At 65.8% G+C, this 57671-nt stretch carries 54 protein-coding genes (2 of these 54 running past the window's edge); 29 read left to right on the forward strand and 25 right to left on the reverse strand.

The annotated features are described in order from the left end of the window. The 3 genes from xdhB to AB0L82_RS36620 all read left to right on the forward strand — a co-directional run. Positions 1-711: the end of a xanthine dehydrogenase molybdopterin binding subunit gene (gene xdhB / locus AB0L82_RS36610; protein WP_364647398.1), read on the forward strand. 1719 nt of this gene lie to the left of the window's left edge; 711 of the gene's 2430 nt are visible here — the last part of the coding sequence; the start codon falls outside the window, past its left edge; the stop codon is at positions 709-711. Position 712: 1 nt separating this feature from the next. Beyond that, positions 713-1624, forward strand: coding sequence for a xanthine dehydrogenase accessory protein XdhC (gene xdhC / locus AB0L82_RS36615; RefSeq protein ID WP_364647401.1), 912 nt, complete (start codon positions 713-715; stop codon positions 1622-1624). 73 nt (positions 1625-1697) lie between these two features. Beyond that, positions 1698-3185, forward strand: coding sequence for a PucR family transcriptional regulator ligand-binding domain-containing protein (locus AB0L82_RS36620; protein ID WP_364647404.1), 1488 nt, complete (start codon positions 1698-1700; stop codon positions 3183-3185). On the opposite strand, the gene pucD is transcribed toward AB0L82_RS36620, so the two are convergent. Beyond that, positions 3161-5542, reverse strand: a complete 2382-nt coding sequence (gene pucD / locus AB0L82_RS36625; protein ID WP_364647407.1) for a xanthine dehydrogenase subunit D — start codon at positions 5540-5542, stop codon at positions 3161-3163. The genes AB0L82_RS36620 and pucD overlap by 25 nt on opposite strands. 193 nt (positions 5543-5735) lie before the next feature. On the opposite strand from pucD, the gene AB0L82_RS36630 reads away from it, so the two are divergent. Further along, positions 5736-6518 (forward strand): GntR family transcriptional regulator, encoded by a 783-nt coding sequence (locus tag AB0L82_RS36630; RefSeq protein WP_364647410.1) that lies wholly within the window; start codon positions 5736-5738, stop codon positions 6516-6518. A gap of 11 nt (positions 6519-6529) precedes the next feature. Here the strand turns inward: AB0L82_RS36630 and AB0L82_RS36635 are convergent, their stop codons facing one another. Further along, positions 6530-7516: an amidohydrolase family protein gene (locus tag AB0L82_RS36635; RefSeq protein ID WP_364647413.1), complete on the reverse strand. Its 987-nt coding sequence runs from the start codon at positions 7514-7516 to the stop codon at positions 6530-6532. A 448-nt stretch (positions 7517-7964) separates the two neighbouring features. On the opposite strand from AB0L82_RS36635, the gene AB0L82_RS36640 reads away from it, so the two are divergent. From AB0L82_RS36640 to AB0L82_RS36670, 7 genes are all read left to right on the forward strand, one after another. Then, positions 7965-9371, forward strand: coding sequence for an amidohydrolase (locus tag AB0L82_RS36640; RefSeq protein WP_364647415.1), 1407 nt, complete (start codon positions 7965-7967; stop codon positions 9369-9371). Positions 9372-9435: 64 nt separating this feature from the next. Then, positions 9436-10887 carry a nucleobase:cation symporter-2 family protein gene (locus AB0L82_RS36645; RefSeq protein ID WP_364647417.1) on the forward strand — a complete coding sequence of 484 codons (1452 nt, stop codon included), beginning with the start codon at positions 9436-9438 and terminating at the stop codon, positions 10885-10887. Between the two features lie 7 nt (positions 10888-10894). After that, the gene (locus AB0L82_RS36650; protein ID WP_364647420.1) at positions 10895-12256 is read left to right on the forward strand and encodes a nucleobase:cation symporter-2 family protein; all 1362 of its coding nucleotides are present in this window, start codon (positions 10895-10897) and stop codon (positions 12254-12256) included. Further along, positions 12246-12881, forward strand: coding sequence for a UbiX family flavin prenyltransferase (locus AB0L82_RS36655; protein ID WP_364647422.1), 636 nt, complete (start codon positions 12246-12248; stop codon positions 12879-12881). The genes AB0L82_RS36650 and AB0L82_RS36655 overlap by 11 nt, the downstream gene beginning before the upstream one ends. Beyond that, complete coding sequence (locus AB0L82_RS36660) at positions 12878-14278, forward strand: UbiD family decarboxylase (RefSeq protein WP_364647425.1); 1401 nt, start codon at positions 12878-12880, stop codon at positions 14276-14278. The genes AB0L82_RS36655 and AB0L82_RS36660 overlap by 4 nt, the downstream gene beginning before the upstream one ends. After that, a complete protein-coding gene (locus tag AB0L82_RS36665; protein WP_364647428.1) occupies positions 14271-15281 on the forward strand; it encodes a GTP-binding protein in 1011 nt (336 codons plus the stop codon). The genes AB0L82_RS36660 and AB0L82_RS36665 overlap by 8 nt, the downstream gene beginning before the upstream one ends. Positions 15282-15567: 286 nt before the next feature. Then, positions 15568-16914 carry an MFS transporter gene (locus AB0L82_RS36670; RefSeq protein ID WP_364647570.1) on the forward strand — a complete coding sequence of 449 codons (1347 nt, stop codon included), beginning with the start codon at positions 15568-15570 and terminating at the stop codon, positions 16912-16914. Here the strand turns inward: AB0L82_RS36670 and AB0L82_RS36675 are convergent. The 6 genes from AB0L82_RS36675 to AB0L82_RS36700 all read right to left on the reverse strand — a co-directional run bounded on the left by AB0L82_RS36675 (position 16911) and on the right by AB0L82_RS36700 (position 25434). Beyond that, positions 16911-17882 (reverse strand): alpha/beta hydrolase family protein, encoded by a 972-nt coding sequence (locus AB0L82_RS36675; protein WP_364647430.1) that lies wholly within the window; start codon positions 17880-17882, stop codon positions 16911-16913. The two genes, AB0L82_RS36670 and AB0L82_RS36675, sit on opposite strands and share 4 nt — an antisense overlap. A gap of 39 nt (positions 17883-17921) precedes the next feature. Further along, positions 17922-18620, reverse strand: a complete 699-nt coding sequence (locus AB0L82_RS36680) for a DUF6875 domain-containing protein (RefSeq protein WP_364647433.1) — start codon at positions 18618-18620, stop codon at positions 17922-17924. Further along, entirely contained in the window at positions 18617-22558 is a 3942-nt protein-coding gene (locus tag AB0L82_RS36685; protein WP_364647436.1) for an amino acid adenylation domain-containing protein, read from the reverse strand. The genes AB0L82_RS36680 and AB0L82_RS36685 overlap by 4 nt, the downstream gene beginning before the upstream one ends. Positions 22559-22972: 414 nt before the next feature. Further along, positions 22973-23584, reverse strand: coding sequence for a dienelactone hydrolase family protein (locus AB0L82_RS36690; RefSeq protein WP_364647438.1), 612 nt, complete (start codon positions 23582-23584; stop codon positions 22973-22975). 71 nt (positions 23585-23655) lie between these two features. Beyond that, positions 23656-24684, reverse strand: coding sequence for an adenosine deaminase (gene add / locus AB0L82_RS36695; RefSeq protein WP_364647440.1), 1029 nt, complete (start codon positions 24682-24684; stop codon positions 23656-23658). Positions 24685-24726: 42 nt separating this feature from the next. Continuing rightward, on the reverse strand, positions 24727-25434 hold the full coding sequence (locus AB0L82_RS36700; RefSeq protein WP_364647443.1) for an ABC transporter permease: 708 nt from the start codon (positions 25432-25434) through the stop codon (positions 24727-24729). A gap of 233 nt (positions 25435-25667) precedes the next feature. Between AB0L82_RS36700 and AB0L82_RS36705 the strand changes: the two genes are divergently transcribed. From AB0L82_RS36705 to AB0L82_RS36720, 4 genes are all read left to right on the forward strand, one after another. Continuing rightward, positions 25668-27062 carry a HAMP domain-containing sensor histidine kinase gene (locus AB0L82_RS36705; protein WP_364647446.1) on the forward strand — a complete coding sequence of 465 codons (1395 nt, stop codon included), beginning with the start codon at positions 25668-25670 and terminating at the stop codon, positions 27060-27062. A gap of 201 nt (positions 27063-27263) precedes the next feature. Beyond that, positions 27264-28220, forward strand: coding sequence for an undecaprenyl-diphosphate phosphatase (locus AB0L82_RS36710; RefSeq protein ID WP_364647573.1), 957 nt, complete (start codon positions 27264-27266; stop codon positions 28218-28220). Between the two features lie 217 nt (positions 28221-28437). After that, positions 28438-28947: a DoxX family protein gene (locus AB0L82_RS36715; RefSeq protein ID WP_364647449.1), complete on the forward strand. Its 510-nt coding sequence runs from the start codon at positions 28438-28440 to the stop codon at positions 28945-28947. A 156-nt stretch (positions 28948-29103) separates the two neighbouring features. Further along, complete coding sequence (locus AB0L82_RS36720; RefSeq protein WP_364647451.1) at positions 29104-29832, forward strand: alpha/beta hydrolase; 729 nt, start codon at positions 29104-29106, stop codon at positions 29830-29832. On the opposite strand, the gene AB0L82_RS36725 is transcribed toward AB0L82_RS36720, so the two are convergent. Next, positions 29833-33165 carry a BTAD domain-containing putative transcriptional regulator gene (locus tag AB0L82_RS36725; protein WP_364647454.1) on the reverse strand — a complete coding sequence of 1111 codons (3333 nt, stop codon included), beginning with the start codon at positions 33163-33165 and terminating at the stop codon, positions 29833-29835. Positions 33166-33583: 418 nt separating this feature from the next. Here AB0L82_RS36725 and AB0L82_RS36730 point away from each other — a divergent pair, with 418 nt between their 5' ends. Together AB0L82_RS36730 and AB0L82_RS36735 are read left to right on the forward strand one after the other, a co-directional pair. Beyond that, a complete protein-coding gene (locus AB0L82_RS36730; protein WP_364647457.1) occupies positions 33584-34237 on the forward strand; it encodes a hypothetical protein in 654 nt (217 codons plus the stop codon). A gap of 69 nt (positions 34238-34306) precedes the next feature. Next, positions 34307-34642, forward strand: coding sequence for a hypothetical protein (locus AB0L82_RS36735; RefSeq protein WP_364647460.1), 336 nt, complete (start codon positions 34307-34309; stop codon positions 34640-34642). Positions 34643-34663: 21 nt separating this feature from the next. On the opposite strand, the gene AB0L82_RS36740 is transcribed toward AB0L82_RS36735, so the two are convergent. Then, positions 34664-35269, reverse strand: a complete 606-nt coding sequence (locus AB0L82_RS36740) for an XRE family transcriptional regulator (RefSeq protein ID WP_364647462.1) — start codon at positions 35267-35269, stop codon at positions 34664-34666. A 111-nt stretch (positions 35270-35380) separates the two neighbouring features. Between AB0L82_RS36740 and AB0L82_RS36745 the strand changes: the two genes are divergently transcribed. The 3 genes from AB0L82_RS36745 to AB0L82_RS36755 all read left to right on the forward strand — a co-directional run bounded on the left by AB0L82_RS36745 (position 35381) and on the right by AB0L82_RS36755 (position 38185). After that, complete coding sequence (locus tag AB0L82_RS36745; RefSeq protein WP_364647465.1) at positions 35381-36199, forward strand: MBL fold metallo-hydrolase; 819 nt, start codon at positions 35381-35383, stop codon at positions 36197-36199. 231 nt (positions 36200-36430) lie between these two features. After that, a complete protein-coding gene (locus AB0L82_RS36750; RefSeq protein WP_364647468.1) occupies positions 36431-36751 on the forward strand; it encodes an NIPSNAP family protein in 321 nt (106 codons plus the stop codon). Between the two features lie 120 nt (positions 36752-36871). Further along, complete coding sequence (locus AB0L82_RS36755) at positions 36872-38185, forward strand: alpha/beta hydrolase (protein WP_364647471.1); 1314 nt, start codon at positions 36872-36874, stop codon at positions 38183-38185. Here AB0L82_RS36755 and mug read toward each other — a convergent pair. The 4 genes from mug to AB0L82_RS36775 all read right to left on the reverse strand — a co-directional run bounded on the left by mug (position 38122) and on the right by AB0L82_RS36775 (position 40618). Then, positions 38122-38685, reverse strand: a complete 564-nt coding sequence (gene mug, locus AB0L82_RS36760) for a G/U mismatch-specific DNA glycosylase (RefSeq protein WP_364647474.1) — start codon at positions 38683-38685, stop codon at positions 38122-38124. The genes AB0L82_RS36755 and mug overlap by 64 nt on opposite strands. An 86-nt stretch (positions 38686-38771) precedes the next feature. Then, on the reverse strand, positions 38772-39632 hold the full coding sequence (locus tag AB0L82_RS36765) for an SGNH/GDSL hydrolase family protein (RefSeq protein WP_364647576.1): 861 nt from the start codon (positions 39630-39632) through the stop codon (positions 38772-38774). A gap of 281 nt (positions 39633-39913) precedes the next feature. Beyond that, entirely contained in the window at positions 39914-40102 is a 189-nt protein-coding gene (locus tag AB0L82_RS36770) for a hypothetical protein (RefSeq protein WP_364647477.1), read from the reverse strand. 87 nt (positions 40103-40189) lie between these two features. Continuing rightward, positions 40190-40618 carry a hypothetical protein gene (locus AB0L82_RS36775; protein ID WP_364647479.1) on the reverse strand — a complete coding sequence of 143 codons (429 nt, stop codon included), beginning with the start codon at positions 40616-40618 and terminating at the stop codon, positions 40190-40192. Positions 40619-40790: 172 nt separating this feature from the next. On the opposite strand from AB0L82_RS36775, the gene AB0L82_RS36780 reads away from it, so the two are divergent. After that, the gene (locus tag AB0L82_RS36780) at positions 40791-41414 is read left to right on the forward strand and encodes a carbonic anhydrase (RefSeq protein ID WP_364647482.1); all 624 of its coding nucleotides are present in this window, start codon (positions 40791-40793) and stop codon (positions 41412-41414) included. Positions 41415-41576: 162 nt separating this feature from the next. On the opposite strand, the gene AB0L82_RS36785 is transcribed toward AB0L82_RS36780, so the two are convergent. Then, entirely contained in the window at positions 41577-41924 is a 348-nt protein-coding gene (locus AB0L82_RS36785) for a hypothetical protein (RefSeq protein ID WP_364647485.1), read from the reverse strand. Between the two features lie 3 nt (positions 41925-41927). After that, entirely contained in the window at positions 41928-42683 is a 756-nt protein-coding gene (locus tag AB0L82_RS36790) for an SDR family NAD(P)-dependent oxidoreductase (RefSeq protein WP_364647488.1), read from the reverse strand. Between the two features lie 199 nt (positions 42684-42882). On the opposite strand from AB0L82_RS36790, the gene AB0L82_RS36795 reads away from it, so the two are divergent. Together AB0L82_RS36795 and AB0L82_RS36800 are read left to right on the forward strand one after the other, a co-directional pair. Then, the gene (locus tag AB0L82_RS36795) at positions 42883-43431 is read left to right on the forward strand and encodes a TetR family transcriptional regulator (protein WP_364647491.1); all 549 of its coding nucleotides are present in this window, start codon (positions 42883-42885) and stop codon (positions 43429-43431) included. A 256-nt stretch (positions 43432-43687) separates the two neighbouring features. Continuing rightward, a complete protein-coding gene (locus tag AB0L82_RS36800) occupies positions 43688-44875 on the forward strand; it encodes a Cmx/CmrA family chloramphenicol efflux MFS transporter (RefSeq protein WP_364647494.1) in 1188 nt (395 codons plus the stop codon). Here the strand turns inward: AB0L82_RS36800 and AB0L82_RS36805 are convergent. The 3 genes from AB0L82_RS36805 to AB0L82_RS36815 form a co-directional block, all read right to left on the reverse strand. Further along, the gene (locus AB0L82_RS36805) at positions 44868-45761 is read right to left on the reverse strand and encodes an alpha/beta hydrolase (RefSeq protein ID WP_364647497.1); all 894 of its coding nucleotides are present in this window, start codon (positions 45759-45761) and stop codon (positions 44868-44870) included. The two genes, AB0L82_RS36800 and AB0L82_RS36805, sit on opposite strands and share 8 nt — an antisense overlap. An 82-nt stretch (positions 45762-45843) precedes the next feature. Next, the gene (locus tag AB0L82_RS36810) at positions 45844-46605 is read right to left on the reverse strand and encodes a class I SAM-dependent methyltransferase (protein ID WP_364647500.1); all 762 of its coding nucleotides are present in this window, start codon (positions 46603-46605) and stop codon (positions 45844-45846) included. Between the two features lie 49 nt (positions 46606-46654). Then, on the reverse strand, positions 46655-47401 hold the full coding sequence (locus tag AB0L82_RS36815) for a hypothetical protein (RefSeq protein WP_364647503.1): 747 nt from the start codon (positions 47399-47401) through the stop codon (positions 46655-46657). A 181-nt stretch (positions 47402-47582) separates the two neighbouring features. Here AB0L82_RS36815 and AB0L82_RS36820 point away from each other — a divergent pair, with 181 nt between their 5' ends. Beyond that, positions 47583-48215 carry a DUF3558 domain-containing protein gene (locus AB0L82_RS36820; RefSeq protein ID WP_364647506.1) on the forward strand — a complete coding sequence of 211 codons (633 nt, stop codon included), beginning with the start codon at positions 47583-47585 and terminating at the stop codon, positions 48213-48215. Positions 48216-48225: 10 nt separating this feature from the next. Here AB0L82_RS36820 and AB0L82_RS36825 read toward each other — a convergent pair whose 3' ends face one another. Together AB0L82_RS36825 and AB0L82_RS36830 are read right to left on the reverse strand one after the other, a co-directional pair. After that, entirely contained in the window at positions 48226-48669 is a 444-nt protein-coding gene (locus AB0L82_RS36825; RefSeq protein WP_364647509.1) for a VOC family protein, read from the reverse strand. 67 nt (positions 48670-48736) lie between these two features. Then, positions 48737-50068 (reverse strand): amidase family protein, encoded by a 1332-nt coding sequence (locus AB0L82_RS36830; RefSeq protein WP_364647512.1) that lies wholly within the window; start codon positions 50066-50068, stop codon positions 48737-48739. A gap of 119 nt (positions 50069-50187) precedes the next feature. Between AB0L82_RS36830 and AB0L82_RS36835 the strand changes: the two genes are divergently transcribed. Genes AB0L82_RS36835 through AB0L82_RS36845 form a run of 3 tightly spaced genes read left to right on the forward strand, consistent with a single transcriptional unit; the run spans position 50188 to position 52801 of the window. Continuing rightward, positions 50188-50817, forward strand: a complete 630-nt coding sequence (locus AB0L82_RS36835; protein WP_364647515.1) for an urea carboxylase-associated family protein — start codon at positions 50188-50190, stop codon at positions 50815-50817. Continuing rightward, on the forward strand, positions 50814-51935 hold the full coding sequence (locus AB0L82_RS36840; protein ID WP_364647518.1) for an NADH:flavin oxidoreductase: 1122 nt from the start codon (positions 50814-50816) through the stop codon (positions 51933-51935). Before AB0L82_RS36835 ends, AB0L82_RS36840 begins: the two co-directional genes overlap by 4 nt. Continuing rightward, complete coding sequence (locus AB0L82_RS36845; protein WP_364647521.1) at positions 51932-52801, forward strand: polysaccharide deacetylase; 870 nt, start codon at positions 51932-51934, stop codon at positions 52799-52801. The genes AB0L82_RS36840 and AB0L82_RS36845 overlap by 4 nt, the downstream gene beginning before the upstream one ends. Before the next feature lie 194 nt (positions 52802-52995). On the opposite strand, the gene AB0L82_RS36850 is transcribed toward AB0L82_RS36845, so the two are convergent. Together AB0L82_RS36850 and AB0L82_RS36855 are read right to left on the reverse strand one after the other, a co-directional pair. After that, positions 52996-53763 carry a hypothetical protein gene (locus AB0L82_RS36850; protein WP_364647524.1) on the reverse strand — a complete coding sequence of 256 codons (768 nt, stop codon included), beginning with the start codon at positions 53761-53763 and terminating at the stop codon, positions 52996-52998. After that, complete coding sequence (locus AB0L82_RS36855) at positions 53747-54946, reverse strand: hypothetical protein (RefSeq protein WP_364647527.1); 1200 nt, start codon at positions 54944-54946, stop codon at positions 53747-53749. The genes AB0L82_RS36850 and AB0L82_RS36855 overlap by 17 nt, the downstream gene beginning before the upstream one ends. 42 nt (positions 54947-54988) lie before the next feature. On the opposite strand from AB0L82_RS36855, the gene AB0L82_RS36860 reads away from it, so the two are divergent. Continuing rightward, positions 54989-55615: an isochorismatase family protein gene (locus AB0L82_RS36860; protein ID WP_364647529.1), complete on the forward strand. Its 627-nt coding sequence runs from the start codon at positions 54989-54991 to the stop codon at positions 55613-55615. A 16-nt stretch (positions 55616-55631) separates the two neighbouring features. Here the strand turns inward: AB0L82_RS36860 and AB0L82_RS36865 are convergent, their stop codons facing one another. Beyond that, positions 55632-56393, reverse strand: coding sequence for a serine protease (locus AB0L82_RS36865; protein WP_364647532.1), 762 nt, complete (start codon positions 56391-56393; stop codon positions 55632-55634). Positions 56394-56572: 179 nt separating this feature from the next. Here AB0L82_RS36865 and AB0L82_RS36870 point away from each other — a divergent pair, with 179 nt between their 5' ends. Further along, complete coding sequence (locus AB0L82_RS36870; protein ID WP_364647535.1) at positions 56573-56821, forward strand: hypothetical protein; 249 nt, start codon at positions 56573-56575, stop codon at positions 56819-56821. Positions 56822-56830: 9 nt separating this feature from the next. On the opposite strand, the gene AB0L82_RS36875 is transcribed toward AB0L82_RS36870, so the two are convergent. Further along, positions 56831-57671: the final stretch of an AAA family ATPase gene (locus AB0L82_RS36875; protein ID WP_364647538.1), read on the reverse strand. Its footprint extends 1736 nt past the window's final position; 841 of the gene's 2577 nt are visible here — the last part of the coding sequence; the start codon falls outside the window, past its right edge — the gene reads right to left on this strand; its stop codon occupies positions 56831-56833.

Raw genomic sequence — 57671 nt, forward strand, 5'->3', positions numbered from 1 at the left:
CTGGAGTGGGATGACCTGGTGAACAGCGCCTACTGGCGACGAGTTCAGTTGTCCGCGACCGGTTTCTATCGCACCGAGGGCCTGCACTGGGATTCGGCGACCATGCACGGTTCGCCGTTCAAATACTTCGCCTACGGTGCGGCGGCCACCGAGGTGGAGATCGACGGCTTCACCGGCGCATACCGCATCCGCCGCGTCGACATCGTGCACGATGTCGGAGACAGTCTCTCCCCGCTCATCGATATCGGCCAGGTGGAGGGTGGATTCGTGCAAGGCGCGGGCTGGCTCACTCTCGAGGATCCGCGCTGGGACACCACGGCCGGACCCGGACAGGGACGGCTGCTGACGCAGGCGGCCAGCACCTACAAGCTGCCGAGCTTCTCCGAGATGCCCGAGACCTTCAACGTGACGTTGCTGGCGAACGCCACCGAGGAGGGCGCGGTCTTCGGCGGAAAGGCCGTCGGCGAACCACCTTTCATGCTCGCCTTCTCGGTGCGCGAGGCGCTGCGCCAAGCCGCGGCGGCATTCGGCCCCGGGGGTGTGAGCGTCGAACTCGCCGCCCCGGCCACCCCCGAGGCGGTGTACTGGGCAGTCGAAGCGGCCCGCAACGGAGCCAAAGACGAACCCAACAGGAACGGCAGGGGCGAACCAACCGCCAAGGCCGAAGGCGACGGCGAAGTCACCGCCGACGCGAGCCGGGCCGGTGTCTGAGATGACGTGGGTGACGGCGGTCGCGCAATTGCGCGACCGCCGAGAACCCGGCGTACTCGTCACCGTGGCGACCGTCCGGGGTCATGCCCCACGCCGCCCGGGTGCGAAACTCGTTGTCGGCGTGGCACAGACGTGGGGGTCGATCGGCGGCGGCAATGTCGAGGCCGCCGCCGTGGATCGCGCGCGCGAATTGCTGTGCCGCACCGATGATCCGGAGCCCGAACTGATGGAATTCGCCCTCAACGACAAGGTGCTCAACCGCCACGGTGTGCAATGCTGCGGCGGCGAGGTCACCATCCTGCTGGAACCGCTGCCGGTGACGCCCGCGGTGGCCATCTTCGGCGTTGGCCATGTCGGAATGGAGCTGGCGCGCATACTGGCCCGCCATGATCTGGACCTGCACTTGATCGACACCCGGCCCGAGATGCTCGATCCGGAACGCCTCGGGGTGCTCTCCGATGCGGTGGCACGGGTGCACGCGCACCACACCCCGCTGCTGCCCGAGGAGGTCCTCGCGCAGCTGCCGCCCGGGACGCATGTGCTGATCATGACCCACGATCACGCGGAGGACGCCGCGCTCTGCGACGCCGCCTTGCGGCTGGATCACCTCGGCTCCATCGGGCTCATCGGCTCCTCCGCCAAATGGTCCCGATTCCGGCATCGGCTCATCGCCGAGGGCAAGCACGCACCGGAGGCGCTCGCTCGCATCAAGACCCCGATCGGGCTGCCGGAGATCACCGGCAAGGAACCGGCGATCATCGCGGTGAGCGTTGCCGCGGATCTGCTGCGCACCATGACCGATGCCACCGCGCAGACACAGGATCCGGTCGTCGCATCGCCGTCGCCCCTGTGTTCGACGCCGTCGGCACGGTCGGTTCCAGCGTCGGCACACCCGGTCGTCACCGACCGCTGAAACCTCGAATCATGTTCCACCACAACATATCCCGTTCGAGCATGCGGTCACGACCGAACTGTTAGCGTGATGTATGCGATTGCGATCCGTACTCACCTTCTCTGACCTGGGGTTCGAATTGGTCACCGGCGACGCGGACCTCGATCGCGAGGTGCGCTGGGTGGTCACCACCGACCTGATCGATCCGAGCCGCTACCTGTCCGGCGGCGAGCTGGTGGTCACCGGAATGCACTGGCGGCACGAACCGTCGGACAGCGACGCCTTCGTGCACGCGTTGGCCACAGCCGGTGTCGCGGGCATGCTGGCGGGCCAGGCCCGATACGGCGGGATTCCGGACGATGTGGTGCGAGCTTGTCGTCGGCACGGGGTGCCGCTGCTGCGGGTGCCGGAGCGGGTCAGCTTCTCGGTGGTGGTCGAACAGCTCAACCGCGAGCTCTCCACCGGCCATGCCGGGGGTTTGACCGCCATGCTGGATCGGCACCGTCGGCATATCTCGGGCAACGGACTCACCCCGGTGCTGGAACTGCTGCACCGCGACCTCGGAATCCGCTGCTGGATCATGACCCCGACCGGACGCGTTGTGGCCGGACCGCAGCCGCCCCCGCACGGTGCGGCGGCCGCCTTCCTCACCGCGCGCACTTTCCCGGTGGTACTGCGGGAGCAGGAAATTCGCTATTCGATCGTGGCCGCCGACGAAAAGCACACACCTCGGGTGCTGGACTGGCTCCTGGTGTTCGCGGCCGACTTCAGTGACTGGTCCACCGAAAGGCGCGCTCTGGCAAGCGAATTGTGCGCACTGGTCGCCTCCGAGCGCGGACGCCAGGACGAGCGGCTCAGCGCGGAGAACAGGGTCGCGCAGCGACTCATCCAATTGATCGTGGCCGACACCGAACCCGAACAGCTCATTTCGGCATTGGAGCTGACGGGCCTGCGCCCGGGCGGCAGCTACATCGCGGTCGCCCTGACGGCGGGCACCCTGCGCGAGAACCACGCGTTGGAACTGCTGATCGACCTGCTCGACGGCCAGCACGCGCTCGCGGGCGTAATCGACGGCACCGCAATCGCATTGATTCCGGCCGGCGAGGTCGACGCCGATATCCGCCGCGCCGTCACCGCCTTGGCGCCCGGGCTGGGCAATGATCGGATCTGCGTCGGTATCAGCGCGGCGACGGATCGGACCGGATTGCGCGCCGCGGTCGAGGAAGCCCGCTACGCCTGCGGTTTGGCGCCGCGCGATGAGCTGAGCAGCGTGGTCGGTCAGCACGAATTGGCTACCAGGACAATGCTGCTCGCGGGCATCCCCGAGCTGATCGGCCGCAAATTCCGTACCCGCCTGCTGGAACCGCTGCTCACCTATGATCGTGAGCACCACGCCGATCTGGTGCTCACCCTGCGGACGTTCCTCGATGAGTCCGGCTCCTGGGCCAGGTGCGCGAATCTGATGTTCGTCCATGTGAATACGCTGCGCTACCGCATCGCGCGCATCGAGGAGCTCACCGGTCGCGACCTGTCCCGCTTCGAAGACCGAGTCGACTTCTATCTGGCGCTATCGCTGAGCTGAGCGGGCACGCCCAGCGCGATATCCTCCGGTCGCACCGGAACCCGCGGCAGATCCAAACCCGTCGCATCCCGCAACGCGTTCAGAATGGCCGGGGTGGAGGACAGCGTCGGCGGTTCACCGACACCGTTGAGACCGTAGGGCGCGTCCGGATGCGGGAATTCGAACAGTGTGATCGGCATCGACGGCACATCGGCGATGGTGGGGATCAGATAGTCGGTGAACGACGGATTGCGCAGCCGCCCTTGGTCATCCAGCAGAATCTCCTCCATCAGCGCCAACCCGAGCCCCTGTGCGCTGCCACCCTCGATCTGACCCTCGACGGCCATCGGATTCATCGCCTTGCCGACATCCTGCGCCGCGGCCAGCTCCACCACCCGCACCAACCCGAGTTCCACATCGACATCGACCACGGCGCGGTGTGCGCAGAAGGCGAAGGCGATGTGCGCATTGCCCTGGCCGCGTTCGGGATCGATCCCCTCGGTCGGGCGATGGTGGTATTCGAAGATCCGCTCGAGAGTGTCAGCACCCACCGTGTCGGCTATGGTCGCCACCGTCGCCCCCGTCAGCACATCGGCGATGGCGTTATCCCGCAACACAAGTCCGGACGCACCGCGACCGGACGCGGCGGCCGCGCGCCGAAGCACCTCGGCCGCGATCTGCTTGCACGCACCCTGCACCGCACCGCTGGACATCCAGGTCATGCGGGACGCCGACGCGGAACCGGCATCACCGATTTGGGTGTCGGCGGGCAGCACCACCACATTGGTCACTCCCAATTCCGTTGTGGCGATCTGGGATTGGACCGTGGTGATGCCCTGACCGCATTCCGCGGCCGCGGTGTGGATGGACACCACCGGCTCCCCGGCGGCGACCGACAGCGTCACCCGGGCGGTCGAATAGTCATCGACTCCACCCGAGTAGCCGATCGCCTTGACACCCACCGCATAGCCGATGCCGCGCCGAATCCCTTCGCCGTGGGTCACATTGCCGACACCGCCGGGCAGCAGCCGCACATCCCAGCTCGTCTCCGCGGGCGGGAGCGGCCGGTCCCGCAGCGATTCCAGCAGTTCCCGCACCGGAGCGGGACCGTCGATCGGCTGTCCGGTGGGCAGCACCGTACCGGTCACCATGGTGTTCTTCAGGCGCAGCTCGAGCGGGTCCATGTCCAGCGCGCGGGCGAGCTTGTCCATATTGGATTCGCAGGCGTACGCCGACTGCACCGCGCCGAAACCGCGCATGGCACCGCAGGGCGGATTATTGCTGTACACCGCGAGGCCATCGATTTCCGCATGCGGGACCTCGTACGCACCGGCGACGAAATACGAGGCGTTCGCGATCACCACCGGCGAGGTCGAGGTGTACGCGCCGCCGTCGAGCACCAGACGCGCCTTGACATAGACGAGCTTTCCCTCGCGCGTCGCACCGTGCTCGTAGTACATCTTCGCCGGATGCCGATGCACATGTCCGAAGAAGGATTCGTACCGGTTGTAGACCATCTTCACCGGTTTGCCGAGGCGCAGGGCCAGCATGCAGGCGTGCACATGCACCGAGAGATCCTCGCGCCCGCCGAAGGCTCCGCCCACCCCCGCCATGGTCAGGCGCACCTGCTCCGGCGGCAAGGCCAGACACGGTGCGAGCTGTTCGAGATCCTTGTGCAGCCATTGGGAGGACACGTACAGTTCCACGCCGCCGTCGGGACTGGGCACGGCCAGGCCCGATTCGGGTCCGAGGAACGCCTGGTCCTGCATGCGGACCTCGTAGTCTCCGGTGACGACGACTTCGGCTTCGGCACGGGCCTTTTCCATATCGCCGTGCCGAATCTTCACGTGCCGCACCAGATTCGAGCCCTCGTGAATCGGGGAAGCGTCCGGGTCCAGCGCGCGTTCGGGATCGGTGAGGGGAGTCAACTCCTCGTACTCGACGATCACCAATTTCGCTGCCCGCCGGGCGGTTTCGGGATGGTCCGCCGCCACCAGCGCCACCGGTTCGCCCTGATAGCGCACCCGGTCCATGGCCAGCACCGGCTGGTCGGCGATCTTCATTCCGTACGTCTTCGCGCCGGGCACGTCCTCGTGGGTCAGCACGGCGCAGACCCCCTCGACCGCCAGCGCCGCGCTCACATCGATGGACCGGATCCGCGCCGAGGCGTGCGGGCTGCGCACGGTACTCCCCCAGACCATGCCCTCCATCCACAGATCCGAGGAGTAGGCGAATTCGCCGGTCACCTTGAGCAATCCGTCTGGACGCCGCGCACTGGCTCCGACGCCGAGACCTGCGCTGGTGCGAGCCTCACGCACCAGCGTGGGCGTTCCGCTGTGGGCGGTCGGGGTGGGTTGTGTGCCAATTATTTCGGGCATTGACCTGGCTCCTGCGGCTGTGCGGCGTACTGGACGCCGAGGGAAATCGAGCGGGAGGTTCCGGTCCATCCCCGTGAAAATTCACCCACCACAGCCTGCGGTGCATCCCTACCGGACCCCTCGGGGCAGTCTATACCGGCGGTCCCTATGATTGCATGTAATGTGCCGACCGCATCGAAGAAAGGCCGCCGTGATGACGGATTCGCCTGGCCTGGCGGCCATTTCCGCCACGGCGTCGCTCACCGAGAGCACCTACGAAGCGCTCAAGACCGCCATCTTCCGCAATCAACTCACCCCGGGAACGCCATTGAGCGTGCCCGAACTGGCCCGCCAGCTCGAGGTGAGCCGCACCCCGGTGCGCGAGGCGGTGCAGCGGCTGATCTACGAGGGGCTGGCGGTGCACGCACCGCACCGCGGCGCCCAGGTCAGCCAGGTCGACCTGGACGACCTGCGGGAACTGTATGTGGTGCGGGAAGTGCTGGAGGGCTTGGCCGCTCGCCTGGCCACCGAGCGCCTGGACGGCGCGGGGCTGACCGCGCTGCGGGACACGGTCGCCGAGCATGAGCGCGCGCTGACCGCCGGCGCGGACCAGGCCACCCATATCGAATTGGACGTGCGGTTTCATCGGCTGGTGCGTGAGGTGGCGGGAAGTCCGCATCTGAACGCGGCATTGGAGCCGATCGCCGGGCGCTCGCATATCGCCCTGCATTCGCTGTGGCGCAATGCCGACGCACCGCGGCTGGCCCTGGACGAGCACACGGAGGTCGTGGCCGCCATGGCAACGGGTGATCCGGAACTGGCCGAGGCGGCGGCGCGGCGGCATATCTCCCGGCTGCGAATCCGGCTCTCGCAGGCCAAGTTCCGCGATGAGACGACCGCCGACGCACCGCGCCGGCGCAAGCCCCTGCTCACCGGCGCGGACGCCTCCACCGCGACCGGCGACCCGGCACCTGAGGGTGCCGGGTCGCCGGGGTGAAGCGCTGAATCTCAGCCGAGCGCTGCCTCTTCCGCCCGCGCCGACGGGGTGTACCCGCTGTAGTGGTCGGCGTGGGTATTGGCGGCCGAGGCCTGCGGCACCTCACCGCGCAGATACGCCTCCGCCTCGGCCTGATCCTTCGGCGGCGGTGTCGGGGCCAGCCCGAGCAGCTTGGCCATATTGTTTCCGAGATACCCCTCGAGGTCGTCCTCGGACAGGTTCAGGCCCTGCGGCGGCTCATGGCACAGCACCTCGAGTTCACGCGCCCACATACCGGGTTCATTGGGCGGGGAATCGGTGCCGAAGACCATCTTGCTCTTCTTCATCTCCTTCGCGAATTCGACGATGCGAGATTGCAGCAGCCACCCGGATTCACCGATGACGTTCTTCGAATCCTGAATCATCCAGAACGCCTCGAAGCAATAGACGCCACCGGTCTGCACCCCGAAGTGCCCTAGAATGAAGTTCACATTCGGGAACTCGCGGATGATCGGATAGAACTGCGTGGGAATGGAATACGGGCCGTCGCCGGTGTGAATCAGCACGGTCACGCCCAGTTCGTCGCAGACCCGCAGGGCCGGGCGCAGCCAGTCCAGCGCCCGGTCCGGGCGGTAGGAGTGCATGTTCGCGTGCAGTTTCATCATTTTGTAGCCGTGCTCGCGCACATGGAAGGCCAGTTCGGCGGCGCCGTTCTCCGGCCCGAATCGCGGGTTGTAGATGAAGTTTCCGACGAAGCGGTCCGGATACTCCTGCACCAGCCGGGTGATATAGGCCTGGTAATCGCGAATGCCTTCGCGGCCACTGCGATTGCCTTCCCGCCAGGCCGTATTGCCCGGCGGCGGCATAATGCAGCTGACGTCGACCCGGCGGGGTTTTCCGTTGATCCAGAACGGGCCGTCCATCATCTTCAGCACGCGTTCGCCGGTGAATGGTTCACCGGTGTGGCGCCACGCTTCGTCCACGAGATTGGTCGGATGTACGTGGGTATCGATGATCACAATGATTTCTCCTGATCAGGTCGGGATGAGATCCCCGGCCGCGAATCACACGCACCTTCGGGCCACCGCCTCCCACGGTGGTCGAGCCTGGCCCGACCGGCGGGCTCGATAGCACGAGTTGACCACAGCTACGGCGAGCGCGTCAACGGATTGCATGTAATCCGTGCTCGCATGGCTGTCGCATAGAGCCAGTTCAGCACATGACATCTCGCGACGAAGGTGTGATCTTGATCAAAATTCGCCGTTGACAAATGACTTTGCGCCCGGTTTACATGTATGTGCCTCCGGTACAACGAAACCGGATGGCATTGCCGGTGACCTCCCGACTTGGGTTAAACCGTTCGGCGCACACCAGGACTCCGCGTTCTGGCGGGAGTACAGCTCCCACGCCACGGATTGAGGCGGCCCGGCTGGTACAGCCGCGCCGCCAGGGAAGGCACAGGCGGCTATGACCCCTCCAACCACCCCCCATTGCGACCTACTCCTGACCGGCGGGACCGTGATCACGGTCGACGACGCCCGCACCATCCACGAACACGCGACCGTCGCGGTCCGCGGATCACGCATCGTCGCGGTCGGCCCGGACGACGAATTCGCCGACTGGCGAACCGATTCGGTGATCGACTGCCGCGGCAAAGCGGTACTGCCCGGCCTGGTCGACGGGCACAACCATCTGGCCCAGGCCCTGGCCCGCGGACTCGGCGAAGGCATGTCCATCGTGCCGTGGCTGTGCGAGTTCATGTGGCCCTACTCGATCGCGATGTCCTCGCAGGACGCGATAGCGGCCGCGCGGCTCGGCGTGGTGGAGGCACTGCGCGCAGGCACCACCACTATTATCGAAAACCACTACGCACCAAGCGATCTGACGACCACCATGGCGGTCGCGCAGGTCATGGAACAGGCCGGACTGCGCGGTGCGGTAGCGCGCGGCATGCTCGGTGATCGCACCGAGATCGCGGCCCGGCGCGGGCAGCCCGACGGGTTGTTCCGCTACGACACCGCCAGCGAAGTGGCCATGACGCGCGAGGCGATGCAGCAGCGGCCACGCGGCTCGATGGTCGAAATCTGGCCCGCCGCACTCAATCTCGCCTACGTGGACCAGCGGGTGGTGCGCGGTTGTGTGGACCTGGCCACCGAATTCGACACCCACTGGCACACCCACTGCTGTGAGAGCAGCGGTGATCCCGCCAGCTACCTCGACGCCTACGGGGTGCGGCCGGTGCAATGGCTGGCCAAGGCCGGACTGCTCGACGAGCGCGCGACGCTCGCACACGCCATCTGGCTCGACGCCGAGGAGATCGAACAGGTCGCGATGGCGGGTGCGAAGATCGCCCACAATCCCTCCTCCAACGCCTATCTCGCGTCGGGCACCCTGCGCCTGCGCGACCTGCGTGCGCTCGGTGCCACCGTCGCCCTGGGCAGTGATGGTCCCAGCTGCGGACATCGCCAAGACCTGTTCGAGGCAATGAAACTCACGGTCTACGCGCAGCGGCTCGCCACCGGCGACCCCACCGCCTGCCGCGCCGAGGAAGCACTCGAACTGGCTACCCGCGAGGGCGCGAAGTACGCCGGCATCGATGCCGGTGTACTCGCACCCGGAAAGCTCGCCGACATCATCGTCGTCGGCCTCGACCGGCCGCATATTCAGCCGGTTCACAATCCGGTGAGTTCGCTGGTCTATTCCGCGCGCGGTGCGGATGTGGAGGTCACGATCGTGGGCGGCCGCATCGTCTATCAGCATGGCCGCTGCCTGCTCATCGATGAGGACGCGGCCATCGACGAGGCCCGGGAGCGGGCACAGCAACTGGTCGCGCGGGCCGGCATGCAAGCACTACGTCAGCCGCTATCGCGCTGAGTGCTTGCCGCCCAACCTCTTTCGACGCCGTCCCCGCGTCGCACCGCTCGTCCAGGAGTCACCCATGAATACCCGTTTCCCCCTCAAACGCAACCGGTCCACCGCACCCCGCCATCCCGTCGACACCGTCCCGCCGATCCGGCACCTGATCCCCCTCGCCCTGCAACATGTGATCGTCGCCTACTCCGGCATGGTCACCGTGCCGCTGGTCATCGGTGCGGGCCTGGGTCTGTCCCCTGCCCAGGTCACCACGCTGGTCACCGCGAACGTGCTGGTCAGCGGTGTCGCGACACTGCTGCAAACGATCGGGATTTTCAATGTCGGTGTGCGACTGCCCATTGTGATGGGCTCCACCTTCACCGGCATCACACCCGCCATCATCGTCGGCAACAACGCGGGACTGCCCGCCGTCTTCGGGGCGACCATCGTGGTCGGCGTTCTCACCTGGATCGTCGCACCGTGGTTCGCCAAACTGGCGCGCTACTTTCCGCCCATCGTGACCGGCACGACCATCGCGATCATCGGATTCTCGCTGCTGCCGTCGACCTCACGACTGATCTCGGGGCCGATGACGGCCGCGGATCACGGTGCGCCCAAACGACTTCTGCTCGCGCTAGGCACCGTCGTACTCGTCGTGGTGATCGAACGGCTCGCCCGCCCCGCCATCGGCCGCTTCGCCATTCTCATCGCACTCGGGGTGGGCACGCTGGCGGCATGGCCACTGGGCCTCACCGATTTCTCCGCCACCTCCGCCGCGCCGATTTTCGGTCTGGCACATCCCTTTTCGTTCGGCGCGCCGGTCTTCGTGGTGGCCGCCATCCTGCCCATGCTGGTGGTGCAGGTGGTGAATATGGTCGAGTCGACCGGCGATACCTTCGCGACCGGGGAGATCGTGGGACGTGAGCTCGGACCGCGTGATATCGCCCGGGCACTGCGCGCCGACGGACTCGGCACGGCACTGGCCGGGGTGTTCAGCTCCTTCACATTCGTCACCTTCGGCGGGAATGTCGGGTTGGTCAGCATCACCCGGGTGATGAGCCGCTATGTCGTCGCCGGGGCCGGGGTGATCCTGGTGATCATCGGATTGATGCCCAAGCTCGGTGCGGTAGTGGCCTCGCTGCCGGGGCCGGTGCTCGGCGGTATCGGAATAGTCATGTTCGGCACCCTCGGCGCGATCGGTGTGAAGTTCATGCTCGCAGCGGATTTCAGTCGGCCGCGCAATCATCTGATCGTCGCCATCGCCTTCGGTTTCGGCCTCATGCCGGTGGGTGCGCCCGACTTCTACAGTCATCTGCCGGTACCCATGCAGACCGTACTGTCGAGCGGAATCGCGGCCGGGGGTATCGCGGCGTTCCTGCTGAACCTGCTGCTCAACGGTGTCGGCGGGGAAGATTCGCAAGACGCGGAATCGCCGGTGCGCGAGGACATCGCAACGGAAGCGGAGCAGGACACCGCTACCGATGGGCGGCCTGCGGTGGACGAATCCGTTCGGTCCCATCCGCGACCGGCGATCTGAGCACGTCATGGCATTGGAACAGCCCGAACGCGACGTACCCGAACGGGATACGGCGAAGATCAGCGGCAATATCCACGCGGTAGATCAACGACCGCCGTTCTGGCACATGGTCTTACTCGGCCTCCAGCACACCCTGGTGATGTACGCGGGTGCGGTCGTGGTCCCCATTGTCGTCGGCGCGGCGCTCGGCCTGACCGGCGCGCAGATCGCGGACCTGATCAGCATCGACCTGATCCTCGCCGGAGTGGGCACCCTCATCCAGGCGGCGGGGGTGTGGAAGTTCGGCATTCGCATGCCGCTGGTGGTGGGAGCCGCCTCCAGCGGAATCGTGCCGATGGTCCTGGTCGGCCAAAGTCATGGGCTGCCAACGGTTTACGGTTCACTGTTGATCGCGGGCCTGATCTGGGTGCTGGCCGCACCGTATTTCAGCCTGTTGCTGCGACTGTTTCCCGCCGTGGTGACCGGCACGGTGATCACCCTGATCGGGCTGACTCTCATTCCGGTCGGTATCCGGCTCATCGCCGGTTCCGATCCGAGCTCGCGCGACTACGGGCGGCTCAGCCATATCGGCCTCGCGGCGGGCACCGTGGCATTGATGGTGGTGTTCCGGCGGCTGCTTCGCGGACTGCTCGGACAGTTGTCGATCCTGCTGGCGCTGGTGGTCGGCGCGATCATCGGCTGGTCGGTCGGAATCGGTTCGCTGTCCCGGGTCGCACACGGACCCATCATCGGAATCATCGGGCCGATGCATTTCGGCGCGCTGCGCTTCGATATTCCGTCGATCCTGCTGTTTCTGGTGATCGTGTTCGTGCTGATGGTCGAGGGTTCGGGGCAGGGGTTGGCGGTCGGAGAGGTGGTCGGCAAACCGGTCGGGCCCGACGATATCGCGCGGCTGCTGCGCGTGGACGGGCTGATGACGCTGTGCAGCGGATTCTTCAATGGGTTCCTGTACACCACATTCGGTCAGAACATCGGTCTCATCGCACTGACCAAGGTGCGCAGTCGCTATCCGGTGATCGTCGTGGGCGTGCTGTTGATCCTGTTCGGGGTGTTCCAGCCGATCGGGCGGGTGGCCGCGGCCATTCCGGAACCGGTGATCGGCGCGGCCGCCATCGTGACCTTCGGCGCGCTGACCGTCTCCGGTATCCAGATTCTGTCGCGGGTGGATTTCGACCGATCCGGCAATCTGACCATCGTCATGCTGTCGCTGGGGGTCGGGCTGGTGCCCGCGTTCGCGCCGAACTTCTACAGGCAGCTACCCGATTTCGCCGAAATGTTCTGCAAGAGCGGCGTCGCGACGGGAACCATCCTCGCGATCGGGCTCAACGCGCTGTTCCATTCCCCCGAGAAAGAGCGTCATGTCTGCTGAATATCGTGATGGCGGATTCGCCCCCGCCAGGCCACGACTCATCGTGGGCGTCACCGGTGCGAGCGCACCCCAGCTGGCCATCCATCTGCTGACCGCATTGCGCCGATTGCGGGTCGTGGAAACACATTTGGTGATTTCGCGGGCGGCCCATCGCACCCTCGAACTCGAAACAGGTCTGCGGCCGGAGGAGCTCGGCGCACTCGCCGACGTGACGCATCAGCGCGGCGATATTGCCGCCTCCATCGCCTCCGGGTCATTTCTCACCATGGGCATGGTGGTGGTGCCGTGTTCGATGAAGACGCTGGCGGGTATCGCGCACGGCTACTCCGATGATCTGCTGAGCCGAGCGGCCGATGTCTGTCTCAAGGAGCGCCGCCGCCTGGTGCTGGTGACCCGCGAAACCCCTTTGAGCCTGGTGCATTTGCGCAATATGACCGCCGTGACCGAGGCCGGGGCGATCGTCCTGCCACCTGTGCCCGCGTTCTATCAGCGGCCCGATTCGATCGAGGCGTTGCTCGCGCATCTGAGCGGGAAGATCCTCGACCAGTTCGGCATCGAGCATGACCTGTTTCCCCGCTGGCAGGGTCCGCTGCCCGCCGACCGACTGACCGGAGCCGCCCGATGACCTACGAAGCCCTTGCCCCGCAACAGGATTCACACGCCTTCGTCGACCGCTATCGGGCCGAGCATCCCGAGGACGTATTGGTGATCGACGATGTCGTGGCCGCCGATCAGGGCGTGACAGGATTGATCTACGAACTCGCCGCGCGCGGCCGCGAGGACATGCTGTTGTGCCGCAAGGTGAATGGCATCGAGGTGCCGGTGGTGAGCAATATGTTCGCCTCCCGCACCCGCATCGCGCGAATGCTCGGAACTCGTCCGGAGCAGTTGCACGAAACGTTCGCCGCACGCGCGGCCGCGCCGGTGCCACCCCGATACGTCGATTCCGGACCGATCCTCGAGGATGTCCGCTCCGGCGCGGAGGTCGACCTGGGTTCGCTGCCGATGTTGCGCCACTTCGCCTCCGACCGCGCGCCGTACATCACCAGCGGCGTCATCGTCGCCACCGATCCGGACACCGGCGTGGGAAATATGAGCTATCACCGGGCCATGGTGCATTCGCCGACTGAACTGGCGACGAGCCTGCATTCGCGGGGCGATCTGTGGAGAATGCTGGCACGTTATGCCGAACGCGGTGAGCCGATGCCGGTGGCCATGGTGATCGGCGGGCATCCGCTGTTCATGCTCGCCGCGTCCGCGCGGGTGGGGTACGACGTCGATGAGCGGGCGGTCGCGGGCGGATTGTTCGGCGAACCGCTCGATGTGGTGGCGACCCCCGCCTACGGTATCGGCGTTCCGGCGTGGTCGGATTTCGTCCTCGAAGGCGTGATCGATCCCGCCGCGCACGCGCAGGAGGGGCCCTTCGGCGAGTTCTCCGGCTACTCGTCCAACCGCTCCACCAACAATGTGCTGCGGGTCGAAACCATCCTGCGGCGACGGCAGCCGATGCTGTTCGACGTCGAAGGCGGCAATACCGCCGAGCATCTGAATCTCGCTCGCGTGCCGCGGGAATCGGAGATGGCGGAGAAACTCAAGGCGCGTTTTCCGGATGTGACCGCGGTGCACTATCCGACCTCGGGCACGCACTTCCACTGCTATGTGGCGGTGCGCCAGTCCCGTCCGGGGCAGGCCCGGCAGATCATGCTCGGACTGCTGGGCTGGGATCCGTATCTCAAGACCGTCATCGCGGTCGACAGCGATATCGACCTCACCGATGACGCGGCGGTGCTGTGGGCGCTGGCCACGCATTTCCAGCCGCATCGCGACATTCTCACCGTGGACGGGCTGCCCGGATCTCCGCTGGATCCGTCCTCCACCAGCGACGGCACCACCTCGCGCATGGGCTTGGACGCCACCCGCGGACCCGAATTCGAGGGCAGGCGCATCGAGATCTCCGATGACGCGATGTCCCGTGCGCGCACCCTCCTCACCACCCTCACGACAGGAGCGAATCATGGCTGAGCACAACAAGATCCCGGTGACTGTCCTGACCGGATTCCTCGGATCCGGTAAGACGACGCTGGTCAATCACATTCTGACCGCCCAGCACGGGCATCGAATCGCGGTGATCGAGAACGAGTTCGGGGAGATCCCGATCGACAACGATCTCGTGCTCAACGCCGACGAGAAGATCATCGAGATGAGCAACGGCTGCTGCCTGTGCTGCACCGCGCGCACCGATCTGATCGAGATCCTGCGCTCACTGCTCGAACGCAGCGACCGCTTCGATCGCATTCTCATCGAGACCAGCGGGCTCGCCGACCCCAATCCGGTGGCGCAGACCTTCTTCGTGGATGAGGAGATCACCGCGAACTTCACCCTGGACGCCATCGTCACACTGGTGGACGCCAAGCACATTCGCGGCCACCTCGCCGAAACCGGCCACGACGGACTGGGATCCACGGTCGTCGATCAGATCGCCTTCGCCGACCGCATCGTGATCAACAAGGTCGACCTGGTCGACGCCCCCGAACTGGCGGCGGTCGAACGCGAGGTGCGCGCCATCAACGCCACCGCCGACATCATCGCCTCCCGCTACGCGGACGTGAATCTGGCCGATGTACTCGGCATCTCGGCCTTCGACCTCTCGCGCCCCATGTCAGGTGATCCACACTGGCTCGAAGACGATGGGCACCAGCACGATCCAACCCTCACCTCGGTCGGTATCGAACTGGACGGAGCCCTCGACCAGCACGCGCTCCAGCAGTGGCTGACCGCGCACCTGCGCGAGCACGGCGCCCAGGTCTACCGCATGAAAGGGCTGTTCGCGGTCGAGCAGGACCCGCGCCGCTTCGTATTGCAGGGCGTGCACGAGGTATTCGAACTCCGCCCCTCGACCCCATGGCTCGACCAGGACCGCACCGGCAAAGTGGTCTTCATCGGCCGCGATCTCGACCGCGCCGAACTCACCCGCGGATTGCTCTCCTGCATGGCGGATCGAGCGCTGACACCAAACGCGCGGTGACGCCCGACCGGCCGCCGGTGCGTGCTCGGCCGCCGACGGTGGGCAATGCGTCATCGGATCGACTACGATGCGGCGCGCATCGGCACCACACTCCGAGATCGGCACGGCCGGAATAACGCGGGGAGTGGTTTGCCCCGGATATGCTGGCCGTATCGACTCACCGCAGAGGTTCGAGACGTCCGTTGGCAGCGAGCGAGTCGCCGCCGACTTCAGGGGTGATCTGGGCGACTCGCATGCGGGGGCGGGCAGGCGGGCGGGGGCGTGGCTTTCCTTCGCGGGTTGTCTGATCGCGGTCTTCATGCAGATGATCGACGGGACGATCGTCACTACCGCGCTGCCCAGCATCACCGCGGATTTGGCGGTGTCGCGCCAGGCACAGCTGTTGGTGGTGTCGGGGTATTCGCTGGCGTTCGCGTGCACGCTGCTCACCGCGGCACGCATCGGCGAGCTGGTGGGGCGGCGTGTCATGTTCCTGGCCTCGGTGGTGGTGTTCACCGCGGCCTCGGTGTGGTGCGGAATGTCAGGCAGTGCGGGAGAACTCGTCGCGGCACGGGTTGTGCAGGGCGGTGCGGCGGCGGGAATGACCGCGCAGACCATCGCCATCGTTGCGGCTGCCTTCCCTCGTGACAGGCATCAGCAGGTGTTCGCCATCTACGGCGCGGTGGCCGGATTCGCCGGAATGGTGGGGCCCATTCTCGGCGGGGCGCTGGTCATGGCCGATCTGTTCGGGCTGGGCTGGCATTCGGTGTTCCTGATCAACCTGCCGCTCGGACTGGCCGCCCTGGCACTGGCCCTGCGGTATCTGCGCCTGGGCCGACCGGAACATCGCGAGCGGCTCGATCCCGCCGGAGCGCTGCTGTCCACGGTCAGCCTGTTCGCACTCCTGTACGCGCTCACCGATATCCAGCAGAACGGCTGGCGGCCGATACCGTTGGCGATGATCGCCGGGGCCGCGATTTGCGCAGCGGTATTCCTCGCGCAGCAGCGGCGCGAGGCACGGCGTGGACGCAGCCCGATGGTGCGGTTCGATCTGTTCGCCGACCGCCGGTTCGCCATCGGATCCGCACTGGTGACCGCGTTTTTCGGCATGTTCACCGCCTTCGTCTTCGCGGTCTCCATCACCCTGCAGGATGAACTCGGCTTCTCCGCCTGGCGCACAGGTCTTTTGATGACCCCCTTCGCGGTGGGCGCCTGCGCGGGCGCGCTGGCTTCCCCGATCCTGGTGCGACGCTGGGGAGTTCGCACGCTGGCTGTAGCGATCACCGGATACGGCATTTGCGTCGCGATAGGCGCGATCTATCTGAGGGTGAGCGCGGGTGTTGTTTCGGTGCCCCTGGTGATCGGCCCGGTTCTGCTGGCGGGTCTGTGCGTCGGAATGTTCTGTGTACCACTGCAACCGATCATGCTGTCGGGACTGGCGCAGCGGCAGCTGGACGCCGCCTCGGGCTTGGTACCGACCATCGAGCAGCTCGGCAACGCACTGGGCCTGGCATTGCTCAGCGCGGTGTTCTTCCGTGCGCACACCCTGACCGGAAGCGTCACCATGTTCAGCGCGATCGCGGTGGTGGCGCTGGCCATGGGCGTGCTCACGCTCGCACTACCCGAACCCGTGACTCGCGAGAACGCCGTCTAGACCCCGAGCGCACTGGCGAACATGGGCCAGGAGTCGTGCACGTCATCCTGCCAATATGGCCACGCATGGGTACCGGACCGGAATACGACCTGAGCCGGAATACCCTGTGCGGCAAGCCGATCGGTCAGTGCGGCGGTACATCCGCGCACAACGGATTCCATCGTGCCGCCCACCAGCATGCGATCGGCCAGTCGTGCGGCATCACCGCCGATCGACGGATCCGCAAGCGTGTCATGCACTCCGGCCGCGCCGTCTCCGGCCGAAATATACAGTGCCACACCGCGTAACCGGTCCGCGTTCACAATCGGATCGTGTGCGGCCCAGGCCGGATTGCCCGGTGCGCCCCACATATTGGACGCGCTCGCACCGAACGGCTGCAATTGGGAGTACACGTACGCGGTCGACACCGGATCACTGGTGCGCGGGCAGCCGCTGTAGGAACCCACGGCCTGATATTTGCCCGGCGCCTCGATGGCCAGGTTCAGCGCCGAGGTCGCCGACATCGACGTTCCGGCAACGGCATTGCGGCCGGTCATGCCGAAGTGGTTCTCCAGCAACGGTGGCAGCTCATCGATCAGGAAGGTGGACCACCGGTTGCGCCCGAGCGCAGGATCGTCGGCCACCCAGTCGGTGTAGTAGGAGGCGCGCCCGCCGATCGGCTGAATCACATTGACCGGTTTATCGGCGAAGAACTGAGCGATATCGGTGCGGTTGGTCCACGGCCCGCCACTCTCGCCGCCGTCGACCGCGTTGAGCAGATAGAGCGCGGGCGCGGGACCATCGGGGTGCGATACCCAGACCGGTATCGCCCTGTTCATGGCGGCCGAGAAGACCATGACTTCGAATTGCCGGCCACCGAGCGGGCGTACCTCCAGAATCGAGGAGCCCGGATCGGCGTGCCCGGGTATTGGCAATAGGGCAGCGAATGCGGCGATGACCACGAGAGAACAGCGCAGGATTCGGTGCATGATTCCAGTATCAGCCGGTAAGGGCCGGATCCACGTGTTTCACCGAGCGTGTTCGTCGATGGAATGCACTCGCAGAGCGGTTATCTCATCCGCTTCGGACCCGCAGACGAGCATTCTCTCGGCAATCGACCATCGCAGTGCGCGGGGCAGGTCCGGCGCCAGCTGGGTGAAATACGAGTACAGCCACTCTGTGCGAGAGACCAGGAAGGGATAGTCGGTACTCATCATCGGACGCAGCACCAGCATCGGCACCGGCGCGTCGAGCGGATGGAAGTCGCGATTCCACAGTCCCGGCACCGTGCAGCCCGGATAGAACTGCCCCAGCATCAGCCCATCGGCCACCGCCTCCGACTTGCGGGCCAGATGCACCGCGTCGATCAGTTCGTATCGCGTCAACCCCGGAAAAGTCGTTACCAGCGTGGAACGTCGTGCCTCCCCGGGGTTCTCCCGCACAAGCCGTCGATACACCTCGAACGCGTCGTCGATCGCCAGGCACATCCGGTCCTGCCGCAACGCATCGCCTCCGGGCACGGATCCGGCCCAGACGAGCCGATGTGCGGCGCTGTAGCGCACGAACGGGCATACCGGTCCCGGACGCCCCAGCTCCGGATGCGGGCGCGGCAGGTGTTCGGTCATCCACCGCAGCAATGCCGCGGCCTCGGGCCCTTGCCGTTCCCACTGTCCGGGGTCCGCGTACACATTCCACCAGCGCACCCCCGAGCGCGGCCCGATCCTCATCGGCCGTCGCCTGCTTCCAGGTGTGCGGCGAGCAGCGGGCCGATGATCGGAACCACGTCGGCATTGCAGAACTGGGCGTGGGTGGTGGCGACCGGATGCTCGATGAGCGTGCCTTCGACATGTGGCTTCCACATATCCGCGCCGAGCGATTCGGTCACGCCGCGAGTCGCCGAGAAGTAGAGCAGATCGCCGCCGAATACGCCGGGGCGGCACCCATGCGAGAGGCGAACCCCTTCGACATAGCCGCGATGCAGGCGAGTCAGCTGTTCGGCCGTCAGCCCGGTGCCGAACGAGGCCGGGGCAGCGGCCAATTCGGCGACGGCCTGCTCGGCGGTGAGGTCCGGGAGGTCATCACCATTGTCGGGTTCGTCCCCGAGTAGATGAGTCAGCAGATCACGCATGCGCGGCAGTGGGGGCGGCGGCATATCGTCGGGGAAGACGATGCTGTCGAGCATGGCCAGTGTGGCGACCTCCGCACCGCGTTCGGCCAGTCGAATGGCGATGGCATGCGCGATCTGCCCGCCCAGTGACCAGCCGAGCAGATGGTAGGGGCCCGTGGGCCGCACCCGCAGGATCTCCTGGACGTAGCCGTCCGCGAGGTCGTCGATGGTGGCCCCCGCGCGGGGTTCGCCCTCGAGCGTCAAGGCTTGCAGACCGTATACGGGGCGGTCGTCGAGCTGCTGCGTCAATGCGGCATAGCACCAGGCCAGCGGGACCGCCGAATGCACACAGAACAGCGGCGGGCGGGATCCATTGCGGCGCAATGCGAGAACGACGCCGAGCGCGTCATCGGTGGCGGTTCCGCCGACGTGCCCGGCCAGCCGTGCGGCCAGCTCCCGCACGGTCGGAGCCGTGTAGAGCCAGCGCACCGTCACCGGAAGCCCGGTGGCCGCGGCCAGCTCGGCCGAAAGCGCCACGCCCGTCAGCGAATTGCCGCCGATCTCGAAGAAATCGTCATCGAGGCCCACCCGATCGGTCTCGGTGATCTGCGCGAAGTGGTCGGCGACGAGGTGTTGCAGATCCGACTCCGGCGCACGGTAGGGCCGGCGTACAGGGGACGGCACCGGGAGTGCGGAGCGGTCGATCTTGCCGTGTGCGGTGACCGGGAGCCGGTCCATCTCGACGAGTTGGGCCGGCATGAGCGCGGCGGGCAACAGCTCACGCAGGCGCGCTGTCATATCGGCGTGGTCGAGTCGATCCTTTTGCGCCGCAACGATATATCCGATCAGGCGGATGCCGCCGGGTCCCTCATGTGCGGTAACGACGGCGTGTGCGACCTCCGGCAGCGTCGTCAGCGCGGCTTCGACCTCGGCCGGTTCGGCGCGACGCCCGCGAACGCTGAGCTGGTCGTCGGCGCGCCCGAGGAAATCCAGGGTGCCGTCCAGTGCCGAGTGCACCAGATCGCCTGTGCGATAGACGCGTTCGCCGGTACCGGACGGGTCGGCGACGAAGCGTTCGGCCGTGGCGACCGGCCGCCCGAGGTAGCCCCGCGCCACGCCCGGGCCACCCAGATACAACTCGCCCGCGCCGCACGGAGGCACCTGACGCAATCGGTGGTCGAGAATCAGCGCCCGCACGCCGGGCAGCGCCGGGCCGATGGACACCGGACCCGCAGCGGTCAGAGCCGCCGATTGTGTTGCCATCACGGTGGTTTCGGTCGGACCGTAGCCATTGAAGAGCCGCAGCGCGGAGCCCCAGCGCCGGACCAGATCCGCCGGACAGGATTCGCCGCCCACCACCGCGACCCGCAGCGACGGCACCCGCTCCGGAGTGAGCGTGGCCAGTACCGCGGGGGTGGTGAGGAAGTGGGTGATCGCCGCCTCGTTCAACAGCTCGGCCAGCGGGGCACCCGCCACGACCGACGGCGGTTCGACGATCAGGGTGGCCCCGGCCGCGAACGCCGCCAGCAATTCCAGCAGGTGCGCGTCGAAGGACGGCGCATGCGCGTGCAGAACACGCGAATCCCGCTCTACCCCATAGTGTTCGACTATGTAGTCGGTGAGCGGCCCGAGTCCGCGATGGGTCACGGCCACCCCCTTCGGGGTGCCGGTGGTACCCGAGGTGTAGATGAGGTATGCCGGATGGTCCGGTCGCAGCGGGTGAATCCGCTCGGAGTCCCGGATCGGGGTACCCGACCGGCGCCGAATTCGCGCACAGGTGTCCGGGTCGTCCATCGCCAGCCACTGCGGTCCCACGGGGAGCGCGTCGCGGACGGACACCACCGTCAGCCCTTGGCGCGCACCGGAATCCGCCGCGACAACGCCCAGTCGATGCGCCGGGTCGGCCGGGTCGACCGGGACGAAGGTGGCGCCCGTCTTGGCCACCGCCCACACCGCCAGCACCGATTCGGCCGAACGCGGTACCGCGACCAGGACAGCGGTGCCCGGCCCCGCACCCATGTCGATCAGCTCGCGCGCCCACCGTGAGGACATCTCGTCCAGCTCGCGATAGGACCATGAGCGGGAACCATCCTGTAGCGCAATATCTTCGGCGAACGCCTCGAGATCCGACCCGCTCAGCCTGCCGCGGAGCAGATCCGGAAGCAGTCGATCGGCACCCGGTGCGGGCGGGGCCGCTCGGAAGACACCCGGCTCCAAGCTCCGGACCGGCCGTCCGGGATCGGCGAGGAATCCATCGAAGTAGGCCAGGAACCGTTCATGCAGCGCCTGCACCGAGTCCGCGGAGTACAGCTCCGAATTGGCCTGCATGCCAATGGTGATCGCATCATCGTCCGGCCCCAGCTGATAGCCGTTGACCAGTAGGTCCTCCACCGGCCCCAATGCCAGCAGCTGCACCTGCGCGGTGAGCGGTCCCATATTCAGCGGTGCGACGGCCCCAAGCATGTTCACCACGGGGCCGAAACCACCTCGCACGGTATGACTTTCACCGCGATCGCGCTGAATGTCCTCGTATCGGTACCGCTGATGCCGCAAGGCCCCGACCACGCGGGCGCGCACCTGCTCCACCACACCCGCTGCCGTACCGTCACGAAACTCCCGCAGCCGCAGTGGAACAACATTCGACACCGATCCGGCCGAGCGGCGCAGCGCAGCCGTCGGGCGCGCCGCCACCGGCAGGGACAGCACGATATCCTCGGCGTCGGTCAGTGCGGCCAGATAGCACGCGAATGCCGCGATGGTCAGCTCCGGCAGCGTGTATCCCCGCTGCCGCCACACCGCCATACGCTGCGCCGTATGCGGCGGTACGAGGCCCGTCACCCGATGCGGCGTGCGCGGCCGGACCGCCGACCGTCCCGCCAGCCGTACCGGTTCGGGCATCCCCGCCAACTGCTCCCGCCAGTACTCGCCATCAGCCCGTGCTCGTGCCGAATCGGAGTAGGCGCGCTCGTCCCGCAGCAGTTCGGCGATCGTCATCGGACAACCCGGCACTGTCCGTGCGGCCTCGCCGGGCTCTGCCAAACCTGTTGCGGCGGCATATAACTCGACCGTACGCCGCAGCATCACCGCGGCACCGATCCCGTCCAGCACGATATGGTGGCTGCGCAAATACAGCAGGTGATACTCCGGCGCCACTCGGAATACCGTGGCCGCGGTCGGTGAATCGGCGATCAGGTCCAGCGGCGAACCGTGATCGCGTTCCATCCGCAGCAGCGCGACCGCGACCGCATCCGCCTCGGACAGCGCGCTGAAGTCCTCGAACCCCATCGGCCCGAACGCGTCCGGATCCAGATATTGGGTGGGGTAGCCGCCGTCGATTCGGAAACGGAGCAGCGGCGACTGCACTTCCGCCGCGGCCAGCCCGGCACATTCCCCCAGCACATCCACCTGGAGCGGCCCGTGCAGCGCCAGATACATGGCGACGGTATTGGGCACCTCGGGATACAACTGCTGCGCTACCCACCAACGCAATTGCGCCGCGGACAGCGGCAGCCCGGCATCGGGGGCGGCGTAGGCAGCGTCGGCGATTTCGGTCCGCACTGCGGACCGGGATATCGAGTCTCCATCGGCCCCCGCCAAAGTACCTCCTCACGCCCCGAGCACCTTCGATCGAACCGTTCAGTCGGAACCTACTGCACTCACCCCCTCCAGGCTCGGAGGAACCGCCGTAGCGCGATCGTCTGTCCGCACGTTGCCACTACCGACGGAAATGACGACGGCAACCTGGTTTCCGCTCTCAGATCACTACGATGCTGCGCTCCTCGACGCCGCGAGTTCGGAGTGGGCACCCATCGCCCGCGTCGTCCAGCCGGTGATGGCCGAGCTGGAAGTCGGTGACTCGACACACTGTGCTGGCGCGTGAAATCGTCAATCGAATCGGGACAACTCGTTGCCGACGGCGATTCGTGGCTCTCACGGCAAACTCGCATCAAACGCGTGCTGCCACCACGGTCTTCAGGTGTCGTCCCGCTTGTTCGAGATGGCTCGGGGTCGTCGTGGTTCGAGGTCGGTCAAGAACCGGGTAGCGCGTTCCCACGTCAGTTCGGCGGCACGGCGATCGAAGTCCGGCAGAGTGTCGTCGGTGTAGAAATGCCCGGCGCCGGGATAGGTGTGGACCGTCGCTACGGCTCCGTGGCGGCGCGCACGGGCTTGCCAGGCGGTCAGCTGCTCTGCAGGTGCGAACCGGTCCGATGCCGAGATGTGCACCTGCACCGGCAGGTTTGCCCGCACGTCGGCCGGAATATCGGCATAGCCGTGCAGGAGCAGGACTGCCGCTGTAGCGGGTCGCGACGGCAGTAAGTCCTGAATCACTCCGCAGCCCATGGAAAAACCGGTCAGGACGGTCGTGGCGGGGAGCCCGGCCAGCGCGTGCGCTGCGCGCGCGACAATCGTGTCCCAACCGATGCGGTCCTTCAGCTCGAACCCCGTGTCGAGCGTCGACGCGACCTGCCCGTGGTAGAGATCAGGAACATGAACCGTGTTCCCGAGCTCGCGCAGCCGACGCCCAGCTTCCATCTCGACAGTCCGGAGACCGTAGACGGAATGGAACAGCGCGATCGTCAGCACCCTCCCATCATGGCCGCACGGCTGTGGCAGGTTTCGCTCGACACCTCGCCGCCGCCTGAGCGCACCACCGATCAGGTGTTGTCGCTGACGTATTGGTCGACTTCGAGCAGGAAGCGATCGCGTTGGGCGGTCGAAATCCACGATGCCTGGAACGAGTTCTTGGCCAACGCCACGACCTGGTCGATCGTCACGTCGCCCGACTTGGTTAGGGCCACATAGTTATCCGCGGCGTACGCACCGAAATACGATGGGTCATCGCTGTTGACCGTTACCAGGATTCCGCGGTTCAGCAGGGTGAGGATCTCTTCGGACTTGCCGCTCTGGGTGACGAACGAGTTCGACACCGGGCAGCAGGTGAACGCGATCCCCCGGGATCGAGCGAGCTCGACCAGCGCATCGTTCTCGATAATGTTGGTGCCGTGGTCGATTCGGTCCACACCGATGTCCTCCAGCGCCTGGCGGATGTGCTCGATCGAGTTGTCCTGGTCGATATCGCAGTGCATCGTGAGCAGGAAACCCTCGCGGCGAGCGCGCGCGAATACCTCCGCGAATTTGCTCGGCGGATTGCCCCGCTCATCGGAGTCGAGGCCGACTCCGATGATCCACTCCTTGTAGGGCAACGCTTCCATGAGTGTCGCCATCGCGTATTCCGCGGACTGATCGCGCAGGAAACACATGATCAGCTCGGCGGAGATGCCGAACTCCCTGCGCGCCTGCACAATTGCCGACCGGTATCCGGCGATCACGGTATCGAACCGCACCCCGCGACTGGTGTGCGCCTGCGGGTCGAAGAACATTTCGACATGCCGCACACCGTCCGCGTGCGCCCTGGTCAAGTAGGCGAAGGCCAGATCATGGAAGTCCTGCGCCTGCTGCAGCACCCGCATAGCCGGGTAGTAGACCTGCAGGAACGAGGTCAGATCGTGAAATTGGTACGTCGCTTCGACCTCGGCGACAGTGGATTCGGCCAACTCGATGCCATTGCGGCTGGCCAGCTCGAACTTCAACGCCGGTTCGAGCGTCCCTTCCAGGTGCAGATGCAGCTCGGCTTTCGGAAGCCCTCGAATGAATGCCGCGAGATCTGTTGTTGCTGTATTCATTACGACTAGCACCTTTCGGTCGGTGGATAGGACTGGTGCGATTCAGTTGCTTTCGTGCGCACGCCGTTGAATCCAGCCGCGTGAGATCAACTCGACGGTAATCGCGACCGCGACCGATTGCGCGAGCAACAGCCCCAACAGCACCAGCACCTGCACCGCCGCCGCCTGCACCGCGGAACCGCTGGCGAGCAGCACACCCACGAAAGCACCTGGCAGCGTGACCAATCCGACGGTGCGAGTCTGGTCGACACCGGGCAGCAGTGCGTCGCTGGCGGTGCGAATGACGACTTCCCACCGGGCATCCCGATCGGTGAACCCCAGACTCAGCGCGGCCTCGAACTCCCCGTGTCCGATGGTCAGCGCGTCCAGGGCACGACGGGCTGCCAGCGATGTCGCGGTCATGGCGCCGCCGAGAACGATTCCGCCAACCGGTACCACCGCAATACCTGTCATCGGAACCACCCCGCTGACCAGCATCGGCAGCAGCGCGGCGACCGCTCCCGCACTCAATGACAGCACCAGCCACGCCCCCGACCACCCCGCGTCACTGCGTCGCGCGGCCGTGACGACCGCCGCACCGAACATCACCAGCAGCACCAACAGCGAGGACCACAGATGCGCGAGCGCAACAGCCAACACCGATGCGACAGCGGCGAGTTGGACAACCGCCCGCACAGCCGCGGCGGGTGCGGTGATCACCGGGCCGAGCCGCGCGACCCGATACACCGCTGCCGCACCCGCGACCAGCACGACGCAGACGACCGCCAGTCCGACGCCCGGAGTCGCAACCGCGCTGATCTCGTGCCTCCTAACCTGATTCGGTCGAATACCAGTGAACCTCGAACCGAGCGCGAGAGGACTATCGACTCACCGGCAGCGGTCGCCCGCGGACATTCGCATCGTCACCACGCTGCCGGTAGTCCGCTGTGAACACGCTGAGAGTGAACAGCGGTCGGGGCGATGTGGACTGCATGATGGCGGATATGGTTGATGTGTCAGTACTGCTACGGCCCGCCCGGTGGGGATTGCGCGTGCGGTCGGCGGTGCTGAGTACCGCGGTGCTCGCGGTCGTGTTCGCCCTCGGCGCGCTCGCGGGCCTGTGGCTGATGTATCAATCACTGCTCGAATCGGTGGATTCCACCGCGTCGGGGCGGGCCAGTGAGTTGGCCGGGCAGCTCGCGCATCGCGCACCGGCGCAGGCCGATGAGGGTCTGTTCGCTCGGGATCGGACGATTGTCGCGGTGCAGGTGATCAACGCCGAAGGCGCTGTGGTGCGGGCGTCGTCGGAGGCTGAGATGTCGAAGCCGCTGATCACCCCGGTGCCGGACTCCTCGCCAGGTGTCGAGGTGCCCGAACTCGATGATGTGCGGGCGGCCACCCGCACCGTCTCCGGACCCGACGGCGTTTTCACGGTGCTGGTCGCGGTCAGCAATGAGGAGGCCGAGGAGACCGTCCGCAATGTCGGGCTCGTGGTGGCGGTGCTGGCTCCCCTGGTGCTATTGGCTTCCGCCACCGCGACATACGCTCTGGTCGGGCGGTCGCTGACCTCGGTGGAGGCAATCCGCCGTCAGGTCGCCGCGATCGATGCCGGACGGTTGGGGGATCGAGTTCCGGTGCCGCAGACCACCGATGAGATCGCGCAGCTGGCGGTGACGATGAACGCCATGCTCGACCGGATTCAGGAATCGGACGCGGCGCGACGCCGGTTCATCGCCGATGCCTCCCATGAGTTGCGCAGTCCGCTGGCGACTGTGATCGCGGCGCTCGAGCTGGGCCGCGACCATCCCGGGATGCTCGATGCGGAGATGATCAACGCGACCGCGCTGCCCGAGGCCGAACGAATCAAGCAGCTCGTCGAGGACATGCTCACCCTGGCCGGGGCGGATGAGAATGGAATGCGACTGGCCACGATCGATGTCGATCTCGATGATCTGGCCGCCAATACCGTTGCGATACTGCGTCACGACCATCCCGAGCTGACGGTGCAGGCGCGCTTGCAGCCCACCCGGGTCGTCGGCGACCCGAGTGCGCTGCAACGCGTGATCCGGAATCTGACCGACAATGCCGCCGCCCATGCCCGCACCGCAATCGCCGTCACGGTCGAATCCCGTTCCGGCCTCGCGCGAGTGATCGTCGACGATGACGGAACCGGCATCCCGGCCGCCGAGCGCGAACGGGTCTTCGAGCGGTTCGTCCGACTCGAGGACGATCGCGCCCGCACCTCCGGCGGCACCGGTCTCGGGTTGGCGATTGTCGCGGAAATCGTTCGCGCACATCACGGTTCGATCACCATCGACGACTCTCCGCAAGGTGGGGCCCGGCTGGTCGCCGAGCTCCCCGCCGCGCCGATCGATCGACCCGACTCCTCGGACAACTAGCCGAACCACACTGCACATCGGCGGGGGCCGGTTCGCGCCGGAAGCTTCTCAGCGTCATCACAGCGGCTGCCGAGTACGGTCACCTGCCGTGACGGAGATGACGAATTCGCAGGTCGGCACCGGTCGACCTCGCACTCGCTTACTCCGGCCCGCAGCTTCCGCACCTGCTGGGCCTTCGGCGCTCGGACTCATCGAACAGGACTGTGCATGGCCATCAGCTATCTGGAATCCATTGTCGTCGGCGCGCTGCAAGGGGTGAGTGAGCTGTTCCCCATTTCCAGCCTCGGGCACAGCATTCTGCTGCCCGCCTGGATCGGCGGGCAATGGGCGCGGGATTTGGATATGTCCGCCAAGGATTCTCCGTATCTGGCGTTGCTGGTGGCCATGCATGTGGCCACCGCACTGGCGTTGGTGCTCTTCTTCCGGCGGGACTGGGTGCACATCATCGCCGGACTGTGGGATGCGGTCCGCACGCGCCGCATCCGCACACCCGAGGCACGGCTGGGTGTGCTCATCATCGCGGCCACCATCCCGGTGGGGTTGGCCGGATTGGCGCTGGAGAAGACGGTTCGCAACCATCTCGGCGCACCGATCCCGACGTCGATCTTCTTGGCGCTCAACGGGATTGTCCTGCTGTCGGCCGAGAAGCTGCGCAGGCGTCAACCGGAGCTCGCCCAAATGACAGCTCCCACAACGTATTCAGCTGAAATCTCCACAGTCGACACCACGGTGCTGCCGATCGTCGATCCCGACCAGGCGTCCGATACCGAGCTGTCCAAGCTCGGCATGCGTAACGCCGTGCTCATCGGTTCCGCCCAGATCGCGGCTTTGTGCCCGGGTATCAGCCGCTCGGGCTCAACCATCGCAGCAGGACTGTTCAAGGGACTGCGCCACGAGGACGCAGCCCGCTTCGCCTTCCTGCTCGCGACCCCGGTCATCCTGGCCGCCGGTGTCCTCAAGACACCGGAACTGTTCAAGCCCGAAAACCACGACATCCTCGGCCCCGCACTCGCGGGATCGGCGGTAGCCGGTGTGTTGTCCTACATTTCGGTGAAATTCCTGACCGCGTACTTCGAAACCAAGACCCTGACCCCGTTCGCGATCTACAGCCTCATCGCGGGAGTGGGCAGCCTGGCGTACTTCGGACTGCACGGCTGAAGCCCCTGCCGCCGTCGCCGCGCGACACGACCGATCGAGATCGTCATACCGGCTTTGAGCTGGACGTTCTTCGGGCGTATAGCGGATGTTCAGTGGTGTGCCCGAAGTTCTAGGGGTGCGGAACAGCCGCACCCCGGCGGACAGAAAGGCCACCGACTTCGATGGAAAGGGCACAACCAACTACGTCACCGCTCCCGCGAACCGGTGAGCACGAGCTGTGAGCTCATGTGATTTCGCGGTGCTGATCCTGCGGCTGGCGCTGGGCGGCATGCTGGCCGCGCACGGCTACCACAAGATCTTTCTCGGGAACGGTCTCGCTGGTAACGGTCAATGGTTCGAGGAATTGGGAATGCGGCCCGGATGGCTGCATGTGCGATTTGCCGCGGCAAGTGAGATCGCTGCTGGAATCGCCATGGCCGCAGGGTTTCTCACCACACCCGCCGCCGCGATCTTCGTTGCGCTCATGCTCGTCGCGTTCTGGACCGTGCATCGCCGCAACGGATTCTTCGTCATGGCTTCGGGATGGGAATACAACCTCCTCATCGCGACGGCCGCGCTGGCCGTGGCCGGTCTCGGGGCGGGACGGCTGAGCGTCGAGCAACTTCTGTTCGGGCACACGGTGATCCACGGCTGGACCGGAATCGCGGTCGCGTCGGTCCTGGGTATCGCCGGTGGCGCCGGGCAATTGGCGCTGTTCTATCGACCGTCCCGGGGACCGGCGGCATGAGCGTACGGCCTCGACCACTCGCCTGGCGTCTCTTGGTTCCCCACAACCCCTCCGATAGCTGCAAGGACGGCAACTGTGTCTTCTGAAAGCCCGCTGCACCGGCTGACTCACCTCTTCGGTCATCACGAATCGAACACCGAGAATCAAGGAGAAGTAATGAGCAACACCCATGAGCTGCCGAATATCGTGCTCGTGCACGGTGCTTGGGCGGATGGCTCGAGTTGGAACAAGGTGATCGAAATTCTGCAGGCCGAGGGATTCGGCACCGTGGTGGCCAGTCAGCTGGCGCTGCGCAGTTTCGACGACGATGTGGCCACTGTCGTGCGTGATCTCGACCTGCTGGATGGTCCCACGATTCTGGTCGGGCATTCCTACGGTGGTGCGGTGATCAGCCAGGCCGGGGCGGACCGGCCGGACATCGCCGGTCTGGTGTTCGTCGCCGCCTACGCGCCGAAGGCCGGGCAATCCGCGTTCCAGATCAACCAGGAGTTCGGCGTCGAGCTCCCGAGTGGCGCGGACCTGATCAACATCGGTTCGGACACGACCCCGGATTTCCTGATCAACCGGGCTCGATTCCATCAGGACTTCTGCGCCGATCTCAGTGCCGAGCAGGGCGCCGTGCTCGCCGCGGTGCAGAAGCCGACGTCGGTGCTGTCGCTGGCCGGTGCCGGTAACCGGGTGCCCGCGTGGGAAACCCATCGCGCCAACACCTGGTACCAGGTGTCGAGCGACGACGCGATGATCCACCCCGACCTGGAACGGCAGCTCGCGGCACAGATCACCGATGACGAGCGCATCGTCGAACTGGCGACCGGGCACGCCTCCATGGTCAGCAAGCCTGCCGAGATCGCCCGCATCATCCAGCAGGCGGCGCACAACCGTTGATCAGTCCACGCTCCGGCGTCCAACCGAAGTCGGTTCGGGCGCCGGAGCGTAGCGCCGGAGCAGGTCATCACTCGCGCTGAGATATCTTGGGGCTCCGAGTGATTCCGATAGCGCCCGCGCCTCACGCACCAGCTGACGTGCCCGCTCGAGTTCGCCGTGCCCGGCGCACATCGGTGCGAGGTCCAGCAGGGCTGGAATGAGTTCGACGGGCGACTGGGCGGCGCGGAGCAGCGCGACGGCTCGCTCGAGCAGCTCGGCATCGCCGGGAGCGGCTAATGCCATTGCGCGCATTGCCCTTCCGATTGTGACTGGGCTGCCCCATTGCTGCGCGGACGCCAGCTCCGCCGCGGCCAGCTCCCGGGCCTGATCATGGTGCCCGAGTCGCACCAGCTCCAGCGCCGCCGAACTACGCCAGGGAATATGCGCGGGATTGACGATGCCCGTCGCGGTGGTGCGGCGTCCGCATTCCAGGAAAAACATGATCGCCTCCGCGGTCGACCCCCGCGCCGAGCAAAGAAGCCCGCGGATATGGATGACAACGGTCCATTCCCACGTCTCCGTATTGGCGCCCGCGGTACGGCGGTCCAGCCACCGCTCCGCCTCCGCCAGGCGGTCGAGTCCGATCAGCGCGTGCGCGTACTGGGCGACCAGTGTGATCGGCGGCGTGATGAGCTCGTCGTCGATATCGCCGATGATCGGTTCGAGCTCGCGCAGCACGCGCTGGTACGCGCCGCCCCGCAGCAATACCTCGGAACGCAGGATCACGCGATAGGTGTCGATGGTCCCGAAATGTTGGTCTCCGCGCTGTTCGGTGAGGTGCGCGGCAAGCGTGAGATCTCCCGCCCACATAGCCAGGTGCGCCCGCAATCCGAGCAGTTGATTCGGCAGCGGTTCATTCGCCTCCGCGCTGGCGAGCCGTTGCAGCGCCATTCGGGCGTCGATGCGAACGCCGAAGGCATCGGCCCAGGTGAGAATTGCCGCGGAGACTCGATCGAGGTGCTCCCGCGCACGCAGGTCGGCGACCAGAGCGCGCCAGGTCGGCGCGGTGAGAGCGGCCACCATCCACGACGACGCCCGCATCATTCGGGCAGCCGCGGGATCGTAGGATTCGCACTCCGCGACCACCGTGTCGATGAGGGCAACCGCCTGCCGGGCCTCGTACCGCATCGCCATGGTCCAGGCCAACGGGATCAGGGCGGTCGGCGCGACGGCGCGGCTGCGCTGGCTGTGCAGCGCCTCGGTCAGATGCGCGCGAGCGGCGGCCGGATTGGTCCACAGCTGCAGTTGTCCGAGCCGGACCAGCAGATCATCGCGATCATCGGGTGCGCAAATCCGCAGTGTCAGCTCCATATGCCGCACGGCCTCGGGAATCGCGTTGTCCCGCAAGCATTCCTCGGCCGCGTCGATCAGCACCACGGTCCAGCACGCGTAGTGGGGGCCGGACAGATCTCGCAGATAGCGGGCCACCTGCCGTGCCGAATGTCCGGCGCTGCGCGCTTTCGCCGCCGCGGCAGTCCGGAAGTGCGCGGACTCCTCACGGGTATTGAGCCACTGAATCGTGTTGGCGATCAATGGATGCCGGAATCGCGGCGGATCCGCGGTCTCGAACAGACCGATCGCCTGCAGCAATTCGCACCGATGCCGCATATCCGCCACCGGCTCATCGCAGGCCACGGCGAGAATATCGACGGTGGGATCGAATTCGTGCAGGGCACCGAGCGCGCGCAAGGTGTTGGCTCCGGTAACCGAGTAGCGGCCCAGCTGGCGCTTGATCGACCGTGAATAACACCCGTCCGGCAGCCGATCCGGCACCCGGGATTTATCCCGGCAGTGAACCAGGTCGGCAATCAAAGCGCCTGCCATCAAGGGTATTTCGCCGGACGCGCGCTGAACCTGTGCGGCGAGATCCGGTGGGCAGGGCATTCCGGTGCGCCGTTGATACAGACCGGCGACCGCGTGCACGCTCAGTCCCCCGACCCGCAGCACCGCGGCGGCGAGTGGCTCCAACCGGCCGTGCAGATCCAGAGCGTGCTGATCCCAGGGACGCTCGTCGAGCGTCAGGACGATCAATGTACGGGTTCCGCGCAACCAGGGCGCGATGGTGACCAATGCTTGTGCCCCAAGGGCATTCATCCGCGTGGCATCATCGATCAGGATCAGAACGGGTTGGTCGGCGCAGGCTCGCGCGAGGGCGGTGCGCAGCCGGTCGATGAGTGCCCTGTCGCTCTCGCCGCGAGAATCCTCCGGGTCAACGCGGTCACCGAGTTCGCGTAGCAACTCCGCCGGCAGATCGTCATTCTCCGCGACCAGATCGACGCGCAGCGCGTGCGGGTACCGGCGTGCGACTTCGTTGAGCAGCTGAGTCTTTCCGTATCCGGGACGGCCGGCGATCACCACCAGTCCGCCCACGCCCTCGGCCGCGCGCCGCGCGCACGCGGCGATACGGGCCAGCTCCGGATCTCGGTCGAAGACGAGTGGAAGTGCCGAATCATCGCCCGGCAGTACTGAATCACCGCTGCGCACAGTCTGTTTCACGGTCGATACCGACGGTGTGGTGCGAACCAACTCGGTGCCGTCGAGAATCTGTTCCTGCAGTCGCCGCATTTCCGGGCCGGGTTCGACGCCGAGTTGGTCGATGAGCAGCCGCCGGGTTTCGCGATAGACCTCCAGTGCCTCGGAACGGCGGCCACGCTCGGCCAGCGCTCGCATGAGGGTCACCCGGAGTCCTTCGCGCAGCGGATATTCCGTGACCAGCATGCGCAATGTATCGGTGGCCTGATCGACGCGACCACGCAGCACCTCGACTTCCAGGCTGTCCTCGAGGATCGCGAGCCGTCGTTCCGAAAACGCCGCGCGCTGCTGTTCGGCGAACGGGCCCGGGATGCCCGCCATCGGATCACCGGAGAACAGCGCCAGCGCCTCGGCGTAGCGTTGGCCGGAGCGATCCCAATCACGCACGCGACGAGCGCGCGACGCCTCGGCTACCAATCGATCGAGAATGCCGATATCGATCTGCTCATCGTCGATTCGCAGCTGATAGCCGCCATGGCCGGACAGCAATACCGCGGGTGGGGTACGCGGTGGCCGATCGGGCTCCAGAATCCGCCGCAGTGCGGAAATGTACGTCTGGACAACGCCAACGCCGCTGGCCGGCGGCGTCTGGTCGTAGAGTGCGTCGAGCAGGCTGGTGGCCGAAACCCATTGCCGCCGCCGAATCGCGAGCACGGCCAGCACCGCACAACGTTGCGGTGGTCCCAGCGCTTGCCGTTGCCCGTGCCGGCGTACTTCCACGCCGTCGAGCAGCGTCAGCTGGAGCGCACCTTCCTGTCCCATCCGCTGCCTATACCTCTCGCTCTTGCTGCGACCAGAGTAAGCAGCGGAGGGAGCGGACTCCTACTCCGCGATACGGTGGCCGTACCTGCATTTCGACCCGTCCGGTATGTCCATATCTGTGTGGCGTATACGCCGCCATCAGCAGATATGGCAATTTCTGGGCAACCATTCGCGAGCCTGCCGGACATGCGACCGTCGTTCCGCTCAGTGATGCACTTCGCAGTGACCGACAGTCCGAATGGCAGCAGAGGGTTTGGCGTCCGACGCCTTCGCGCAGACGTGCTTCTTGGGCAGCGTGAGTCGCCCGCTGCACCGCCAGCACCGCCGACCAATCGGATGAGCCCTTATAGAGGGATGCGGGCGGAGGTAGCTGTCTCCTCTCCGGCGCAATCGGCTCGCAACGCCTAGCATTCGGGACATGCACCGTGGCAATTGGTTCCGCATCCTGCTCTGCGCGGCCGTGCTCTGTGGTACCAGCGCGTGCATCGGCGCGGTGGACCGCGCGGACTTCGAGGACCGGATTCGTACGCGCGGTGGCGGATTGGTCAGCGCGCTGCCCGAAGCCGCGGTTGCCGCATTGGGTCGGGAGCTCGGGGTGACCGACCCCACCGTGAACGTCATGCTGCTCACCGCGCCGAACTCCAGCGGATTCCGGCTCGTCCTGAACAATCAGCCCGCCCAGGTGACCAGGTTTCTGTCCGGTGGCGACTTCACCGCCCGCGAGCCCACCGTTCGCTTGCGCGTCCGCCCGCCCGGGCCAGCGCGCACGATGGACGACTACTCGTTCACCCTCGGCGATCTCAGTGCCCCGACCCCGGCGCGGGTATCGGCTTTCGATGACCTCGACGCCGAGAATTTCACCATCGGCGAGGTTCCCGGTCTGTCCCGAATCGAAGATATCGTCGACACCGCCCGTACCCGCAGCGGTATCCCCGACGGCCAGGTCACCGCGCTGGTGGTCAGCCGCTTCGGCCGCGACATCCGCATCGTGGCCAACATCGTCTCCGCCCGTTCGGAAGCGGTCGCGGAATTCGACCACACCGGCGCTTTCCTCCGAGCCCAGCAGGTATAGCCGATGCCACGTGTAGTCACAGCCCTTGCGACCGGGTTATTCGTCGGTACCCTGAGCACCGTTGTGCCCGTGGCGATCTGGCCCGGCGAGGCAAAGCTCACCGCACCGCTGTTCTGTTCCTCCAGCACCGAGCCCATGGTCGTCTCGGATACCTTCCATGATTCCGAAGGCACCTCGACCAACTACACCCTGTACTGCGTCGGTGACCATGGCGCCCTCACCAATGAGGGGTTCGTGCTCCCCATGCTGGTCATGCTCACCGCGCATGTGCTGATCGTGACGGTCCTGGCGCTGCTTGCCATGACGTTCACCCGGACGGCAGCGCCTGTACAGGATGCACCCGCTCCCCCGCCGCCCTCGGAGCCGCTTCCCCACAACGGAGTTCAGGACTACTTCGAACACTGACGGCGGCACGCCTCGGCAAAGTCAGGATCTGCGGGAGATGAACATGATGTATTGGCAGGGCGCGCCGGTGTGGTTGGCGAAGCCGTGGGCGGTGTCCGCCTGAAGGAAGAGCGAGTCGCCGGCGTTCAGGGTTTCGGTGATTCCGCCGATCAGGACCGTGAGGGTGCCGTCGAGCACCATGAGCTGCTTCTCCGTGCCCGCCGGATTCGCGGGCAGCAGTCCGGTGGAGATCTGTGCGGGGAGGTAGTGGACGATCATCTCGGCTCCGGCCGCACCGGGAGCCGCCGAGACCATATGCCGCTCGAAACCTGTTTCCGGATCACGGAATACGGCGCGTTCATGCTTGCGCATGACGACCGCTACCCCGGGCGCGGCAGCCGGTCCGCCGATCAGGTCCGAGAGTGATGCGTCGAGCGCCTGGGCGATCTTCGACGCGACGCCGATCGTCGGACTCTTCTCTCCGCGTTCGACTTTCGACAGCATCGCCCGGCTGACCGACGACCGAGTGGACAGCTGTTCCAGGGTCAGGCCCGCCGCCTCACGGCGTCGCCGCACATTGCCGCCGAACACCTCGGCCCGCTCGTCATCGTGCGGAGGTTCAGCCGCGTTGTCGTCTCGCTCGGTCACCGTGCTCCTCGATCGATGGGTGCGTTCGCCGCCCACAGTGTAGATTTCTTCTAAAGAAGATACAGTCTTCTATTGAAGACATGCGATATGCGCCAACCTGATGGAGTTTCCATGCGTTTGATCTCGAGTGGCCGGCACCATGCCCGATTCGAATTCGGTGAGCTGCAGGTGATCTCGTTGCGAGACGGGTACATCGATATGCCACCGACCCGGCTCCGCGACGAGCAAGGGCGCACACTCCCCGTATTGCCGGTCGCCGTGCCGCTGGTGGGCGGCAACCTGCGGCTATCGGTCAACGCCTTCTACGTCACCGACGGCACGCGGTCGGTTCTCATCGATACCGGGGCTTCCGACAATTGGCACGATCCCACCATGGGGTTGATCTACACCGCGCTCGACGAAGCGGGCGTCGACCGCTCCCAGATCACCGATGTGGCCATTACTCACAACCACGAAGACCATGTGAGCGGGCTGATCACACCGGACGGTTCGGAGGCGTTCGCCAAACTCGAGCGCGTGTGGATCGGCGCGGGCGACGCCGCGGTATTCACCGGCCGCCTCGATCCGTTGCGCGACCGAGTCGTGCCCGTAGCGCAGCGGATCGCGATCAACGACTGGACCACCGCCATCCCGACGCCGGGCCACACACCCGGCCACACGGTCTACGAAATCGCGAGCAGCGCAGGCCATCTCCTCATCTGGGGCGACACCGTGCATGTCCCGACGCTCCAGTTCGACCAGCCGGAGGTGTCCTGGGAATTCGACAGCGACCAAGCCAAAGCCCGAGTCGCGCGAGCAGCCCTGCTCGAACGGCTTTCCCTACCAAATCATTTCGTGGCCGGTGCCCATCTCGACTCTCCCGGCATCGCCCGCGTAACCCCTTCCGGCACAAGCTATACCCTGCAATACCTCGCGCCCCGAATCGAATGATCGAATCACCCCCTATTTCCGATGCGGGACCTCTCCGCAGTGACCTGTGACTCGCGCTTCTACCCGACTAACAGACCTCGTCCGACACCAACACGGAGGTCCGCCCAACCTCGCGTCAACCGCGCATTGCGTGAGCGGATAGCTAACGGTGAACCAGCGGGGCGACGGCGACGGCGACCGTGGCCCAAGAACATTCATGCCGCGGATGTGCGAGCGTTGCTATGTTGAGACGTGATCACTTGTGTCGTCGAGTACGTCATAGACGCCGGGAAGATCGATGCCTTCGAATGCTTCGCGAAACGGTGGATGGAATTGGTCGAGCGCCATGGTGGCACACACCACGGCTACTTCCTTCCTGCCGAGGGTGCGAGCGACAAAGCCCTGGCGCTGTTCAGCTTCTCCAGCCTCGCCGCTTACGAGACCTACCGTGCGAATTTCGGCATCGACCCCGACTTCGTCGAAGCCGATCGCATCAGAGATGAAAGCGGCTGTGTGCTTCGTTATGAGCGAACCTTTATGCGCCCGCTGCTCCCCGGAAACACCGGCGGTTGAGCGACCCGCGGCATCAGCCGACCATTGGCACGGTCCGCAGGCATGCGGTCTTCCCGGAGCTAGCGATGTCAGTCCAGTCTTCAACACGCACAATTCAGTGCACACTTGTACACTGAATTGATGGTGGAGTCGATGAGCCAGCGGCGGGCTGAGATCCGGGCGCTCGCGCGTCTAGCGGGCGATGAACTGGGCGGTGCGGTCGACGGGATCGCGACCACGCACCGCGCCGTCAGCGATCATGTTTTCGCGGCCGTGTCGTGGGGTGTCGGCCCGGCCGCGAAGCCGTTCAAGGTGGTGCACGACGCCATCACCTCCGGGGTATATCGAATGGTCAGTGGTGGCGCGGTCGCGGCCGGATCAGTGGCCGAACTCGCGGCGGAGGTTTCCGCGCTTCCCACACCCTCGCGCACCGTATACGGCTCCGGCCTGATCGCCGCGCTTCAGGGTCTGATCGGCGACAGTCTCGAGCAGGAGCGGCCGATCCTGGCCTCGCCCATGACTTTTCGCGTCGACGGCGAGCCTGTCGGCGCCGATGAAATCGGCGCGGTGGTGGGGAATCCGCGCCCGCGGATCGTGGTTTTCCTCCACGGGCTGGTAGAGACCGAGCATGCATGGCGGCTCGGTGGGAGACCGAGTTACGCCGAGCGACTCGACTCCGATCTCGACCGCACGACCCTCATGGTGCGCTACAACAGCGGCTTGCACATCGCCGACAACGCCCGCCAACTCGACACGCTCCTAGGCGAACTTGTCGCGAACTGGCCGGTCGAGGTCGAGGAGATCGCCCTGGTCTGTCATTCGATGGGCGGTCTGATCGCACGCGGCGCGTGCCACCGAGCCGACTCCGAACAGCGGGGCTGGGTACGGCGAGTCCGCCAGATCGTCTGCCTGGGTTCACCACATCTGGGCGCGCCGCTGGAACAGATGGCACACCATCTTTCCGCAGCCCTGAACCAGGTGCCCGAGACGCGCCCGTTCGCCCGGCTGCTGCGTCGGCGCAGTGCCGGAATACGCGATCTGCGGCAGGGCTCGCTGGTGGATGAGGACTGGCAGGACCTCGACGCGGATGCGCTGCGGCTCAAGGCTATTCAAGAGGTTCCGCTGCTGCCCGGCGCCGACCACTACTTCGTCACGGCGTCCATCACCCGCAGTCCACGGCACCCGCTGGGCCGCATCATCGGCGACGGATTGGTGCTACCCAGCAGCGGCTCCGGACGAAACCGTGCCCGCCGCATCGGATTCGACGACGCCAACGGCCTACATTTGCCCGGCGCAAACCATTTCAGCCTGCTCAACCATGAGAGCGTCTACAACGCGCTCCTGAACTGGCTCGATGGCAAGCCGGCGTCCGAGACCGCGCCCACCTTCGGTCACTCGGTGCCGACCGCCTCGCGCAGTACGCGGAATTCTGCCGCGAGAGCGTCGAGTGTGTAGTGGGCGTTGAGCCCGCTGGGATTGGGCAGTACCCATACCGCGGTCTCACCGACCCGCTCGTGTTGGGGGCCGACAGTGGTGCGCGGACGACCGAAAGCGGTGCGGTAAGCACCGATTCCGAGCACAGCCAGTACCCGGGGCTGATACCGTTCGACCCGCTCGACCAGAGCACGCCCGCCGACACGCAACTCTTCGGCGGTCAGCTCGTCTGCCTTGGCGGTCGTGCGCGGAGCCACATTCGTGATTCCCAAGCCCAGCCCGAGCAGCTCATGCTGTTCGCTCGGCTGCAACAGCCGTGGCGTGAAGCCGGACCGATGTAGTGCGGGCCAGAACCGATTTCCCGGACGAGCGAAGTGAATTCCGGTGGCCCCGGACCACAGACCCGGATTGATGCCACAGAACAACACCCGCAAGCCGGGCCCGATCACATCGGGAATCGTCTTGTCCTGCGCCGCGGCCAGATCCGCGGGCGACGGCCGAGCTGACGAACCAGAACCCATTCGCCCAGTCTGCCGGGTGCCCGGCTGAGCACCTGCCCCAGGGGGCGTCGTTCTCGGGCTGACCAATCAGCCCCGGGGCACGGGCATCAAAGCCTGGCGATGATCTCGTGTGCGACAGCCGTGGTGCCCGCGAGATTCGGGTGGACGCTGCCCGCGACACCGGCCAGACCTCCCGGTGCGGTCAGCGGATCGAGCAGGCCGTTAACCCACGGAGTGGTTGAGCACGCGGAATGCGCGTCGGCGTCGGGCACAGCGATCGCTGTCGCACCGGTCCGGCGGGCCGCACGTTCGGTCGCACTCACGAGCCCGTCGTAGGTTCGCCGGATGTCGGCGGCCTGCGAGGCGGACATCGTCAACGCCGGACATGTTGCGCCACTGGGATTCAGCGCGGGCAAGTACTGCACCAGCATCACGCTCGCCTGCGGCGCCCGCTCTTCGATGGCGCGCACCACGGCAACAATGGAGCTCTCGACCGCATCGAAGTCGCCCTGCGTATGCGGCTTCGTACCGGCCGCTGTTTCGCAAAAGGCGGGAACGCTCTCGAGCAATCGCGCACACGCACTCGCCTTGATCATCGAACCCGCCAGCCCGAGATCGTTCCCACCGATGGTGACGCTCACCAGCTGAGTGCGTTCGGTGACGGCCTCCACCTGCACGGGTGCGGCCCTGCCGCCGGCCAGCGACTGCGGCGTACGCAAAATATTCGCCGTGGTCGCACCGGCACAGGTGACATCAACCAACTCCAACCCCACCGCAGCCGCGACCTGATGCGGATAGTTGTGCCCCGACCGCGCACAACCAACATCCACCATGTCGGGCAACCCCGGTCCCGAGGCATAGGAACTTCCGAGGGCTACGTACCGAGCACCCTCCGCAACCTCTCGCGCACTCCCGGATCCGGGGCACAACATCACTACCGTGGCGACCGCGGCACCGGCGGTAAGCATCGTGCGTGCGAGCACGGCAGTCTCCTTCGTCGGTTCACGGTATGACACAGCCGAACTCGGTGAAATATGACAACAACCCGCACGCGAGCATCGAGCAGTCAAGGGCGGAGGCTGATCCTACGGGAAGCATTCATACACCGAGTGCGACGCCGCGCGACCTGTACTAAACAACAGCCCCACCCCGCCCAGCCCCTCGAGTCAGGGTGCGGACATGACAGTGCGGGCAGACTCGAAGCCGATACCGACCGCGCCTCGGGAGGGCCGATTGCCGCAAAGAACGTTCAGCGTTTACGGGCCCGGGCTTGCCTGGTGAGTTCGGTAATCCGCACAGGTCGATGCGAACCGTTCAGTTCAGCCACCAGCTCATCGGGGCACAACTCGTACAGGTCACCCCACCAGCGGGAGGCTTTGTTGTCCCAGACGCGGTAGCCCCCGGACACGCCGCGTGCGACGTACCGCCGTCGACCCATAATCGAATTCTACTGGCGCAAAACACTTTTGAGACAACTCGATCGAGGAGCTCTGCACCTCAGCTCCGTTGGCACCCGCCCGACCGGCTAGTCGGAGTCGGTGGATTCGATTCTGATCGGGACCGAGCAGGTGGCGGAGCCGACGGCGAAGGTGACGGCTGACGGTTCGGGGGAAGCGTTTTCGGCGGCCTTCAGTTCGATGTACAGCTCCTGGTTCGAGGCGGAGTCGATGGTGACGGCGTCGAAGGACAGGGTGTCTGCGCGGGAGTCGGTGCCTGCCGGGTAGGTGGCCCCGGTGTTGTCCGTCAGCTCGCTGCGGCTGAAGGTCAGACCTGATTCGGGACCGAGGCCGATGACGACTCGGGCCGTGCCCGTTCCGGCGTCGCCGTCGCCGAGGGCCTCCACGCTCACACCCGCACGTATCGGCTCGCCACCGGGCACCACGGTGAGCTGTTCCGAGCTGGGGGTGATCGTGAATGGGTGGTCGATCTCGCCGGTGAGGCCGCTCGTGCCCATGTTGTGCTCCTGACCTGGTTCATTCGATGGACAACGGTCGAATACCCCGGGGCGGGTGTCCTATTCAGGAGCATCACCCGATCGGTGTCCTCAACTCGAAGTGCCGACGTTCCCCGGCGGTACTCCCGCCCCGGTTTCGTGTCATCTCCAATTCGTCGGCAAGATATGTGCCATGGCCCACTCCAATCCCATCAGCGCATGGAAATCGCTTCGCGAAGGAAACGAGCGATTCGTCAACGGTGAACTGCTGCACCCCGGCCAGGGCGCCGCGGACCGCGCGAAACTCGCAGGCGGACAGCAGCCTTCGGTAATCCTGTTCGGATGCGGCGACTCCCGCGTCGCGGCGGAGATCATCTTCGACCGCGGCCTCGGCGATATGTTCGTCGTCCGCACCGCGGGGCATGTCGTGGACAGTTCCGTACTGGGTTCGATCGAATACGGCGTTCAGGTGCTCGGCGTACCGCTGATCGTGGTGCTGGGCCACGACAGCTGCGGTGCGGTGCGGGCGACCATCGACGCCCTCGACAATGGTGCGGTGCCAGGCGGTTTCATCCGGAGCATTGTCGAGCGTGTCACCCCGTCCATCCTGCTCGGCCGCCGCGAGGGACTCACCACCGTCGACGAACTCGAAGGTCGCCACGTCGAGGAAACAGCCCGTCAACTCCTGCAGCGCTCGACTCTCATCTCACAGCGCGTCATGGCGGGCGAATGCGCGATCGCTTGCGTCACATACAATCTCGCCGACGGGCAGGCCAAGTTGAACAGCGTGTTCGGCAATATCGGCGAAACCGTCTAACTCAGCGGCGGTAGCGCGCCATCCGCTGGAGCCGCCGGGGAACACCGCTCACAGCAGCACCGGATCGACGGTGCCGGCCCCGGCACGGACTCGAAATCGTTCAACAACCTGATGATCGACATCATGGCGCAGACACACTTTTTCACTACGTGGTCTCCTGGACTACTGGTCAGCGGGCTCGAGCAGCAAGAACATCAGAACAGCCACGCCGACAGCGAACTTCGCGGTCAGGTAGAGCAGGACCGGTAGTCCGAGTACACCTGACGGCAGGTCGGCATCCAACATCGTCGAGCTCACTTCCCGCCCGTGGACGCTGCCGACGGTCGCTGTGGTGAGCACGAACATGGCGAGCGTCCCGCCCAGGATCCCGATGCGTCGCGGCTTCGCACCGGCCGCCGTGGTCAGGATCGAATAGGCCAGCACATAAACGAGAATCGATCCGGCCACCACGGCGATGGCGGATGGATTGGCAACGGCGTCGAGATGGATGGATCGCATCGACTTCTCCACGCGTCACACCAGCGTCCGACCGCCGTCAACGCACAGCACCTGGCCGGTGATGAACGACGCCCGTGGGGATGCGAGAAACAATGCCGGGCCGACCACGTCGGCAGGGTGCCCGAGCCGACCGGCCGGAACCATCGCCGTCAACAGCCTGCGCACACCCGGTCTGGCTAAGAAGCCGCTGTTCATCGATGTCTCGGTGTATCCCGGGGCGATGGCATTGACGGTGACGCCGTACTCCGCGAGCTCACGAGCCAAAACCCGCATCAACTGATTGAGACCCCCCTTCGCGGCCGCGTAGTGCCCTTGTTCGAGGTCGGCGAGCTTGGATGACACCGACGAGAAGAACACCATGCTGCCGCTTCCGGACGCGCTCATCAGGCGGGCGGCGGCGCGGCCACACCAGAAGGCCGTGGACAGATTCAGGGTGATGACTCGCTCCCATGCCTCATCGGGCAGCTGCATGATGGGTCGGCGATCGTTGACACCGAGCGCGTGGATGACGGTGTCGAGTCCGTCGAGCATGTCGGCGGCCGCGCGAACCGTCGCATCGCACGCGTACGACGAATTCAACTCACACTGGATGACTTCGAGGTCGCCCGCGGCCAGCTCAGGTTCGGCTCGAAGAGATTGCAGCCGTTGGGAGTTCGCATCGACCACGACCACGCGCGCACCGGCGGAGATGAGGCCGCGCACACACGGCGCGCCCATCGCGCCCGCTCCGATCACCAGCACCCGGGCGTTCGTCAAACCCAGCCAATCCATTCGCAATTCTCACTCTCTGCCTGAAGGAGCGCCCTCGTCCGAGCGCACACGCGCACACGGCGCGGTAGAAGGACGCCGAGAAACTAGCTGAACATTAGTTCAACTATCTCGACGTGAGATAGTCTGACAGATGTTCAGCTACTTCGCCACCATCCTTCGATAAACGCACTCTCACCGGCGCGGGACAGGAGAATCGCAGATGCCATCGACGGTGGACGGGCGCCGGGCACGCGGCGATCTGCGGCGCGGCAAACTTCTGGACGCCGGATTGCGAGTTGTCGAGCGTGACGGTGTAGCAGCTCTCACCCACCGGTCGGTCGCGAAGGAAGCAAATCTGGCCGCGACAGCGGGCACCTACTATTTTCCGACTGTCGACGATCTGCTGGTCGCGGTCATCGACGCCGGTATCCGGCGCTTCGCCGCGGAGATCGCCGCCGCACTGGCCCCCGAACCGTCGGTGCGCGCCTACGCGGAGTTCGCCGCGCGGTACGCGCGGGATCACCCGGGACGATTGATCGCCGAGTACGAGCTCTATACGCTCGCCGCCAGACGACCGGAACTCAGGTCGGCGGCGCTGAGCTTCAACGCCATGCTGCACGACATAGTCGCGAACTGGAGCAGCGACGAAGCCGCGCGCGGTGCCGCATTGACGGCTGTGGACGGGCTCTTCATTCAGACACTGCTGGGCAGACCGCCGAGCGCCGACATGATCGAGCAGATGCTCGAGCGCGCCCTCGGCCGACACTGACCTCGACGACCCGTGTGGCGCCGGTGGGTTATGGTGGCGGGGTGAATTCTCCGGAGGCATCCAGAAGGTAGCCGCTCGGCCTGTGGGCCGGGCGGCGTTGTGAGAGTGTTCCCACCCGGTCGGTGATCGACTGTGTCGGTGGGTGTCTCGCGATGCCGGATGTCGTTCTCGCGGTCGGGTGGTCGTTCATCTGATCCGCGCTCATCTGAAGTGCCGCGAAAAATGTTGCGGTGCTCTGTGTCCGGGGAGTTCTTCTATGCCCATTGTGGTGTTCGTTTTGGCCGCTGCGGTTTTCGCGCAGGGTACGTCCGAGTTCATGGTGTCGGGGTTGTTGGAGTTGATCGCGGCGGATGTGGGGGTATCGCTCGGGGCGGCCGGGTTGCTGACTTCGCTGTTCGCGGGCGGCATGGTCGCGGGTGCGCCGGTGATGGCGATGGTGACGGAGCGGTTGTCCGTAAGGTATTCGGTCACAGCGTTTTTGGGGCTCTTCTGCGTCGCGCATGTGGTGGGTGCGGTGACGGACGAATTCGCGGTGCTGTTGGTGACCAGGGTGGTCGCGGCGGTCGCCAATGCGGGATTCTTGGCGGTCGTGCTGGCGGCGTTGCCGGGGCTGGTGGGGTCGGCGATGGTGGGGAGGGCGACCTCGGTGGTGGTGTCCGGGGTGACGGTCGCGTGCATCGCCGGTGTGCCCGCGGGGGCGCTGCTGGGGCAGGTTTGGGGTTGGCGGTCTGCGTTCTGGGCGGTTGCCATATTGAGTGCGGCGGCACTGGCTCCGGTGTGGATGATGCTTGGTCATGTTGTGCGCCAAAGTGATTCGCCGGGACAGCCGGTACGGCGCGAATGGCTGGTGCTCAGGCAACGGGCGGTTCTGATTCCTGTCGTGGCAGGGATTCTGGTGAATGCCGCGACCTTCGCCGGATTCACCTATCTGGGCACCATCACGAACGGCATCGCCGGGGGTGATCGGTGGGTTCCGGTGGTACTGGCCCTGTTCGGCATCGGCTCATTCCTCGGGGTGATGGTCATCGGTCGCTTCGGCGACGATCATCAGCCTCGGATCATCCGCACCGGAACGATCACACTCACCGGGGTCTGGATGCTAGCCGCCGTTCTCGCGCACACACTGATCGGAGTATCGGTCCTGTCGATTGTGCTGGGCGCGTTCGCATTCGGTGTGGGCTCGACATTGATCGCGACGATTGTGCGGACCGCCGCGCCTGTCGCTCCGCGTATCGCCGGGGCGCTGGCGACCACCGCGTTGAACATCGGTGCGGTCCTCGGGCCGGTCGCCGCCGGTCCGCTCGTCGACCGGACCGGTCATCCGACCACGGCCCTGTGGTGCGGGGCCGCATTCACCGCCGTCGCGGCGGGTGTCGCGCTACTGGGTCATCAGCGGCGTGACTCCCGCCCGGCCGAACGGGTGCGTGCCGACCGCTCTATCTAGCGGTGCTCGCGCGAGCGGGGTCGTGGCTGTCGGTGAAGCTCAGCAACCGCGGGATGATCTCCTCCGGGTTCGCCCACAGCAGGTCATGCCCGACACCGGGGCAGATCTCGACCTCCGCTCGCGGGAGGCCGGTACGGGCACTTGGGACCGCGACCTCCAGATCGTTGACGACGGTCTCGGCCCCGAACAGCACCAGGGTCGGGACCGTGATCGCCGCCAATTGGGCGTCGGTGAACTGGCGGTCCCACGGGGTTCCCATGCGGAACTTCATGATTGCCATGGCGGCCGCGAATTCCTCCTCGGAGGGTTCGTAGCCGGGCATCAGCCATTTGTTGAGTTTGCGCATGCGTTCCGGTGTCGGGCGCATGCCCATCACGATGAACTTGAACAGCACGCTCCAGCGCGGTTTGGCGAAGGTCGCGGCGCTGGGCTCGAGCATGGTCAGAGTGGCCAGGCGCTCGCAGCGGTAGGTCGCGATCGTTCCGGCTACCCACGCGCCCAAGGAATTTCCGACCAGGTGCACGCGCTCCTCGCCCAGCCCGTCGAGCACCTCCCCCATCCAGGTCGCGATATCTTCCGCCGTGCGCAATGGCGCGGTCTGCTCCCACCGGCCCGCCCAGCCGATGACATCCGGGGTGTACACGACGTGGTCCCGTGCCAGGTCGGCAATGAACCGCGACCACACCAGACCGTTGCCGCCGATACCCGGCAGCAGCATTATCGGCACGCCGTCCCCGGTGCCGGATTTGCGCACGCGCGTCTTGCCGAACGATGTTTCGACGTCGATCGCTGTCGAGTCCACCGGCCATTTCGCTTCGACGCGCTCATAGAGGCCCAGGAAGGTCGCCTTGGCTTCCTCGCTGGTGAATCGCCCGATCTTCGGCATCGTCTCTCCCCTTCCTCCGCTTTACGGTACGACCATATCACGTTAAATGGTATGCATGTACCACTTAAGCGGAAGCGGGCACCTACCGTCGCGGGCCGGGGACACATTCGAGCAGCAGGAACAGCGGTCGAGTGAAATGCTCGTTCCACCAAGGGTTTTCCGCGCGCTGCGCCGGACTCGGATGCGGCTCCCGCAACCCTGTCACCACGAATCCGGCACCGGTGACCATGGCGATGTAATCCTCGAGCGAGTGGAACTGTTGTACCGACGCCGCCGGTGAACGGCGGTCCGCGACCTGAAAATGCTGTTCGACGGTGCGAACGCCGAAGTACGCGTCGAGGTCGAACGCGTTCGCGGCGGAGCGCTCGGAGCGCGCGGCGTAGAAGCACGGGTGCATACTCAGCAGGATCAACCGCCCGGTCGGGGTCAGCACCCGGGCGAATTCATGAAACCGCTTCTGCGGGAACGCGATTCCATGCGGAAGCCGATTCGCCACGACCAGATCGACACTGTCGTCGGGCAGCGGAAGTGCTGCCACATCGGCGTGGTGGAAGGTCGCCGATTCCTCCTGATGCTCGGGATGATCCCCTGCGGCAGTGATGAATTCGGCGCAGGTGTCCACCCCGTGCACATGCCGCGCACCGCGCGCGGTCAACGCCCGCGACAGTTGCCCTTCCCCACACCCGGCATCGAGAATCCGCTGCCCGCTCGGATCACCGATCACCTCGAGCAGGGCGGGGTCGGTGAGCTGGGTTTGGAAAGGATCGAGCCCCTCGCGGACGATACCGATCCAAAAGTCCGCGTTCCGCGCGTACGCTCGCGAAACCTGTTCATCGCCAAGCACGATTCCACTCCCCTCATTGGTCCGCACCGGGGAGCGCGGAGGTCACGGCCTATTCGTAGTCATCCCAGTCGATCAGCCGTTCATACGCGGCCAAGCCGGTCAAGGCAACCGAGTCGTCCCGGTAGTCCTTTTTGGCTTGATCCAGGAATTCCCTGACCTCCTCGAAATGCTGGCTGCCATAGTCGCCGGGGTAGCGCTGCGCGGGCTCGGACGGTGGAGCCCAGCGCAGCCCGTGCGCGGCGACGAAATCATTGATCGCGGTGAGCTGGTGCAGGGGCACAGCCAATTCCGTCAGCCGGTCCGCATAGATTTCAGCGGCTGCCGAAGCCCGACCGAACACTCCGTGAAACTGTTGCTCCAGCGACCGATCCGACGCCGGTGCGCCATCGACAATGGCATCCCACACGGGCTGAGCAATCAACGCGAAGGCAATGACATCACCATCCAAAACCGTTGACGCGGCATAGAAGTCATCCACAAAGCTCAAATGCGTGCGCTCGATGAGCTGCAACAACCCCTCGATATCGACATCCGCGCCGAACTCCTCACCGTCATTGACCTGATTCTCGGCGAAGAACCTGCCCGCACGATGCCGCTCGACGAAATATCGCACGATCAGCTCGGTATTGAGATCCTCCTCCACCCCGTCGATCCCGCCGAGCCGGTCGTACGTACCCGCGATCCCCAGCGCAATCGGCCGATACTCCGCATCCCGCCGTCGCAGGACAACCGCTGTGGCATCAACCGGCCCCAGACTGACGCCGGTGATCATGCAATTGCAGTCATAGAAACCCACTGTGCTCAAACCATTTCCGTGTGATGGTGATCTCCGGCCGGTTCGCGCAAGGCTCCCCGACGGCTGCCCACTGTACCGACCAGCGATTTCGTTAGGTTGCGTAACGGGATGGCGGGTATAGCGATGGACCACTTGGGAAACACGCAGCAGTGGAAGGGGTTTCGGAGTTATGGGTGCAGCGATGTCGAAGGGGATCTTGGTTTCCGCACTGGGCGCGGCGCTCGTGCTTACCGGATGCGGTACCAGTTCCACCGATACGGGAACGAGTTCGGGTAATGGCGACGGCGTGGTGACATCCTCCGCCACAACCACTTCTGCGGCAGGGACGGAGACCGGTGGCGGAGTGCCCACGGCGGCATCGGAATCCGCCAAGGCCACGCCTGCCACGACCACGGCGAAGGCGGAAACGCCTGCCGCGATGTGGAATCCGTGTGGGATCGCCGATGCCGATATCGCGCGGCTGGGGTTCCGGGCGGACAGCAAGCAGGTGGTCGAAGGGTCCGCCGGTGAACCGAGTTGCCGCTGGCAGTCGACTTCGGGCAAGTCGGAGGTGACCATCGTGTCCAGTCGGCAGACACTGCAAGACCTGCAGAACTCCGGACGGTACACGGGTTTCACCCCGGTGCGGGCGGCCGGTCACGATGCCTACCAGTACCGCGCGGCACAGGACACGAACAAGACCGGATGCTACGTCAGTTTCGCGGTAGCGAGTGGTCAGGCCATGTTCGTCACACGGAACCTGAAGTCCGATGCGCCCGAGCCGTGCGCGGCGACGGTGCAGGTCGTGGACGGGCTGACCGGATATCTGAACTGAGCCTGGCGGTTCAGTTTCCGAGGCGCTGTGCAAGCGAGACGATAATGCCTTCGGGGCCGCGCACATACGCCATGCGCCAGCTGCCTTCGAATTCGCCGATGCCGCCGACCAGGGAGTAGCCGTCCGCGATGACATGCTCCACCGCGGCCTGCAAATCCTTGACCTCGAAGGCGACGTTGCGCAGGCCCAGCTCGTTGGCGGGTGCCGATGCGGAGCCCGGAAGGTGTTGCGGGCGTGTGAAACTGGATAGCTCCAGGGTTGTTCCACCGCCGGGCGCTCGCAACATGACGATTTCGGTGGCGGCGCCGGTGGTGCCGATCACGGTATCCAGGAACTCACCTTCGACGGCCATTTTGCCGTCCGCTTCGAGGCCGAGGCCGACGAAGAACGCCGTCACCGCATCGATGTCGGCGACGGTGATGCCGATGTGGTCGAAGCGCTGAATGAAGCTCATCAGAATCTCCTGCGGTACTCGAGGCGGTATCACCAGACCGTAGCATGCCGAGTTCCCTAAGGGAACTCTAAATAGCAGACGCCGTGCTCCGCCGCAGGATGGCGTGTGCCCATTCGGCGTGGGCGAGTAATTCGCTGTCGTGGCCGGAGGGGCGGGAGAGCAGGAGTCCGCAGGGCTGACCGGACGATGCCGCCGTGATCGGGAGGGTGATGCCGCACGCGCCGAGATAGCTCAGGGCCATGGTGGTGCGCAAGGTGGATGCGTTCGCGGCGTCGTAGCGCAGCGGGTCCGCGAGATCGGACAGGAGCGGGGGTGCGTGGCGCACGGTGGGGCACAGCAGGGTCGCGCCATCGAGTTCGGCGGCGAAGTCGGCACGTAATGCGCACATGGCGGCGTAGACCGGGACGAGGGAATCGGCTGTGTGCGCATTGCTTTCGAGGCGGCGGCGGGTCGCGGGCTCGATCGGCAAGGTGGAGTCGAGACGGTGGTGATGCAGGCGGTGCGCTTCGGCGCCGACGATGGTGCCGTGGCTGTCCATCAGTTTCTGCGCCATGTCCAGCGATGGAATGGCGCGGATGCGGATATCCACTGCGGCACCGCGTATTTCGGTAATGATGTCCTGGAATCCGGCGGCGATCTCAGGACTGAGGTCCTCGGCCCATTCCCCGGTGGGGATGACGAACCGGTGGGATCGTGGCGAGTCGGCGGGTTCCACGGGGGCGAAGACGCGGTCCAACGCGATGATATCGCGCACGGTGGTCGCGAACAGGCCGATGCTGTCGAGAGTGGGCGAGAGCGGGGCGAAGTCGTTGGGGCCGTAGCGGCCCGGGGTGGCGCGGTAACCGATGATGCCGCAGTACGCGGCGGGGACTCGGACCGATCCGGAGGTGTCGGTGCCGACCGCGAGGGGGACGATGCCGCGCGCTACCGCGACTGCCGAGCCCGACGAGGAGCCACCCGGAACCCGGTCCGGGGCAACTGGATTGATCGGAGTGCCGAAGTACTGGTTCACCCCGAGACCGGAGAAGGCGAATTCGCTGAGGTTGGTTTTGCCGAGGGTGATCAGGCCGCTGTCGTGGGCACGGCGGACCAGGTGACTGTCGACGGCCGCCGGAGCGTCGTGCAGGTGACTGGCCGAGCCAGCGGTGGTGACGGTGCCTTGAATGTCGAAGACGTCTTTCCAGGCGATCGGGATTCCGTCGAGGTCACCGCGTGACGCGCTGCGGGCGCGGCGGCGATCGGCGGCTTCGGCCTGGTAGCGGGCGCGGTGCGCGGTGAGGGCGAGCAGGACCGCGGTCGATTCCGGTTGCCGCGCACGGTCGATGGCCGCGGCTGTCAGCTGAGCAGAGGTTGTGTCACCCGCTGCGAGCGCCCGGGTCATGGATGTGGCGGTGGTCATACAGCGGAACCATACTGAGCATTATTCCCGGCGCGGGATGGTGAAACATCCATGCTCTGAGCCAAACACTGTGTACTCATCCATATCCGAGCGGCCTCGGATTCGGTTGACTGACTCCCATGACATTGCTGAGCTATCCGGAGCCGGTGACCATACCGGCCGGGCGAGCCCGATCGGTGGTCGTGCGGGCCGGGCAACGCGTGCGGATCACCGATATCGACGGCGGCCAGGTGGGTGATGTGTTCGCCTACAACGCGGACGATCTCACCGAGTACCACAGCGCCTCACATACCCGTACGCATACGGCGCGGCTGTTTCCCGCACTCGGGGAATCGTTCGTGACCAATCGGCGGCGGCCGATCCTGACCTATATCGATGACACCTCCCCCGGTGTGCACGACATGCTGATCGCCGCGTGCGATCCGGAACGCTATGCGGCATACGGGGATCCGGATCACGCCAGCTGCGCGGACAACCTGACGCGGGCACTCATCGAGCTGGGATACGCGGCGCCGCCGGTCATTCCGCAGCCGATCAATGTCTTCATGCGCATTCCGGTCGCGGCGGACGAGAGTCTGACCTGGCTCGAGGCCGCCACCGCGCCCGGCGACGCCATCACCTTCCGCGCCGAAATGGATTGCCTGGTGGTGGTTTCCGCATGCCCCCAAGACCACAACCCCATCAACGGCGCTCGACCCACACCACTGGCGATGACCGTGCTGCCCACCGATACCGAGGAGAAGCGATGACCACGACCGAACTCACCCATCCCGCACTCGCGCCGACCGGCCTGGACACATTGGAACTGCGCAACCGCTTCGCCGTCGCGCCGATGACGCGGATCTCCGCGACCCCCGACGGCACGCCCACCGAGCAGATGGCCGAGTACTACCGTGCCTACGCCGCAGGTGGATTCGGGCTGATCATCACCGAGGGGATCTATCCCGACGCCGCCCACAGCCAGGGCTACTTCAACCAGCCCGGCCTGGTCACCGAGGAGCACATCGCCGGTTGGCGCGCGGTGGTCGACGCCGTGCACGCCGAAGGGTCGCCGATCGTCGCCCAGCTCATGCACGCCGGGGCGATCTCCCAGGGCAATCAGCGGGGATTCGAGACCATCGGCCCGTCCGCGGTGGCACCGCGCGGGCAGATGATGGTCGACTACGGCGGTGTCGGCGGTGCGTGGAGCGCACCCCGGGAGATGACCGCCGAGGATATCGAGCAGGTCGTCGCCGGATTCGTCACCGCGGCGCGGAACGCGCGTGCGGCCGGATTCGACGGTGTCGAAATCCATGGGGCCAACGGCTATCTGCTCGATCAGTTCCTCACCGACTACACCAATGAGCGCACCGATGAATACGGCGGTTCGGTCGAGAACCGCATTCGGCTCACCGTGCGGGTGCTGCACGCGATCCGCGAGGAGCTGGGCGACTTCCCTGTCGGCGTGCGGCTGTCGCAGACCAAGGTCAACGATTTCGTCTACCGCTGGCCCGGCGGCGAGGATGACGCGCGCATCATCTTCGCCGCCTTGCGCGACGCGAGCTACCTGCATATCGCCAGCGAGGGCCGCAATTTCCTGGAGACCGCCAAACTCGCCAGCGGCACCACCGTGACCAAGCTGGCGCGCGAAGTGTCCGGACGCCCGGTGATCGCCAATGGCGGCATGCACAATCTGCCGCAGGCCGCCGATGTGCTCAATGGCGGGCACGCGGACGTGCTGTCGCTGGGCACCGGCGCGCTCGCGAATCCGGATCTGCCGCGTCGGGTCGAGACCGGGTCCGAATTGGCCGCATTCGATCATGAGATGCTGCATCCCATGGCAAACCTGGACTCCACCGCGGCGTGGCGGGAACGCGTCGGCGAATGAGCACCCCCACCTGGACCCGTGGCGCGGCCGCGGTGGCGACGCTGACCTTCGACGTGGATGCGGAAACCCCCATCCTCGCCGAGGGCCGGCGCTACGCCGAACAGCCGATGGTCATGTCGCATCAGTCCTACGGACCCGATGTGGGCGTGCCGCGCATTCTCGACCTGCTCGACGAGATGAGCATCCCCGCAACATTTTTCGTCCCCGGCTGGGTCGCCGAACAGCGGCCCGGCCTGGCCGCCACGATCGTCGAGCGCGGGCATGAGGTCGCGCACCACTCCTACAGCCACCGCGCGCCTACTTCGCTGCCGCCGGGGGCCGAGCGCGCCGATTTCGAACGCGCGATGGATGTGTTCACCGCACAGGGCATCGAAATCACCGGGCATCGCGCCGCCATGTGGAGCGCCAGCCTCGAAACCCACTCCCTGGTAAGGGAATACGGCCTGAACTACGACTCGTCGCTGATGGGTGATGACCGTCCGTACCACGTGGACACCCCCCACGGCCCGGTCGTGGAACTGCCCGTGCACTGGTCCCTCGACGATTGGGAGCAGTACGCCTACCTGCCCGAACCGCGCATCGGCTCGGTCATCGAATCCCCGGTCAAGGTGGAGGAAATGTGGCGCGCCGAACTCGACGGCATGCGCCACTACCACTGCCTGTTCAACGTGTGCATGCACCCATTCCTCACCGGCCGCCCGGGACGAATGCTGGCCCTACGCAACCTGATCGCATACGCACAAGAGTGCGGCGACGTCACCTTCGCGCGCTGCCGAGATGTGGCGGAATGGGCACGTGAGGACGCCGATACCCCGATCCGCCCCCTACCGGCCTACGACATCGACGAATCCGTCTATCCGCACTAGGGCGTGTCGATGTGAGTGAGGTCTCCGGCAAGTCCCCGCAACCCAGCTCACGGCGTGGTGGTGCGATTCGGCGACAAGGTGGTGTACGCCGAGGTTCCCAGTGTCAGCACCCGGACCGATGGGGAAAATTGTGAGCGAGCTCGGCGACTTGCGAACGAGCTACGCCAGGGCGGTGAATTGCGCTGCGGCGCAGATTAAATGGGCGGGATCAGGTCGCTCGCGCTGACGGTGTATGTCAGTGGCGGGTAGGTGAAGTCGGTTTCGTTGTTCTCGCGGCGGCGGAGTTGGAAGAACTCGCGTTGCTGATCGTCGTCGGCCTGGGTGAGGGGGATGCCCGTTGGGAGGTACGGCTGACCCTCGCGGAAGGCGATGAGGGTTTTCGAGGTTCGGAAGGTCACGCCCAGCCATTGGTTCTCCGCGGTGCGGGCGGGCGCGCCCAGCACGATCTTGTGTTTGAGCCGGCGGTTCGCGGCGACCGGGAACACCACGATTCCGTTGTGGGTCAAGGGGATTTCGAGCTTGTCGGTGGAGCCCTTCGGTTCGACGATCAGTCTTCTCGGCGGGATCGGTTCGGGGTTGCGGTAGCAGGAGAAGACGGCGATGAAGGAGTCGTCGGCCAGGTCGAGGGCTTGGTCCGAATGGCTGCCCATGGTGGCGTAGGCGTTGGTGTAGGTCTCGATGAGAGCGTTGTTGAAGGCGATCGGGAGATCCGCGCATGTCTGAATCTGTTGTGCCAGAAGGTCATGAACGGTCCGGAAGCGTTGTGCGGGTGTGGCGTATCGGGTTGTGGTGCGGACGAGCGGAACAAGGTCCGCCGCATCGGGTTTGGCGAGCGTAGCTCCTATGCGGCCTTTTCCCAGCTCTTCCCACTGGACCGACTCGGAGAGTTCCGCGAACAGATCCTGCTCGGAAAGCAGTGTGTATGAGGCGATCTGGTCGAGAACTCTAGGCTCGGGGAGCAACGTAATCCCCCGCGTTCATGCTGAAGAGAAAGCGGTCGCCGTAGTCGATGAAGGATGCGCTGCGATTCTCCTCGGCGTACAGCCTGCGCAACTCGTCCATACCCTCCTCGGTGGGTGGACCGAGCTCGACCAGCTCGCCGTCCCGGTCGAGGAAGGTACGGCCATCCTTGTGCACGGCTTCGGTATTCGAACAGCGCACCACATATCCCAGGCGCGTCGGCAGCACCTCGGCATCCAGCATCGAGGGCCGGATTTCATGGGTGTACAGACGATTGGTGGACAGCGGCATGAAGAACACCGAGCCGGGATACAGGGTCACGGTGAACTGCGCGGGCAACCCATCACTCGCTTCGATCGAATCCTTGAGGCGGAAACGGAGACTCGTCAGCCCGCTGGCATTTTTCAACCCGAAATCGAACGCGTCGTCGGCCATCGGCCGCAAGGTGTCGAGCCCGTCATAGAACGTGCAGAAGGCCATGATGCCGTTGCCGGGCATGTCCTTGGTCTTGTCCGCGTGCGCCGAGATCTTGGCCTTGGATTGTTTGCGCTCGGCCGTGGCGCGGGTGTTGTGATAGATCTGCGCGAGCACATGATTGAGCGGGGCATGGCCGTCAAAGATGGTGGCGGCCTCGCGATTCAGCGCCTTGACAATGCTCGTATCGGTCGCGCGGAAAGTCTCGGTCGGGCCCGAGAGATTCGTCGAGCAGCGGAGCAGCCGGAAACGCAGGTCCGCACCACTGCGGGTGACCGGGGTCAGGTAGATGCCGCTGCGGTGAGCCGTTCCGGGTTTGGTCGACTCGGTCAGAGACTGGAATTCGTGCTCGGCTTGGATTCGCCCAAAGTGATCGTCGGCGATATCGAAGAAGCGGCGGTAGAGAACACCGGCGTTATGAACACGGACCGGGACCTGGCCGAGGTTGATCGGCGTCCATACGTCGCTGTCCTCGCGAAACCCGCGCGACAGCTCCCGGATGACGAATACCCTTCCCGCCGTGCGCAATCGACTGGCGTTGATCTCCGAGACATCCCCGCACAGATACACGCTCGCGCGCGCGAGATCGTCTGAACCGCGCGCAAACTCCTCGGGCGTGATCGTGGACCCGCAGAAGTCCTCGATCCGCGACGCCTCGGGCGCAACCAAGATATTGCCCGTGTCGTCGATGTGGGCTTCGCCGGTGTGCATACGGTCATCCTCCCCTGGAACGACTCTGAAACTATCAACAGCATGGTCACCTTCGCCGCTGATATTCAGCCGTACGAGCCGACGCTCTTCGCCGACTTTCGTGGCGGAGTGGGCTGGCAGCTCGAGCGCGACAGCTGCGCGGTCCTGGTGCACGATCTGCTCCCCTACTACGTGAATGTGCTGACCGCGCAGACCAGGACCGTGGTAGTCGAGCGATGTCGAACGATTGTGGATTGGGCTCTCAGCCAGAATGTGCCGGTTATCGCCTCGGCACCGCGCCCTGCCACCGATACACGGCAGCGCGGTCTGGGTGGACTGCTGTGGGGGCAGGGTCCGGACGCGAGCGAGGTGGCCCGGTCATGTTTGAGCGGGATGGACGAGCCCGGGGTGCCCTGGGTCCGCAAGCGATCCCTCAGCGCGTTCTACGCCACCGACCTCGACGTGGAGCTGCGTCGGCAGGGCAGGAGCCAGCTCGTCGTATGCGGGGTTTTCGCATCCCAGGGAATCGTCGCGACAAGCTTCGACGCCCTGGCACGAGATATCGAACTGTTCGTCGTCTCCGATGCCGTCGCCGACTACAACGCCACCCTGCACGAGCTGGCACTGGCGCAAATCACCCGATCTACCGGACAAGCCATCCCCACCGCTGACTTCGCATCGTCGCGTTGAGCAGACACGGCCGGTGTCAGCAGCGATTCGCGGTGAAGCCGACCGGGAGCACGTCGCCCTTCCCGCCTGCCGCGGCGCGGGCGAGCAGGGCCTGGGTGTCGGGGCCGAAGGGTGAGCTGTACTCGATGTCGGGGGTGCAGCCGCCCTGTTCGGGTCCGCCGATCACGCCGACGAGCTGACCGTTCTGGACCCAGGGACCGCCGCTGGTGCCCTCACCGAAACCGGTGCAGTGCAGCGCGGAACCGTCCGCGGTCGTCTCCAGAGGCGCTGTGCAGGTGAGTGGACGGCCGCGGCTGCCCATCGGGTAGCCGCTGACCGTGACCGGCGCGCCGGACTGCGGCGTGCCGAGCGGCAGTCCCGGCACCACATCTTCGATCCGCTTGCCGTCGCGCGGGGCGACTCGCAGAATCGCGAGGTCATGGCGCGGGTCGAAAGACTCCTGCCACGCGGGGTCGATGTACATGCTCGTCACCGTCCAAACCCCCTGCGGGAGTTCGGCATCGTGCAGCAGTGGCGCGAATTCGATGAGGGCACCGGGTCCGAGGACGCAGTGCGCGGCGGTCGCCAGCAGATCATGCGACGGCGAAGCGACGACACTGGCCGAGCAGAAGTGCGGGGCACCGATACGCGGTCCCACACCCGACACACTGGGATAGAACAGCGCCCCGGTCGAGGGCACCGTCTCGACCTCATAGGCCGCCGGTGCCTCCGCGTGCGCCGCCTGCGGCACCGCGAAACCGAGCAGAACCCCACACACCAGAGCCGTTATCCGTTGCACCCCAAGCACGGTAGCGAACCGCACGCGAATACGCGGTATTCGACTGCTGCGTCAGCCTCCCGAAACACCGTGGAGGCGAGCAAAACTCGGCACACGCGGGGTTCTGCTCAGTTGCCCCCAATTTCGGGGGCAACGATTCGACAATCTGAAATTAATTCATTTCAGTAGAATTCCCGCGCATGAGAACACCTTTGCGCACCACTTTCGCCGCCCTTGCCGTCGCCGCCGCGTTGACCGCGCTGGCCGGTCCCGCCACGGCCGGCTTCGCCGAAACCGGAAGCTCCCCAACCGGAAGCACCGCTACCGGGAGCAGCATCCTCAATGCCGGGTCCGGCACCAACAAGCTGTTCCACGACCTGTGGTGCGCTTTCGGTAACGGGATTCCCGCGAGCGCGAGCGCCTGCGCCACCTCGAACCAAGGGCTTTAGCCCTCGCGATCAAGGCAGTAGTCCGGATTCCCTGGCCCGGCGTACCGCGTCGCGGCGATTGGCGACCTGGAGCTTGGTCAGGATTGCGGAGACGTGGTGATCCACGGTTTTCACCGAAAGGTACAGTCGCTCAGCCAGTTCGGCGTTGGTGAGGCCGGTTTCGAGTAGGCGCAGCACTTCGATCTGGCGGGTGGTCAAACCCATGGGGTTGGCCAGGGTGGTGGCGCGGCGGGGTGCGGGGATATCACGGGCGCCGTTCGCGCGCAGGTCGTAGCGGACCTTGGCGGCGACCGCCTGCGCGCCGAGACGGTCGAGGATGTCCAGGGCGCGACGGGCGGGAGCGGTTTCGCCGGAGTCGGCCAGGGCCAGCGCCAGATCGTAAGGGGTGGTGAGGGTTTCGAAGGCCGCGGCGGCGGATTCGTACTGTCCGGCCGCGAGCAGCCGATAGGGTTCGGCTACGGATTCGGTGTCGACTCGGGAGCCGATTCGACGGAGCCAGCTGGCCAAATCGCCACGTGCCCATTCCAATCCGAGGGTGGGTACGGTGTCGAGCAGTGCCCGGCATTGATCGACACGGTCATCGGGAACCCCTGTCAGCCAGCACTTCTCGACGATTGCCGAGGCCACCGGCAGCATGCGCACCGGCTCGCCGTAACGGCAGGCGAGCTGCCAGGCGCGGTCGATACCGCCGTCGTCGTTTCCATCGCGGCGCAATGCGACCATGGCACGGATCAGCAGCGGCCAGACCCTGGCCAGGGGTGCGCCGGGGCTGTCCAGCACCGAGTCGGCATCGGTCAGCGCGCCCTGCCAATCGCCGGTGAGCAGTTTGAGTCGGCTGCGCGAACCCAGT

Origin of the sequence: Nocardia sp. NPDC052001 (assembly GCF_040680615.1) — a bacterium.
Classification (GTDB): Bacteria; Actinomycetota; Actinomycetes; order Mycobacteriales; family Mycobacteriaceae; genus Nocardia.

Bases quoted from the DNA above. Each gene is read 5' to 3' on its own strand.
- AB0L82_RS36650 (WP_364647420.1), top strand. From the start codon at position 10,895: ATGGCATTGGAACAGCCCGAACGCGACGTACCCGAACGGGATACGGCG.
- mug (WP_364647474.1), bottom strand. From the start codon at position 38,685: ATGGGTTCTGGTTCGTCAGCTCGGCCGTCGCCCGCGGATCTGGCCGCG.
- AB0L82_RS36795 (WP_364647491.1), top strand. From the start codon at position 42,883: ATGCCATCGACGGTGGACGGGCGCCGGGCACGCGGCGATCTGCGGCGC.
- AB0L82_RS36720 (WP_364647451.1), top strand. From the start codon at position 29,104: ATGAGCAACACCCATGAGCTGCCGAATATCGTGCTCGTGCACGGTGCT.
- AB0L82_RS36645 (WP_364647417.1), top strand. From the start codon at position 9,436: ATGAATACCCGTTTCCCCCTCAAACGCAACCGGTCCACCGCACCCCGC.
- AB0L82_RS36855 (WP_364647527.1), bottom strand. From the start codon at position 54,946: ATGCACACCGGCGAAGCCCACATCGACGACACGGGCAATATCTTGGTT.
- AB0L82_RS36725 (WP_364647454.1), bottom strand. From the start codon at position 33,165: ATGGGACAGGAAGGTGCGCTCCAGCTGACGCTGCTCGACGGCGTGGAA.
- AB0L82_RS36745 (WP_364647465.1), top strand. From the start codon at position 35,381: ATGCGTTTGATCTCGAGTGGCCGGCACCATGCCCGATTCGAATTCGGT.
- AB0L82_RS36640 (WP_364647415.1), top strand. From the start codon at position 7,965: ATGACCCCTCCAACCACCCCCCATTGCGACCTACTCCTGACCGGCGGG.
- AB0L82_RS36790 (WP_364647488.1), bottom strand. From the start codon at position 42,683: ATGGATTGGCTGGGTTTGACGAACGCCCGGGTGCTGGTGATCGGAGCG.
- xdhC (WP_364647401.1), top strand. From the start codon at position 713: ATGACGTGGGTGACGGCGGTCGCGCAATTGCGCGACCGCCGAGAACCC.
- AB0L82_RS36755 (WP_364647471.1), top strand. From the start codon at position 36,872: ATGGTGGAGTCGATGAGCCAGCGGCGGGCTGAGATCCGGGCGCTCGCG.
- add (WP_364647440.1), bottom strand. From the start codon at position 24,684: ATGAATACAGCAACAACAGATCTCGCGGCATTCATTCGAGGGCTTCCG.
- AB0L82_RS36665 (WP_364647428.1), top strand. From the start codon at position 14,271: ATGGCTGAGCACAACAAGATCCCGGTGACTGTCCTGACCGGATTCCTC.
- AB0L82_RS36840 (WP_364647518.1), top strand. From the start codon at position 50,814: ATGACCACGACCGAACTCACCCATCCCGCACTCGCGCCGACCGGCCTG.
- AB0L82_RS36860 (WP_364647529.1), top strand. From the start codon at position 54,989: ATGGTCACCTTCGCCGCTGATATTCAGCCGTACGAGCCGACGCTCTTC.
- AB0L82_RS36845 (WP_364647521.1), top strand. From the start codon at position 51,932: ATGAGCACCCCCACCTGGACCCGTGGCGCGGCCGCGGTGGCGACGCTG.
- AB0L82_RS36775 (WP_364647479.1), bottom strand. From the start codon at position 40,618: ATGGGCACGAGCGGCCTCACCGGCGAGATCGACCACCCATTCACGATC.
- AB0L82_RS36805 (WP_364647497.1), bottom strand. From the start codon at position 45,761: ATGCCGAAGATCGGGCGATTCACCAGCGAGGAAGCCAAGGCGACCTTC.
- AB0L82_RS36820 (WP_364647506.1), top strand. From the start codon at position 47,583: ATGTCGAAGGGGATCTTGGTTTCCGCACTGGGCGCGGCGCTCGTGCTT.
- AB0L82_RS36630 (WP_364647410.1), top strand. From the start codon at position 5,736: ATGACGGATTCGCCTGGCCTGGCGGCCATTTCCGCCACGGCGTCGCTC.
- AB0L82_RS36680 (WP_364647433.1), bottom strand. From the start codon at position 18,620: ATGAGGATCGGGCCGCGCTCGGGGGTGCGCTGGTGGAATGTGTACGCG.
- AB0L82_RS36730 (WP_364647457.1), top strand. From the start codon at position 33,584: ATGCACCGTGGCAATTGGTTCCGCATCCTGCTCTGCGCGGCCGTGCTC.
- AB0L82_RS36675 (WP_364647430.1), bottom strand. From the start codon at position 17,882: ATGCACCGAATCCTGCGCTGTTCTCTCGTGGTCATCGCCGCATTCGCT.
- AB0L82_RS36830 (WP_364647512.1), bottom strand. From the start codon at position 50,068: ATGACCACCGCCACATCCATGACCCGGGCGCTCGCAGCGGGTGACACA.
- AB0L82_RS36660 (WP_364647425.1), top strand. From the start codon at position 12,878: ATGACCTACGAAGCCCTTGCCCCGCAACAGGATTCACACGCCTTCGTC.
- AB0L82_RS36770 (WP_364647477.1), bottom strand. From the start codon at position 40,102: ATGGGTCGACGGCGGTACGTCGCACGCGGCGTGTCCGGGGGCTACCGC.
- AB0L82_RS36870 (WP_364647535.1), top strand. From the start codon at position 56,573: ATGAGAACACCTTTGCGCACCACTTTCGCCGCCCTTGCCGTCGCCGCC.
- AB0L82_RS36825 (WP_364647509.1), bottom strand. From the start codon at position 48,669: ATGAGCTTCATTCAGCGCTTCGACCACATCGGCATCACCGTCGCCGAC.
- AB0L82_RS36780 (WP_364647482.1), top strand. From the start codon at position 40,791: ATGGCCCACTCCAATCCCATCAGCGCATGGAAATCGCTTCGCGAAGGA.
- AB0L82_RS36800 (WP_364647494.1), top strand. From the start codon at position 43,688: ATGCCCATTGTGGTGTTCGTTTTGGCCGCTGCGGTTTTCGCGCAGGGT.
- AB0L82_RS36835 (WP_364647515.1), top strand. From the start codon at position 50,188: ATGACATTGCTGAGCTATCCGGAGCCGGTGACCATACCGGCCGGGCGA.
- pucD (WP_364647407.1), bottom strand. From the start codon at position 5,542: ATGCCCGAAATAATTGGCACACAACCCACCCCGACCGCCCACAGCGGA.
- AB0L82_RS36765 (WP_364647576.1), bottom strand. From the start codon at position 39,632: ATGCTTACCGCCGGTGCCGCGGTCGCCACGGTAGTGATGTTGTGCCCC.
- AB0L82_RS36620 (WP_364647404.1), top strand. From the start codon at position 1,698: ATGCGATTGCGATCCGTACTCACCTTCTCTGACCTGGGGTTCGAATTG.
- AB0L82_RS36705 (WP_364647446.1), top strand. From the start codon at position 25,668: ATGGTTGATGTGTCAGTACTGCTACGGCCCGCCCGGTGGGGATTGCGC.
- AB0L82_RS36655 (WP_364647422.1), top strand. From the start codon at position 12,246: ATGTCTGCTGAATATCGTGATGGCGGATTCGCCCCCGCCAGGCCACGA.